The organism is Bacillus sp. L_1B0_5 (assembly GCF_000836715.1).
In the GTDB taxonomy this organism is placed as follows: Bacteria; Bacillota; Bacilli; order Bacillales; family Bacillaceae_G; genus Bacillus_A; species Bacillus_A thuringiensis_S.
Genome location: NZ_JXIS01000100.1, coordinates 1 through 57,321, shown reverse-complemented (window position 1 = coordinate 57,321; position 57,321 = coordinate 1). Strand labels below are relative to the sequence as shown.

Sequence of the window (57,321 nt, the reverse complement as noted above, 5' to 3'; positions counted from 1 at the left end):
ACAGGAGCAACGGGAGCAACAGGAGCAACAGGAGCAACGGGGACAACAGGAATAACAGGAGCAACAGGAACAACGGGAGTAACGGGAGCAACAGGAACAACGGGAGTAACGGGAGCAACAGGAGCAACGGGAGTAACAGGAGCGACAGGAACAACAGGAGCAACAGGAGCAACAGGAACAACGGGAGCAACGGGAGCGACAGGAATAACAGGAGCAACGGGAGCAACAGGAGCGACAGGAGCAACGGGGACAACAGGAATAACAGGAGCAACGGGAGCAACAGGTCCTACTGGGGGGATTGGCCCTATAACAACAACTAATTTGTTATATTACACTTTTTCAGATGGAGAGAAACTCATATACACAGATGCAGACGGCATAGCTCAATATGGTACAACGAATATACTATCACCTAGTGAGGTCTCATATATAAATTTGTTTATCAATGGAATTTTGCAACCACAACCATTCTATGAAGTTAGTACTGGTAAACTAACTTTATTGGATAACCAACCACCATCGCAAGGTTCTTCAATTATTTTACAATTTATTATTATTAATTAAAAAAGACAGATTCTTAATGAAAAGGAATCTGTCTTTTTTGTTCTGAATTACATTCGTTAACATTAAGTGACGATAAATTCAATTGTAATTGGAATTCCGCCGTCTAATGCATCCCCACCAGGAATTGTAATAGCACCAGTAGGACCAGTAGTAACACTGGAGTTCACGCTTGGTTGAAGAATACCGTTTACATATAAGTTGTAATACGTGAAAGTCGGAAAAGCAGTTGCAGTAGTACCCGCATCGTTTAAACAGGCTGTGGCAGCAATTGCAAAAGCTGCACCTGTACCTGTGCCGACTCCTAGTGTAGATGTAAATCTTCTCGATGCCATAAATGGTTGAATGATAGGCAATTAATTTTCACTCCTTACAATATTTTATTAGAACGAAGTATAAAATAACTTGTCCACTATATAGTATGAGAGTTTTTTATAATAGAAACGGCTTTACCTTTATAGGGTGAGCCCAATTTTAGTAAAGAAATGTTCTTTACTTATATGAAAAAAATGATGTTGTTACTTGCGGAATATTTGTTAATCGTAAATTCGGTTTTTGTATTCCAATTAAAATGTGTATTTGAACCTAAGAGATAAACGTGGAAAAATAAAATAAACTCTTAAGTTTAGGTATTTAATCTAAGCAGTCAATTATTAAAAACATATAATTAATATGTGAGTCATGAACATAATTAAATAGTGTTTTCAAGTTTAATTATATTTCATGTTTCCTATTTTAAGTCAATATATAACACATACTCTTTCACAACTTTTTGATCCTTATAATAGGAAAAACTCAAATATAAAACAAGTAAGGAGGACATAAATGACAAATAATAATTGTTTTGGTCATAACCACTGCAATAATCCGATTGTTTTCACTCCAGAATGTTGTAACAATCCACAAACAGTTCCAATTACTAGTGAGCAATTAGGTAGATTAATTACTTTACTAAACTCTTTAATAGCGGCTATTGCAGCGTTTTTTGCAAATCCAAGTGATGCAAACAGATTAGCTTTACTCAATTTGTTTACTCAACTATTGAACTTACTAAATGAATTAGCACCTTCTCCAGAAGGGAATTATTTAAAACAATTAATTCAAAGTATTATCAACGTACTACAGTCTCCTAACCCAGATTTAAGCAAATTACTTTCCTTATTGCAACAATTCTACAGTGCTCTTGCACCATTCTTCTTCTCTTTAATTATTGACCCTGCAAGTTTACAACTTTTATTAAACTTATTAACTCAATTAATTGGTGCTACTCCAGGAGGCGGCCCAACAGGCCCAACAGGTCCAACAGGAGCGACTGGTGGCGGAGCAACGGGAGCAACGGGAGCAACGGGGGCAACAGGAGCAACAGGAGCAACAGGAGCAACAGGTCCAACAGGAGCAGGAGCAACAGGAGCAACAGGAGCAACAGGAGCAACAGGAGCAACAGGAGCAACAGGAGCGACAGGAGCAACAGGAGCAACAGGTCCAACTGGTGCAGGAGTAACAGGCCCAACAGGCCCAACTGGTGCAACTGGAGGAACAGGTCCAACAGGAGTATCAGGAGCAACAGGAGCAACAGGTCCAACTGGTGCAACAGGCCCAACTGGTGCAACAGGCCCAACTGGTGCAACGGGCTTAACAGGAGCAACTGGTGCAACTGGTGGCGGAGCTATTATTCCGTTTGCTTCCGGTACAACACCATCTGCGTTAGTTAATGCGTTAATAGCTAATACAGGAACTCTTCTTGGATTTGGATTTAGTCAGCCTGGTGTAGCTTTAACTGGTGGAACAAGTATCACATTAGCATTAGGTATAGGTGATTATGCATTTGTAGCACCGCGCGCAGGAACTATTACGTCATTAGCAGGTTTCTTTAGTGCAACAGCTGCATTAGCTCCATTATCACCTGTTCAAGTGCAGATACAAATATTAACTGCACCTGCAGCAAGTAATACGTTTACAGTACAAGGCGCACCTCTATTATTAACACCAGCATTTGCCGTAATAGCGATTGGTGCTACATCATCAGGGATCATAGCTGAAGCTATTCCAGTAGCAGCTGGGGATAAAGTATTATTATACGTTTCATTAACAGCAGCAAGTCCGATAGCTGCAGTTGCTGGATTTGTAAGTGCAGGTATTAACATCGTTTAATTTGTTACAATGTTTAGTAGGAAATTAAACAGGGGTTTGTATATAGTCCTTCCTAATAAATTTAGGAAGGACTATATTTTTTAGGGAAATAAGTAATAAATCAATTGAATAATTACTCTTTATTAAGTTCGTATAAAAAAGTATAATTTACCCTTTCTCATTTAAGGCATAAGTTATGTAACTTTAAAAATTTCCGATCAGCAAAAAAAGATGAATTCTTTTAAAAAAGAATTCATCCATAAAATAAACTATTTATTTTTATTACAGTTACATCCTTTTTTCTTTACATAGCCTTGTTCGGCTAAGTCTCTTTGTGATTGGGAATTGGAAGATTGAGAATTGGAAGATTGAGAGGATGCTGAAGAGCTACTATTTTTATTATAAGAGTAGTTTTTTCGATAGTTATAATTACTCATAGTACTATCACCTCCAATTTAATATATAAATATTATATGTATGTACACTATCAATTGTTACTATTATTAATAGAAAGAGAAGATACAATAAAAAAATCTCCTCGGTATTTTCCCAGGAGATAAATGATGATTATTTTGAAAATTCGCAAATTAATAACCCCAGTAAAGAGGGAAGTAATAAGAATCTTGGCAATACGGATTATGTTGTTGAGCGAGGGGCTGGGTTGGATAATTTTTCATTTCACGGTTTTGATTGCAGTTTGCCGGAGGACCAATTACAGTAGTTGATTGAATAGGGGAAACCGCTTGTTTCCATTGTTGTTCATTGAGGCAGTAAGTATGTGCCATCATATGAGCCGGAGTTAATCTTAAAATGTCAGAACCGAAAATAACTTCTGGCGCTGGAGCGTTGAAAATAGCTAATAAATGAGTATTATCTGCTGTAGCAATTTCATAATGCCACCACGCTTGTGGAATATTGGCAACTTGCCCGGGTTTTATCGGTAAGTTTAATATTTGATTCGTAAATGGATTAAGTAAAGAAACAACAGCAGACCCTGAAATACAATAAACAAGTTCAGCTGCATTTTGATGAATATGTGGTTCTACAACATTTCCTGTACTTAAATAAATATCTAATAATGAAGTATTTTCTAAAGTATTTAATTGTTTAATACCAAGTACATTTATATAATTTTGGGCATCTTTCCGAAAAAAATTACTTTTATTTACATCATAAGTAAAATTGGTTGAGGGGGAGGTATAGTCTATGTTGGAAGTCAATTGTATTACCCGCCTTTCTATAGGTAAGTTAGGTTACAAAATTAGGATATGTGTCTAGTCTTTGTTTTGTGCTGTTGTCAGTAGATTAATAAATTCACTTATTCCATAAAGGATAAGGTGTTAATACCAAACTATATTCGTATTCCCATTCATACTTTGGATTGATGGAAAAAAGTAATGAAAATGTTAATTTAAAAGTACATCAATCATTTATAAGGAGTGAATGTTCATGTCATATAGTGAAATGATTAGAAATGAAGTGCTCAGCTGGGCGGGTGTTTCTGAAAAACCGCATCGATTTGGTGGTATTGAAATAAATTATGGCAAGAAAGAACTTGGCCATCTGCATGGTGATAAATTAGCTGATTTACCATTTCCGAAGTTAAAGCGAGATGAATTAGTGAACCGAGGATTGGTAAAACCACATCATATATTACCTGAATCAGGATGGATCAGTTATTATATAAAGAGTGAAGAGGATATTCCATTTGCAATTGAGTTATTTCGTATGCAATATGACCGAATTAAAAAGTAATGAAATATAGTAGGGTAATAAAAATTTATTTTTATGTCACATCCCTCCTTAATCGTTCGTCTTGTATGTAGAACGATGAGGAGGGATTTTATTATGAAGAAATTTGATGTAGCAATTGTTGGCGGTGGGCTTGCTGGATTAACAGCATCTATATATTTAGCGAAAGCTGGAAGGAAAGTGATTGTATTAGAAAAGTCCAGTCACTTCGGTGGCCGAGGGATGACTATAAATAAAAATGGAATCTGCATGAATCTTGGTGCACATGCTTTATATAGAGGCGGGGCAGCGTTTATAACTTTTAATGAGCTCGGTTTGAATCTTCCAGGTGGAATACCATCTACAAAAGCACATGGAATATGGAAAGGGGATATATTCACCATCCCAACAGATTTTCGCTCAATTTTATCAACACCACTACTTTCGTGGTCTGCAAAAGTACAATTCTCACGTCTTATGATTCGTTTAGGAAATTTAGATATAGGAGAAGTTCCGAAAATGAGTCTAGCTACATGGGCAGAAAATGAAATAAAAGATCCAATGGTTCGCAATATATTTTATGCGTTATGTCGGACAACAACATATACGTTTGCTCCTACAATACAATTAGCATCATCTGTACTAAAGCAAATACAGCTTTCTATAAAAGAAGGAGTGCTTTATGTAGATGGGGGTTGGGAGACGATAATAACAAAATTAAGAGCTATAGCGAATGATGTCGGGGTGCAATTTTTGGCTAAAAAGCATGTTTTGGAAATAGAGCATTACGAAGATAAACAAAGAATACATTGTGTTGATGATGAGGCTTTTGAAGTAGGTACAGTCATCGTGACGACTCCGCCGAAAGAAGCTTGTAAAATAATAAAAGGTGCAGAAGGAACAAGTTTGCATAGATGGAGTGAACAATCGGTACCGGTTACTGTTGCTGCATTAGATATTGGCTTGAGACAATTACCCAATCCTACACATCAATTTGTATTAGGATTAGATCAACCTATATTTTTCACAAATCAATCGAGAGCAGCTAAATTAAGTGAAGATGGATCAATTGCAGTGAGTCTAATTAAGTACCATAATCCTGTGCTAGAGATGAATCATATTCATGAAGATAAAGAACAGTTGGAAAGTACGATGGAGTTGTTACATCCAACTTGGAAAAGAGAAGTTGTTGCACAGCAATATTTACCGAAAATAACAGTAGTACATGATTTTCCTCATATTGACCGTGTTGAAAAACCGGGCCCTAATATACCTGAAATGCCAGGTGTTTATGTTGCAGGAGATTGGGCAGGGCATGATGAAATATTAGCTGATGCTGCGGTAGCAAGCGGGAAACGTGCAGCGTTACACATTTTAAAGCAATATGAAAGTGAGGGTGTTCATCATGGAAACGGAGCAGTTATATGAAGCGTATCAACCATTATTATTTTCGTTAGCATACAGAATTCTTGGGAGCGTTATGGATGCTGAGGATATCGTTCAGGATGTATTTATCTCGCTAAATAATATAGAAGATCCCCAATCTATAGAAAATATGAAAGCATATCTATGTAAGATGGCGACAAATCGTTCAATTGATAAATTACGATCGGCAGCGCATAAACGTAACGTGTATGTAGGGATGTGGTTACCAGAGCCACTTGTAGAAGAGAGTGATGAGCCATCAAATTCATTTGTAATGAAAGAATCCCTTTCCACCGCATATTTATTACTTTTACAACAACTATCTGAGGTAGAAAGGATTGTTTTCATATTAAGAGAGGTTTTCAGTTATGAATACGAAGAAATAGCTTCAATTGTTGATAAGAGTAGTGTGAACTGCAGGAAGATCTTTCAACGTGCACGAAAAAGCATTTTGGAGAAACCGAAGCAATCAAAATTAAGCACGGAGAAAATGGCTTCTTATGTTGAAAAGTTTGTATCATCATTACAGTGTGGGGATGCGGAAGGTATGTTAGAAGTATTAAAAACAGATGCTATACTCAAAGCTGATGGTGGTGGTAAAGTTACGACTGCGATTAATCCGATTTATTCTGCGGATCGAATTATACGTTTGTTCTTTGGGATTGCACAACGATTGACAGAAGAGTACACTGTTGATTTCAAAATGGTAAATGGTATACCAGGAGTTATAGTTACAATAAATAATAAAGTAACGTATGTTCTTTCGTTTGCATTTGAGGATGAGAAAATTTCAAATATTTATATGGTGGTTAATCCTGAAAAACTTATGCATTTAAATGTAAAAATATAAAAAAGCGCATTTCTTCAGAAATGCGTTTTTTATTATTTTTCTAACATTTCAAGAGGTACATCTTTTTCGCCCGCTACCTCAAATTTAATTTCCCCGTCTTCTTCATAAATACGTGTAATAATCGGTATAGTAATCATTAATTTTTTATGCTGCTTTCGTTTTCGAGCAGCATCTAAGCTAATCACGTTCATTTGTAAGCATCCTTTCTTCTGGAAATATATAAACAAAGAAAATGCGTCCGAAAAGGGCGCTTAATTGAATTTGAAATACCGATTCATTTAAATGGGGTTTATATAATTTAATAACTGCAATTTTAATATGAAATAATATGAATGGAATAATTGCACGTAGAAATTAACTTTACCAAAAAACGAAACAATATGCTATAAAAAATTATAAATCTTTGTCATATAACAGGAAAAAGGTTTTTGTTTCGCATATAATAAAAAGTAGACGGGCAGCAAGAGCTTTTTCATCATATTGCTTGGAAAGGCGATGAAAAGAATGGATACAGTAGATTCATTATTATTGCAACTTGAACAATATGGAGAAGAGCATGATCGAAATAAAAAAACAAGGGAAGAAAAATTACGGAATGTTTCTCGTGAGATGGGGCAATTTTTATCAATTTTAGTAAAAGGGTGTAATGCAAAAAATATCTTGGAAATTGGAACTTCTAATGGTTATTCTACATTGTGGTTAGCTAATGCGGTAGAAGAAACAAATGGAAATGTAACAACTGTAGAGCTTTCTTCAGAACGAGTTGGAGAGGCACTTGTCAATTTTGAAAAGGCAAACCTGTTACAAAGAATCGATATTCATAATCAAGAAGCCGGGGCATTTTTAGATTCGCAATTAGATCATTCATTTGATTTTATTTTCCTAGATTCAGAGCGCACGCAATACATGTGGTGGTTTGAGCATATAAAACGTATGTTACAACCAAAAGGTTTTCTTGTTGTTGATAATGCAACTTCTCATGCGAGTGAATTAGATGAGTTTATAAAAATGATTGAAGAAGATGATACGTTTGAAACGGTGTTATTAGCGTTTCAAAAGGGAGCATTTGTAGCTCGCAAAAATAAATAGAAGTGAGTGTAATAGAATTATCACATTGAAAACAGGTGAATGTCAAAAGATTGAGTGTAGCACGATTGAAAGAACGTAAATTATTTAGGAAATATATGAAGAATCCGCCTTCAGCATGTTGTTCTCTAGGTCTTAAGTCTGAGGAAAATTATGTTGATTACAGGTATACTTATAGTAAGAAACAGGGAATGACTGCATAAACAGGCATTTCTAAAAAAGTCGATTTCAAGCAGTCAGAATGTATATGAAATACGATATAATTGATGAAATATAGTGCATATAAATTCGCACATATAAATAAAGGAGCGATTTTGTTGACTGAACTCGAGAAAAAAGAACCTGTATCCATTGTGAAAGATAATAATGTAGAAGTAGTAGTTGATACAGTTATAAAAGATGCAGAATTAGAGGAACTAAATAAAGAAGCGGATCTTTATGTACAAAAGTTAAATAGCGAGCAAAATACAGATTTATCAAAAGTATTGTCTCAGCTAGGAGATTTAGGGGATAAAGAGCAACAAGCAGCAGGACAAACGTTATCAGCTTTAAAACGCCCTGTAACAGCGATGATGAATGGGAAAAATGAAGAAATTCCAAATACATTGTTAGAATTACGAAAAGTGGTATCAGAGCTTGATCCCAATTCACTTAAAGCAAGTGGTATGAAGAAAATAATGTTTAAAGTATTCAAGAAAAATCCACTTGAAACATACGTGCATAAATACCAATCTATAGATAAACAAATCGAGGAAATTATTAGATCCCTTCTAATTGGTCGTGATAACTTACAAGAGGATACGGTTGGTCTTGAAATGTTAAAAGAACAATCGCACGATAAAATTCATGCTCTTGATAAACAAGTATACTTAGGGAAAAAGCTTGCTGGCATGCTTGAAGCTGAGAAACAAAACCCAGAGCGTCAAAGGGATATTCCGTTAATTAACGATGCATTAGAAAAGATACTTGTACGTACACGTAATATGCAGCAAGCGAAAAGTGTATTATTACAATCTATAGCTTCTGTAGACATCATTAAGAAAAATAACGAAAAATTAACAGAGGCAATACGTAATGCGATTACGATGACGCAAAACGTTGTAACAGTTTCAGCTGCTATTCAGCTTGCATTAACGAATCAACGTAAAACAATTGATGCCGTAAATGCGACGAATGAAGCAATTGAATCGATGGTATTAAGTAATTCTCAAGCGTTAAAACAAAATACAGAAGAAACGACGAAATTGCTTGAAAACCCTGCTATTAGCATGGATAAATTACGTGAATCATTCCAAAATGTGTTCGCTGCAATTGAAGCATCTGAAAAATCGTCAGAACGTATTATTGAGTCAAGTAAGAAGTTCGTTATTGAACTAGACACATTTAATGATGAGATGAAGCAGAAACTCATTCAGCGTCCAAGGAAATAACTGATTATTAGAGGAGGTGAACAAATGAGTTTCATTCAAACAGTACTATTACTACTCGGTACATTGCTTTTAATAGCATTTACTGTCGTTGTTTTAGTCGTATACTTCGGGCGGAAACTGTATTTTTCATGGACGAAGCCATATAAAAGAGCGCAAGATTCTCTAGATAAGATATCAAACAAATCAATACCGTTTCTACAAGAATTTACACAACATCCACTATTTTATCGCTGGATTCGCACCGAAGGAAAGAAAGAACAAAATACATTAAATACTCTATTTTGTGCATCAGGTCAACGTACGAGAGAACAAGTCTTCTCGATGTTACCGAAAGAAAAGCAGAAAAAAGTGCATGTAATGGCAAAAACTACGAAAAAGCTTACGAATGAAGATATTGATGTGGCTGCGATGAAAGTGAAAGATTTCTTAAGACAAGAAACGCAGCAAACTGTAAAACCGACAGACTTATCATTTTACAAATTGTATTTTTATGACCGTTATCCAGACGCATTAAATACAATTCAAGCGTATAAACGCTCAATAAATCCTTCATTACAAAGAACGGTTGATGATATTACAATTTCAGTATTAAATGCACTTCCGTACTATCAAGAGCAACGCATGTTTGAACAACAACATAAACTTGAAACATTCTTAATGAAAGATTTAACGGCCATGTTATCGTTGGTAGTACAATTACCACCTTCACAAAGACCAGAGAAGGAAGAAGAACTGAAGATCTACTTGGAAAATTTCAAAAAAGAAATGGAAGTAGTAGAGCGAGATATTCGCGACTCGATTGATCACGATTTAAATGTGAAGATGAGAGCAGCGACTGAGAAGTTTAAGAATAAATAACAAAAAGCGCCTTAAAAGCTAAGTATCACAGCTTTAAGGCGCTTTTTTTATGAGGTTTTATTTTGCTCTAACGGTAGTATGACTAGAAGCCACACTTTCATTATGCAATCGATCAACTGCAGTTACGACATACGTATACGTTTCTCCAGAAATAGCGGTTTTATCTACATAAATTTCTCCAAGTTTTGTTTTTCTTACAGTAGTAAGTAAATTTTTGGGATTTTGTATATCCACTTCATTTTTCCCATTCACGCGGTAAATAGCGTAATAAGCAGAATCATTATCTCTATTGTCAATGATACCGATTGCAATACCTTCATTTCTTGGAATGGCACCTTTTAAAGTCGGTTGTTTTGGTGGATCATGATCAATCCAAGGCATAGGCGGGATTAATGCAGGATGTTTATATATGTCTTTTGAGAGTCTATCTTTAACTCCAAGTGGATTGTTATTAATATCTTTTAAGCTAAAATGCATACTACCTTTTATTTCAGGATATAGCCGGTTTAATGCAATTTGTCTTGGATATTCTTCTGGATCAGACCAAGCAGGGACAGAGTTATTATTAATTTTATAGGCCGCTTGACCAATGTATAGGTGAATCGGTTTGTTATTTGTTTCTTTAACCCACCAATCTACTAATATGTCATATGCAGCTGGGGTGAAACCTATATTCCAATATATTTGCGGTGTAATGTAGTCAATATATCCTTTTTGTATCCACTCACGTGTGTCAGCATAAAGGTCATCATAGTTTCTTTGGCCTGCGGTTGTGTTAGAGCCAGTGGGATCGTCAGCTATATTTCTCCATACGCCGAACGGACTAATGCCAAACTTTACATATGATTTTTCTTGTTTTATAGCAGTATTTAAATCTTTTACAAGTTCATTTACATTGTTACGTCGCCAATCTTCTATATTTGTAAATCTACCGTTATTATATGTTTCGTACGTTTTCTGATCTGGAAATTCTTCACCGGCTACTTTATATGGATAAAAATAATCATCCATATGTAGCGCATCAATATCGTAATTTTGTACGATTTCTAAAGCACCTTCTGTTATAAATTTTTTCACTTCTGGAATACCGGGATTGTAATATAACTTTCCGCCATAAGGGACAACCCAATTGGGATGTTGCCTTGCAGGGTGATAGTTTGATAATCGATTTATATCGGTGTGATTCATCGTTATTCGGTATGGATTAATCCAAGCGTGGAATTCTATATTTCTTTTATGAGCTTCTTCAATCATAAATGCGAGCGGGTCATAACCAGGATCTTTTCCTTGTGTACCCGTAATGTATTCAGACCAAGGACCGTAATTTGAAGGATAGAAAGCATCAGCGGTTGGTTTAATTTGTACAACAACTGTATTCATACCAGTGCTTTTTACATTGTCTAATAACCTTATAAATTCTTGCTTCTGCTTTTCAATAGGTAAGCCGGTTTTTGAGGGCCAATCAATATTCAGAACTGATGCGATCCATACAGCACGTAATTCATGTTTTTTGTACGTAGTATTTACTTCAGCATAAGTAGAGTGAGGGGGAATGAAAGAGAAAGGGATGAACAAGATAACGATACAACATATCATTAATAAACGTTTAACGATCATTTATACGCCTCCCTATCATATGATTATTTAAAATAATATATGAGGCGAGGTTGACCTTGCAATAGAGAAAATTGCATATTGAAACATTAATTTAATAGGAAAAATATTTTTAATGAAATTTACTTTCATTATAACTAAATTCATTTACTACTTCATATGCTTGTTAGTAAAGTGAAACTTCCTTTCATTTGAAGGGTAATAAATTATAAGTATAGGAGGATTAATAAATGAAAGTTTTGTTCGTCTGTTCTGGAGGAATGTCCAGTGCAATTGTTGTAAACGCTTTAAAAAAAGAAGCGGAGAAAAATGGTGTGAACATGGAAGTGCATGCAATTGGAACGAATGAGGTAGAGGAAGAAGTAAAGAATGGCTGGGATGTCGTAATGGTGGCACCTCAAATAAGACACCGATTTGATTCTGTAAAAAAATTTGCAGAGGAGGAATCTATTCCGTGTGGTATCATTCCACCGCAAGCATACACGCCACTTGGAGGCCCGACTTTATTAAAAACTGTAAATGAATTAATCAGTTAGGGGGAAGCGTTATGAATAAGTTTGTCACGTTTCTTGATAAAAATTTATCTGGCCCGATGGCAAGGCTCTCTGAGCAGAGGCATCTACAAGCAATCCGTGATGGAGTTATTTCGGCGTTACCATTTATTATAGTAGGAAGCTTCTTTTTGATAGTAGCATTTCCACCACTGCCGAAAGATAGTTTCATATCAGTTTGGGCATTAAAGAATCAAACAAGTATATTGATACCATATCGTTTAACCATGTTTATTATGTCTTTATATATCGCATTTGGAATAGGATATAATTTAGCGAAAAGTTATAAATTAGATGCTTTATCAGGAGCACAGCTCGCGGTATGTTCACTACTTTTAACATTAACGCCTGAGTTAATTGATAAAAAAGGATTCATGCTTCCGATGACAAATCTCGGAGGTCATGGATTATTTGTGACGATGATTGTTTCTATTTTATCCGTAGAGATTTTAAGATTTTGTAAGAAGAAAAATGTAATGATTAAAATGCCAGAACAAGTACCGCCATCTGTATCGCGTTCATTTGAAGCACTTATACCTGCAGCATTCGTTATTATTATAATGAGTCTAGTAACTGTCGTTTTTAGCATTGATTTACACCATGTTGTTGATAAATTAGCAGCACCATTAGTAAAAGCTGGGGATAGTTACTTCGGTGTAATGATTCCAGTGTTTTTAATTACGTTTTTTTGGTCATTCGGAATCCATGGTGTGTCGGTTGTTGGAACTGTTGCTAGGCCATTATGGGAAGTATACCTAGGGAAAAATGGTGAAGCAGTTGCTAGTGGAGCAGATCAGTTGCCATTTATTTCACCAGAGCCGTTATATCAATGGTTTATATGGATTGGCGGTTCTGGTGCGACGTTAGGGCTTGTATTAGCTATGATTATATTTGGTCGATCGAAATATTCGAAAGCATTATCAAGAACTTGTATTGTTCCAGGTATTTTTAATATTAATGAACCAGTCATATTCGGATTACCGATTGTACTAAATCCAATTTTAATTATCCCATTTATCATTACACCACTTGTAACAGCAACTGTTGCATATTCAGCAACTGCGATGGGATTTGTAACACCAACGCATATTATGCCGCCATGGACACTACCTGCTCCAATTGGTGCATATTTAGCAACAGGTGGAGATTGGCGTGCGATTGTATTAGTTTTTATAAATATAGCAATATCGTTCCTTATTTATTTACCATTCTTTAAAATGTACGACAAAAATATGCTTGAAATTGAAAAAAATGGTGACGGGGAATCTGTTAATCCTTAATCTGCACGCTGTTATTTTGAGTGATAGACTTTTTGTCTATCACTTCTTTCACATTAAAACTAGAAAGGGGGAAATAGAATGAATATAAAATTTAGTTATAAAGGCGTATTTTTATTATTATTTGGAGTAATTTGTGCAAATTTACTTTTTGTCCCTTTATTAGGCATGCTAAATCTATCACAAATGCATAGTATATGGCTCGTTACAAGTATTGCGGCAAGCGTTTTGCTTACGGTAGTTGTTTCTTTCATTGATGGATCGTTTGCATCAAAAGCTCAGTTGTTTTTTAGATTTATATTGTTTTCGATTTGTTGTACGTTCGTTACTTACATGATTGTTTTTTAGTAAATAGGAGGTCATGCACGTTATGTATATTGCAGGGGTAATGTCTGGTACTTCATTAGATGGAATAGATGTAGCGCTCGTTCATATAGAAGGAAGTGGTGTAGATTCTAAAATCCAACTCATCCATTTTACTACTGTTCCATTTTGTAATGATATGAAAAATGAGATCCAACAAGCGTTATCAATTGAAACTTCGAATGTCCAACTTATATGTAGTTTAAATTTTAAACTTGGTTTATGCTTCGCCAATGCTGTAAAGGAAGTTTGTAAAGAGGCCAATTTTCCTTTGAGACAATTAGATTTAATAGGCTCTCACGGACAAACGATTTATCATCAGCCAAAGCAAGAAGGTAATATTCTTTCTTCAACTTTGCAAATTGGGGAACCAGCAGTAATAGCATATGAAACGAACACGACGGTTATCTCGAATTTCCGAACGATGGACATGGCGGCAGGGGGACAAGGTGCACCACTTGTACCATATTCAGAGATTATTTTATATCGGCATCAAACTAAAAATAGACTACTGCAAAATATTGGCGGGATTGGTAATGTTACAGTGGTTCCAAGTAAACGAAGTAATGAGAGTGTTATTGCTTTTGATACTGGACCAGGCAACATGGTAATCGATGAAGTATGTCAAAGATTATTTCATGTACCATATGATCAAAATGGTTGGATTGCAAAGCAGGGGGTAGTTGTAGATGAAATTTTAACATACTGTATGAACCATCCATTTTTGAACATGAAACCACCAAAATCAACAGGTAGAGAACAGTTTGGAGAAGCGTTTGTGACTGAATTATTGAATCGATTTAAAAAGCATAGTAAAGAAAATATATTGGCAACTGTCACGATGTTTACAGCATGTTCAATTGTTCATCATTATAAGGCGTTTATTTTGCCGTATTATGAAATTGATGAGGTGATTTTAGGTGGTGGTGGAAGTTATAATAATACACTTGTTGAAATGTTACGGAATGGATTAAGAGAAGAGAAATGTAGCATATGTATACAAGAAGATATTGGTCATTCTTCAGCAGCGAAAGAAGCAATTGCATTTGCTATTTTAGCAAACGAAACGTATCATCGTAATCCGAGTAATGTGCCGAGCGCAACAGGTGCTAAGAATTCCATAATTTTAGGGAATATAACATTCCCTCCATACGCAGATGAAAATGAGGCGAACATATGAAGTATATGATTGGAGTAGATGGCGGGGGAACGAAGACCGAGGCAATTGCATTTGATAAAGACGGAAATGAACTTGTAAGAGCTACCAGTGGTTTTGGAAACATATTAATAGATTTTGAAGAAGCTCTTGTGCATATTATGGAAGCAATTAATCAATGCCAGAAGAGTTTAATAAATGGGCATTGTATTTGTGTTTGTTTAGGATTAGCTGGTATAAGCGGAGCGAATACAAATGAATTAACATTACGTTTAAAAAAGAAATACGGAACAAAAATTGAAATTTTTAATGATGCAATGATTGCGCATGCAGCTGCTTTAAAAGGTAAGGATGGAATATTAACTATAGGTGGTACAGGGGCAATTTGTATCGGAAAGAAAGGAGAAGTGTATGAGTATAGCGGTGGATGGGGACATATTTTAGGTGATGAAGGGAGCGGATATTGGATTGCATTACAAGCTTTAAAGAAAATGGCAATTCAATTCGATCAAGGAATCAGTCTTTGTCCATTGAGTTTGAATATTCAAAGTCAGTTTCAACTGTTGACACCGTCTCATATAAAAAGCTTAGTATATACTTCTTCTAAAGATAAAATTGCAGCAATCGCGCCATTAGTTATTCAGGCAGCGAGAAATGGCAATGATGATGCGCATGAAATTATAATGCGAGCTGGAAAGGAATTAGCAAGAATTGCGGTAGATGTTTATAACAAGATGCAATTTAAGCGCTCAACTCCAATTGCAGTAAGTGGCAGTATATTGCGTTTAGTTCCTGAAATATTTGCTGTATTTAAGAAATGCTGTGAAGAAAGTATTAAAGAAATTGTATTTGTATCACAAGCAGAAATGGCAGTGAAAGGAACATATTATTTAATGAGGGATATATATTTTTAAAAATAGCGTATGAGAATTTTTGTATGATTTGTAAAAATATGATGTTAAAATGTATAAAGGGATGTATGTTAAAACGTACAATATACGTAGTAATTGAATATTGTATATGTAATCCCATGTAGAAAGTGAATGATTACATGATTAATAGTATGCAGTTTTTATATTTGGTGGCTTCTTATTTAATTGGAAACATCTTGACCGCTTATATAGTAACAAAATTGAGACATAACGTTGATATTAGGGGTGAAGGAAGCGGAAATCCTGGTGCAAGAAATATGGGGCGCGTATATGGAAAAGGGTATTTCATCGCTACATTTTTAGGTGATGCGATTAAAGGGGCAATCGTTGTTACTGTTGCAAAATATCTTTTTGAAGATCCTACATTCGTAATGTTAACATTATTGGCCGTTATTATTGGACATATTTACCCAGTTTTATTTAAAGGTAAGGGCGGTAAAGGTATTTCAACATTTATTGGAGGATTAATCGCATTTGATTATTTGATAGCGCTTACCCTCATAGGCATTTTTATTGTATTTTATTTAATATTTAAAGGATTTACGAAGCCAGGACTAATTACGATTGCTTGTTTACCAATTTGTATGATTCTTTATTCTTATTCTATTGTTACGACTATTTTAAGTGGAATGATTATTGTACTTATTCTATATGTAAATCGAGAATAAAATGAATGTTTAATAAGTGGGGATAATCTCCACTTATCATTTTTTATTAAATAGATAAAGGAGATAAGGCATGGGGTTAATTTATAAAGTTGCTGATCAAGATTGGGAATTTGAAAGTATACATAAATTGAATTATAAAACTTTTGTAGAAGAGATTCCGCAACATGAAGAAACGAAAGACCGGTTTCGTATAGATCGGTTTCATGAAGAAAATACATATTTAATTTGTTTAGATGAGGATAGATTAGTAGGTATGGTCGCGGTGCGGGGAAAACGACCATTCTCGTTAGATTATAAAATTTCAAATTTAGATATTTATTTGCAAGAGCATGGAGAAAAAGTGTATGAAATTCGTTTACTTTCAGTAGAACGTGAATATAGGAATGGAAGAGCGTTATTAGGATTAATTCGTTTTCTACATCGTTATTTGCTTCTAAATGGATATGAATTGGCACTCATTTCTGCAACAACACGTGAACTAGCTTTATATGAGCAAATGGGATTCAAAGTTTTCCATACGTTAGTTGGTACAGAAGAAGCGGCCTTCCAGCCAATGTATGTTACCCCTGCTATGTTTGAAGAATCGAGCGTTGGGGGGATTATGACGAAAGAATATACGTTTTTACCTGGTCCAGTAGATATTGAAGAGAACGTTCGAAAGGCATTTTCTACGCGGCCTATTTCGCATCGCTCTAAGTCATTTCAAGTGATGATGGACAATGTGAAAAAACGGTTACTTTACATGACAAAAGCAAAACATGTACAGCTTATGTTAGGAACAGGGACGTTAGCAAATGATGCGATCGCTTTACAGTTACGTTCTTTAAAAGGGAAAGGACTAGTATTAACAAATGGGGAATTTGGTAATAGATTAGTTGGACATGCAAAACGAGCACAGTTACATTTTGATACTTATAAAAAGGAAATGGGAGATCCATTTATTTATACCGAATTAGAAGAAATCATGACAACTGGAAATTATGAATGGCTTTGGTTTGTTCATCATGAAACATCTACTGGAATGTTAAACGATTTAAACGAGCTAAACACTCTTTGTAACGAGAATCAAATGAAACTATGTGTAGATTGCATAAGCTCAATTGGAGCAATACCAATAGACTTGAAGGATGTGTATTTTGCAAGTGGTGTTAGCGGTAAAGCGATTAAATCATATACAGGAATTTCTTTCGTTTTTCATAACCACATTGTAAAAATAAACGAGGCTGTGCCGGCCTATATGGACATTGGTATGTATGAAGAAAATGAAAGCATTCCATACTCACAATCATGGAATTTAATTTATGCATTGCAAGAAGCGTTGAAGAGATTTGAAGATGAAAAGGCATTTGTAAAAATTAAAGAGACATACGATTATGTTGAAGAAGTTATTACTGATATGGGCTTAAAGCTTGTTTCACCTAAAGAACATGCCGCGCCAATTATACTTACTATTGTATTGAGCGAAGATCATTCTTCTAAAGTAGTAGGCGATGCATTAGCATTACAAGGATACATCGTTCATTATGAGTCATCTTATTTACAAAAGAATAATTGGATCCAAATTGCATGTTTAAATCATTATAAAGAACGTGATATGAAGAGGATGTTAAATTGTTTGCAAATGTGTTTATTTCAGAGTGGGGTACATATATAAAGACTTTTTCTTTTCGTATAAAGGAGCTACGACTTACGAAAACTTAGGAATAGAACAGTGGAAGAGGTGTAAGTATGATAACTAGAAAACTACCATTACATATAGACGATATTAAAAAAGCTCACAAGATTCTAGATAGAAATGCTCGTAAAACGCCATTAGTAAAATCGTTTTACTTGACTAGTAAAACGGGCGGAGAAATTCATTTGAAATTAGAAAATATGCAATTAACGGGTTCTTTTAAATTTCGTGGCGCATTTAATAAAATGTCGCGGCTCACGGATCAAGAAAAAGAAAGAGGTGTAATTGCATGTTCAGCAGGTAATCATGCACAAGGAGTTGCATTATCTGCTCATTTACTCGGTATTAAGAGTAAAATTGTTATGCCAATTTCTGCACCTCAGGCAAAAGTTGAAGCAACAAAAGGATATGGATCTGAAGTGATTTTACATGGTGAAACCTTTGATGATGCAAAGGCAAAATGTGAAGAAATTATAAGGGAAACAGGTGAGACATACTTACATCCATATGATGATGTAGAGGTAATGGCTGGTCAAGGTACAATTGGATTAGATATTCTTGATGATATGTGGGATGTAGATACTGTCATTGTACCAATAGGTGGAGGCGGAATTATTTCTGGTATTTCTGTAGCATTAAAATCTTTTAATCCATCGATTAATATAATTGGTGTCCAAGCAGATAATGTTCATGGAATGAAGGCATCTTACGATAAAGGAGCAATCGTAGAACATTATGAGGCGCCTACTATTGCAGATGGTTGCGCTGTTAAAATACCAGGGGAATTAACATTTGAAATTGTAAAAGAATTAGTAGATGATATTGTAACTGTATCAGAAAAAGAACTTGAAGTAGCGATGAAAGATTTATTACAACGTGGGAAAGCTGTTGTAGAAGGTGCAGGTGCATTAGCAACTGCTGCACTTCTTGCAAGAAAAGTTGATAGTTATATAAAAGGAAAAAAAGTAGTAGCTGTTATATCCGGTGGGAACGTAGACTTACAGCGTATATCAAGTGTATGTGAGCACTTTTTTGTCGCTAATGAAGTGAAATAGTTTTATGAAAGAAGAGCTAAGAGAAATAATCTTAGCTCTTACTTTTTGTCTACCGTTTACTGTAAGTAGCAATAAATTTGCTGTTTAATGAATGGTTTTATTTAAGCGCCAATTTTTACACATATCTTGAATGTTACAATAATTATTTCGATATTGTCGAAACATAAGCAGAAATTTAATATAATAGTTTTAATGTGCTAATGAGCGGTGAGGAGGGCAGGTCATGAATAAAGAAGAACAGGTCATGAACGGTTTCAGGGAATTATATAATAAGCTGGTTTGGCTTAATAAAGATAAGATGGAAGAAGGTCTTAAAGGTTTTAAGTCTTCTGAAGTTCACTGCATTGAATATATTGAAAACAATGCAGATTCTAACGTGACACAACTCGCAGAGGCTTTTTATGTGACTCGCGGTGCTATAAGTAGAATGACTAAGAAGCTCATACAAAAAGGTTTTATTGAAAGCTACCAAAAGTCAGAAAATAAGAAAGAAATTTATTTTAGGCTTACGGAAGAAGGGAAAGAAATTTATAAAATCCATGAAAATCTGCACAAAGAGTTTCATGAGCGGGATAAAGCTGTATTTGAGCAAGTAACTAAAGAAGAATTCGACAGTATAATTAGTTTCGTGGAAAAGTATAGTAGACATTTGGATGCAGAAATAAAGAAACAAGGTATACATATTAAATCGTAATACATTTTAATAATGAAATGGCAGCCCTACTCTAATGCGAATAGGCTGCTTTTTTGTTATGTCATTTTTGTTGACCAATCAACAAAACGGAGTTATTATTTTGTTGACGAAGCAACAAAGTATTTTAAGGAGAGAAGTTAAATGTCTATATTTAGATCACAAAATGAAAGGGAAACTGAAAAAAGCATAGATAAACATGCTTTACTATTCGGACTTATTTCTGTATTTCTTTGTGGTATAGGTTTCAGTATCATTATGCCTGTAGTCCCATTCTTAGTACAGCCATATATAAGTAATCCGGAAGAACAAGCATTAGTTGTAACACTACTAACTTCCGTATATGCGGCTTGCGTGTTTTTAGCTGCCCCAGTACTCGGGGCTTTAAGCGATAAGTATGGCCGTCGTCCATTACTTTTAATATGCTTATTTGGTTCTGCAATTGGGTACTTAGTTTTTGGAATAGGAGGAGCTTTATGGGTACTATTTGCTGGACGCATAATAGAAGGAATAACAGGCGGGAGCATAAGTACTATCTTCGCATATTTTGCAGACATCATTCCAAAAGAGCAGAGAACGAAATACTTTGGATGGGTGAGTGCAGTTGTAGGTGCGGGAACTATCATTGGCCCAACCATTGGGGGGATACTTGCCAAATTTGGTGATACTGTACCTATGTATTTTGGTGCAATCATAACGTTAATAAATGTTGTATATGGGATCAAATATATGCCTGAGAGCCTTGAAAAAAATAATAGGTTGAAAGAGATTACTTTTGTAAGGTTAAATCCTTTTGCACAGCTAGCAAACATACTTTCCATGAAAAGTTTAAAATGGTTACTTGTCTCAGCGTTTTTACTTTGGATACCTAACGGATCTTTACAAGCAATTTTCACGCAATTTACAATGGATACTTTCAGTTGGAAACCTGCATTAATCGGACTTATGTTTTCAATTTTGGGCTTTCAAGACATCTTTTCACAAAGTTTTATCATGCCAAAGCTTTTGATCCAGCTTAGTGATAAACAAATAGCAATTCTTGGGATGGTTTCGGAGATTATAGGATACAGTTTTATTGCGGCATCAGCTTTGTTTTCACTCTATCCACTACTTATCGTTGGAATGCTGATGTATGGTTTTGGGGATTCAATTTTCGGGCCTTCATTCAACGGGATGCTTTCAAAGTCTGTTAGTTCTAGTGAACAAGGAAGGATTCAAGGTGGAAGCCAATCTATTCAAGCTTTAGCAAGAATGATTGGTCCTATTATTGGAGGGCAAATCTATGTATCGCTTGGTCATGCTGCACCTGCTTTTATGGGTGTGATCCTTATAGTCGCGGCAATAGCAGTTTTGTATAAGGGGACACATGCAACTATATAACAGATAGAAATAAGAACAAATAAAAGGGTGCCAGAACTTAGGAACAAGTGCTGACACCCTATTTGTTTACGGTTTGAGGACTAAGAGAAATTCTTTTACTGTTTAGGAATTTATTCTGCAATGCTCTCATGGTAAATGACTAGATAGTTTAATTATGCTTGTGCTGAAGTAAATAATGATTCCATCTTTACTTTGCTCTTCTCTCGAATTTCAGCATCTGCGTGTCTCATAACGTATTTATGCGCTACAGCGATTGCTAAAACATCATCTAATAAGCCAATCCCAATAATAGCAGCTATATCTGGAATGAAATCAATTGCTAATACGTAATAAGATAAAGCGGCTAATATTATGAATTTCGCTTTAGTAGGTAATTCTTTCTTTTTCATTGTGTAGAATAAGATAATACTTTCATATACGCTGGATTTACCGAGGTTTACAGAGCTTTTTTTGAACTTTTTCCAAAGTGTCTGTTTCTCCATATAAACACTCCTTTTACAAAAACATAGATTTTTTAAAAGGATGGACAAAGAAGTGAGAGATTAATCAATTTTATTGTTTTTCTTAATTATATATTTCCATAAAAATAGGGGAATACCTGTTCAAAATATTATAATGTGGATTATGCAACGATTCACAGTGTTCCGTTACATAGTATATATATTGTAAAATGTATGTGGGCGATTTAGTTATTATTATGCATTTTATAAGCGGTATGGGGGAAGAAAAATGAAAATAATAGAACTACCAATTGAATTCGAATTTAACGGGCAAAAACAATGTATTTATCCAAGTTTAATTATATTACATAATGAATTAACGTTAGTCGATACAGGATATCCAAGTTTTTTACCTTTAATTGAAAATGCAATATTAAAACATGGATATGAGATGAAAAACTTAAAGAATATAATTATTACCCATTATGATGACGATCATATAGGATCTTTATATGATTTCAAAGTGAAATATCCAAATATTAATGTTATTGCTAGTGAAATTGAATCTAACTATATTAACGGTGATATAAAATCAGAGAGGTTAGTTCAAGCTGAAGAAATGTTAGAACGTATGCCAAATGAAGAAAAAGAATTTGGTAAATGGTTTATACAACAGTTAAAAAATATAAAACATATTTCCGTCGATGAAAAAGTACATGATGGTCAAATGATTTTGAATAATGAATGTCAAGTAGTGGAAACGCCAGGACATACCTCGGGGCATATTTCATTATATTTTCCCAATTTAGACTGTGTAATTACAGGAGATGCAGCGGTTCAAGAGAATCGAGAGTTAGTTATAGCTAATCCGAATTTTTGTTTAGATATAGAAAGGGCGGAACAGTCTTTAAATAGGATTAAAAGTCTTAAAGCAGCACAGTATTATTGCTATCATGGAGGAAAGCTTACTGTATAAAATAATAAAAAACCAATCTTTTCGATATAGAAAAGATTGGTTTTTTAATTCATAGATTCTGCAATTTGAATTAAATCCTTTACGTTATATTTTCCTTGTATATAGCGTTTGTTACCAATTGCAATTGTATATTGAAAACCATTCTGCTGAAAGATAAGCTTATATGCTGAATCGAAATGAGGATTATATAATGCTTTTATATTATTTTTTAAGCTGTAGAACTTAGCTCTCCTATGTACATAGAAGCCTAATTTATTTTGAACTGGTGAAACAGTGATTTTGAAAATCCCATTAATATCTTCATTGTAGTATTGGAGGTTTAAGTAATCGTTATAGATGTACCCTTGAAATTCGTGAATTTCGAACGGGAATTTTGTAGGAGTAAGTATATGTTCCTTACACTTCATTTCATATTCTTTTACGATAGTAGCTTCTTTCATAAGTGGATTGTCATCATAAATTTGATTGATTTGAGATATTTTATTATTTTTTGTTACTATTTTTAAAATGAAACCGACAGTAAATTCATTATTAGTGCCTTTGAAATAAGAAATAAGAATTGTAGTATCTTCTTTTGGAGATGGTACTATTTTAATTTCATGAATAGGTTTTTCCTTTTGGAAAGTAGGTAGTTCAACTCCTTCTGTTACATATGACTGCATTAATTTTTTATCATTTTTGAGTAAAGCTTGTTTAAATTCACTTATCACATTTGTTCGAGATTTTGCCATAATAATTGAGGTCGATTGAAAATATAGTAAGAAAAATATGCAAAATATCTTTATGAATGTAGTGTTCAATTCCATCACCCTATAACTATATTTCCGTAAATTTGAAATATATATGTATAGGGGGGAGAAGATGAGTTTATTGCTTGATGTAATAATGGGTATAATTTTATTTTATCCTCGAAATGACATGAAATTAAAACATCATATTTCCAAATTAAGTGAATTTGAGTGGTTTCGAAGGCTACACGAAGATACAAAGTATACAAGTTTAATTTGGAGTAATAGAAAAATTAAGAAGTTCATTTTGTCTTCTACTAATATGCAAGCATTAATAAAATCCGAGAAAAAGCAAAAAGAATTTGTTCATCTAGTACAGGATGAATATAAAAAAAGAAGATAAGAATTTTTTTATTTTTCATATTTGGCGAAACAAATGGTACAATGAAAGCTAATGTGAAAAATAAGGAAAAGAAGTGGTCTATTTGAAAAACTTTTTAGAATTAGGAATTAGTGAAACTTTTAATCATACATTACGTGAAAATGGAATTACAGAAGCAACACCAATTCAAGAGCAGGCAATCCCTGTTATTATGTCAGGTAAAGATATTATTGGGCAGGCGAAAACAGGAACGGGTAAAACGTTAGCATTCGTGTTACCGATTTTAGAAAAAATCGATCCAGAGTCTAGTGATGTTCAGGCTTTAATTGTTGCACCAACAAGGGAACTAGCCCTGCAAATTACAACTGAAATTAAAAAAATGCTTGTTCAAAGAGAAGATATTAATGTACTAGCGATTTATGGTGGGCAAGATGTAGCACAACAGTTGAGAAAATTAAAAGGTAATACACATATTGTTGTTGCAACACCAGGAAGATTATTAGATCATATACGACGTGAAACAATTGATTTAAGTAATCTTTCAACGATTGTACTAGATGAAGCGGATCAAATGCTTTATTTCGGTTTCTTATATGATATTGAAGATATTTTAGATGAGACACCTGGTAGTAAACAAACGATGTTATTCTCAGCAACGATGCCAAAAGATATTAAAAAATTGGCGAAGCGTTATATGGATGAGCCGCAAATGATTCAAGTACAAAGTGAAGAAGTAACGGTAGATACAATTGAGCAGCGTGTCATTGAGACGACAGATCGTGCAAAGCCAGATGCACTTCGTTTTGTTATGGATCGTGATCAGCCATTTTTAGCAGTTATTTTCTGTCGTACAAAGGTTAGAGCAAGTAAGCTTTATGATAATTTAAAAGGACTAGGTTATAATTGTGCTGAACTTCATGGTGATATACCTCAAGCGAAACGTGAAAGAGTTATGAAGAGTTTCCGCGAAGCTAAAATTCAGTACTTAATCGCAACGGATGTAGCAGCTCGTGGACTTGATGTAGATGGTGTAACGCACGTATTTAACTTTGATATCCCTGAAGATGTAGAAAGTTATATTCACCGCATTGGCCGAACAGGACGTGCAGGTGGATCAGGTCTTGCAATTACGTTCGTTGCAGCGAAAGATGAAAAACATTTAGAAGAAATTGAAAAAACGCTTGGTGCACCAATACAAAGAGAAATAATTGAACAACCGAAGATAAAACGTGTAGATGAAAATGGAAAACCGGTACCAAAGCCGGCTCCGAAGAAATCAGGTCAAAATCGTCAAAGAGATAGCCGCGAAGGTTCAAGAAGTGAATCAAGACGTGATTCTAGAAATAGCTCAAGAAATGATTCAAGAAATAGTTCGAGAAATGAAAACAACCGATCATTTAATAAGCCAAGTAATAAAAAAGGTAGTACAAAGCAAGGTCAGCAACGACGTGGCCGTTAAATAGGTATTATTGTCAAAGAGTCGCAAAGCGTTGCGGCTCTTTTTTTATACAAAGAAGTCGATACAAGTACAAGGGAGGTGTTAAAGAGTAATTCTTGAAATTTCATTCACCGTATTAAAATATTTAAAAAAATCCATAAAGGAAATAGAAAGTATGGTGTTGTATATGTACGATAATAGGAAACTTTTTGCAAACTAAACATATAATTTTAATAGACCGACAGTCGGTCTAGTGAGAAGGAGAACTTGAATGCGAATTGTAAAGGAGTATGAGGAGCGTAGAAAGGAAATTTTAGAAATAGCTGAGCGTTTGTTTCTTACGAAAGGCTATACGAAAACAACCGTGAATGACATTTTAAAAGAAATTGGTATAGCAAAGGGGACGTTTTATCATTATTTTAAGTCGAAGGAGGAAGTAATGGATGAAATCATTATGAGGATTATTAAAGAGGATGTCACTAAGGCGAAAAGGATTGTCTCCAATCCCGATATTCCAGTTTTAGATAAGTTATTTAAAATTTTAATGGAACAATCACCAAAATCGGGAGATGTAAAAGATAAAATGATTGAACAATTCCATCAACCAAATAATGCAGAAATGCATCAGAAAAGTTTAGTGCAGTCCATTATACATTTATCTCCTGTATTAACGGAAGTTTTAGAGCAAGGAATAGAAGAAGGCATATTTTGTACCTCATACCCACAAGAAACGATTGAACTGTTAATTTCCTCAGCGCAAGTCATATTTGATGATGGTTTATTCCAGTGGAAACCTGAAGAAATGATAAACAGAGCTAAAGCTTATATCAAAATGATGGAAGCATCTGTCGGAGCGAAAGAGGGATCTTTTGATTATATGATGGAAGTTTTAATTAAACAGAAATAGTGATTTTCTGTTTGAGTATTATCGACCGACAGTCGGTCTAGGTTAAATGAAGGATGTGACGAGGATGCCAGCAAGTATTCAATCTTCCTTGAAAGATTTTCACTTAATGGTAAGTGGTCAAATTATTACTATTTTAGGTTCAACACTATTACGTTTTGCTCTCTCACTATATGTGCTAGATATAACAGGGCGTGCAGATATATTCGCAGGGTTATATGCGGTAACGAGTATTCCGTTTCTGCTAGCACCTCTTGGCGGAGCAATAGCAGATCGTTTCAACCGCCGTAATGTAATGGTCATTTTTGATTTTATAAACGCTGCTATTGTATTAAGTTTTATAGTTTTGTTATTAACTGAATCGGTATCTATTTTAATGATTGGAACAATTATGTTTTTACTAGCAGTCGTTAGTGCAATGTACGCACCAGTTGTAATGGCGAGTATTCCTCAATTAGTTCCAGAGAAAAAGTTAGAACAAGCAAACGGTATCGTAAATGGTGTGCAAGCATTATCTAATATAGTTGCACCTGTACTAGGAGGAATATTATACGGCATAATTGGTTTGAAAATGCTCGTAATAATAAGTTGTCTCGCTTTCTTTTTATCTGCAATTTTAGAAATGTTTATTACAATACCATTTATAAAAAGAATACAGGAAGGCCATATCGTACCGATAATTGTAAAAGATATGAAAGAAGGTTTTCTTTATGTTTTAAAACAATCTTTTATTTTGAAGGCTATGTTACTTGCAGCTTTACTAAACTTAATTTTGACACCGTTATTTGTTGTTGGAGGACCTATTATATTACGAGTAACTATGCAGAGTAGCGATACGATGTATGGAATTGGAATGGGATTAATTGATTTTGCAACTATATTAGGTGCATTGTCAATCGGTTTCTTTGCTAAAAAGTTACAGATGAAAACATTATATAATTGGATGCTTATCATAGCTTTATTAGTAATACCAGTGGCACTATCAGTTACACCGTTTACTCTTAATTTAGGATACTATCCACCATTTATCCTCTTTATACTTTCTTCTCTTCTAATCGCAATGATTATGACAATTGTATCCATCTATGTGATTACTGTAGTCCAAAAGAAAACACCAAATGAAAATCTAGGAAAAGTGATGGCATTTATAACAGCGGTATCTCAATGTATGGCACCAATTGGGCAAGTCGTATATGGTTTTATGTTTGAACGATTCAGTACGAAAATTTATTTACCTATATTTGCTATTAGTTTCATAATGATATTAATAGCTATAGTGACGAAGAAAATATTAAGAAATGAAGGGAACTAGCCTCATATGCTTAGAGTATTAGTGAAACCCAACCCTAATCAATTCTTCATCATTTATTTCAATTACGAATCTATATTCTTTGTCTAATAGCCAGTAATAAAAACTGACTGCATCAACGTCAACTAGTGATTGGAATACTTTATCAAGATTTGTACTTACTACAGGGATTTCATAGTTATCCCATATTATAAAAATCTGTTCGTCAAAATCTAGTTGGTTTGCTCTAATAAGGGAAATTAGTTGTTCTTTGTTCGAAGCTATGAATTGATTATCTATCTGTTCCCAATCTATTCTTCCCGAGACAGTTATAGGAAATGAATTCATTAAAATAGTAGCAATCTGTTGGCTTTTTTCTTGGGAGAAAATGAGAGTTTCGTTTCCTAGGGATTCAAGGCATTCATTAAACAAAGGGTTTGTATCATTTCTGTTTTTTGTTTTCAGTGCTTTTAACTTTTGTCGCATTTTCCATTGTCTTGACGATCTATCATCCATTTTTAACATTCCTTATACAATTATTTAAGAATGAGTATAGCATATAAGGGAAGTTTTTATGAAAAGGAACTTCTTAAATATAAATTAAACAAAAGTGTTATTTGAAAAAAGGGCCTTTTACGGAAAGATAAGAGGCTATCAAAAAATATAACAACATAAAAATTTTATATTATGTATATACAATTTGAAAAGTTTACTGGAAATAATAAAATGTATAAAATTCTTATAAAAAAAGCCCTAGTATTAGGGGGGCTAGGGCTTAATCTGTTGGTATATCTCACACGACATTATAAAAGAAAAGAACTTAATGAAGATAACACATGAATGTTTCGTAAATGTATCAACAAAAGTGAACAAAAGCTTTATTTTAAGGACCATGATATATTATCAAGGGCTTTATAAATATAACTATACATTCGGTAAAAGAAATATTTTGGATTGTATTTTTGTTTCCAGTTCATAATAATCACCTCTCATACAAATAGCTTAATTATATTATAAGGTTATTAATGAGAATGTTAAGAAAACTTGATATGAATTAAGGTGAATTTAAACAAACTAGTAATTGTAATTAAAAAGCAGTTAGCTTTTGCTAGCTGTTTCACTCACTGGGAGTTTTTTTTATGTAATTTAGATAAAGAAACTAGCCATTAAAAATATTGCTCCTATCAAAATTAGAGAATCAACTAAAATCAAGAACTGTTTTTTCTGTGGCTTTTGAAATTCCTTTATTAATCTAAAAACTGCACTTATTCCGAAACAAATGTATAACAAAATCATTATTATTTTTAGTATTACTAACACTTCTAATATATTAATTATGTATTGGAGAATATATCCATATAAGTTTTTAATAAAATTCTTATTTAAATAGAAAATGCCAGCTGAAATGTCAAGGGCGTATCAGCTGGTACTGAAATAGATATTAACTTTTAATATTAGGTTTTTTAGTTCCTACTTTTGCTCTTATTTTTAGAAGAGATTGTACCAAATATTGCTCCGGACATTGCTCCAATCAAAGTCATAAAAATTGCACTCCATGCTGCAAATGACATAATTACACCTCCTAATAACAAAATGCTACAACTATATTAATTATTATATATGAATTTAAGGGTGTAAAGTGGGGAAAAGTTAGAAAATTAAACAAAAGTGTTAATTCAATTAAAAAAAGAGCCCCACTATAATGGCTGTAAGGCTTCATAAGGTCGAGTTGTGTCGTACTCACAAGGGATTTTAACATGAATGTTGTGGTAAACATACTGGTAAATGCATCTAATTTATTTAGAGCAGTTATTTTAAACAAAAACAATATTTGGTAAGTATATTGTTTTTAACAAAAATTTGATTTTATGGAAATTAAAACCCTAGTTTCCTAGGGTAATGGTATAACAGCCAAATATATTTTATTCTTATATATCTTAACTTAATATTACGCTAAAAACATCAGGTAAGTGTAACCAATTGCAGAAAATAAAAGAGCAGCTAGCAAACGCTAACTGCTCGGTTCTCCAAGGGGGAACAAGGAGAAAATCTAATGTCATATACAGTATTAACGGAATATTGAGTTTTATTCTATTTAAATCAAAAAAATGAATTTAATAATTATGATGCGATTAAAGATACTAAAAACACATTATTAATATTAAGTACAAAAGTAAGAACAATGTAAGTGTGATTGTAATTATACTTCTAAGCGTTGTTTTCGCAGTAGTTGGCGTATTCATTCCTATAAGGCCACCAATACAGGTCCAAGCTGTTAATATCAGTAAAAAAAATATTGGGTCGGTAGAACTCCAATTCATCGCTGTATTAATAGATTCATTTTCAAAGTATAGGATAAGTAAGCCAATACAAATAGTAGGAGTTTTTTCTTTGTTTGAAAGTTCAAAAAGATATATAATAATTTTCTGACTATTAAAATATGGAGGGTAAAAATGAAAACTGAAACGTTACACACACAAGAAGACATTTTAAAAATGCTTGATTCATTATTAAGACCTGCTGAACCCTTTTGGAATGAGTTTTATGAGAATAGAGAAAAGGATGTTCCGTTTTTTGAAAATGTTCCAGATGAGAATCTAGTTTCGTATATACAAAAAGAGAGAGTTTTAAAAGGGGAGGTATTAGAACTTGGATGTGGTCCAGGTAGAAATGCCATTTATTTAGCGACTCAAGGATTTGATGTAACAGCAGTGGATTTATCTGTAGAAGGCATTAATTGGGCTAAAGAAAGGGCATTGGCAAAAGAGGTAGAAATTCATTTTATTTGTGATTCGATTTTTAATTTAGAGGTTCAAAACGAATTTGATTTTGTATACGATTCGGGTTGTTTGCATCACATTCCACCGCATAGAAGAATAAATTATGTGGATTTAATTAAAAACTCATTAAAATCGGGTGGTTATTTCGGATTAACATGTTTTGCGGCAGGCGATTTAGATGAGCGAAATGGATCAGAAATAACAGATTGGGACGTATATAGAGAATGGAGTCTACAAGGTGGTCTTGCATACTCGGAAGAAAAGTTAAGAGAGATATTTAAAGAATTTGAGGTAATTGAGATTAGAAGGATGAAACAAATAAAACAACCGAAAGAAATGTTTGGAGAATCATTTCTTTGGACAGCATTATTTAAGAAGAAATAAGAAAGTAGATAATTGACAAACTCATCGTTTTTATAGACAATACACTTATAGGAATGTACGTTCGGTTTTTTGACCGACTTATGTTTTACATAAATATATAACAAGGGGCTGTCTCCATATGAGTAACACAAATCAAAAAATTACTACGTTTTTAATGTTTGAAGGCAAAGCTGAAGAAGCAATGAATTTTTATACGTCGCTATTTGATCAATCGGAAATTGTAAGTATTTCTCGCTACGATGAAAATGGACCTGGTAAAGAGGGAACTGTAATTCATGCAACTTTTACGCTAAATGGCCAAGAGTTTATGTGTATTGATAGTTATGTAAATCATAATTTTACATTCACTCCAGCTATGTCTCTTTATGTAACTTGTGAGACAGAAGAAGAAATTGAAACGGTCTTTCATAAACTAGCGCAGGGTGGAGCAATTCTTATGCCTTTAGGTTCTTATCCGTTTAGTAAAAAGTTTGGCTGGTTAAATGATAAGTATGGTGTATCTTGGCAGTTAACTCTTGCTGAATAAAAAAGAAAAAGCATAGCTTATTTGTTTAAAGGATTTAGTTAAAAGCTTGAAAAATGAAATAACATAAAAAAGCGTTCCAACTGTTAACAGATTTGGAATGCTTTTTTTATGTGGAAGTGAGTTGTTTAAAACTTACCAATTCTACGATTAGTTTAAATGAATGGAATAGATGTGTAATTCTTTGTCTTTTTAGAATTCTTTGGTAATTTTTTGCATTTATCTGTTAATATAAATATAGACAACTATGTATGAACTATCAGGCAGGTTAATAGAAAAAGGAAAGCATTAAGCTTACACATTGAATGCAACTAGATCGTTAGGAGGACTAATCGCGATGGATACTACACAACAAAACAGCAATGCATGGGATAAGAAGGTTGAAGAAGGTTCTAGATACACGCAGCCTGTAAGTAGCGAGGTTATTGAGAAAAGCAAATCAGGTGAATGGGAGATTACAGTCACTACGGAAAAATCAGTTCCTAGAGAGTGGTTTCCAAAGTCATTAGATGGATTAAAGATACTTTGCTTAGCATCAGGTGGTGGACAACAAGCACCTGTTCTAGCTACTGCTGGAGCAGATGTAACAGTAACTGATATATCTAAGAAGCAATTGGAACAAGATGAAAAGGTAGCAAAAAGGGATGGTTTGTCTTTAAAAACCGTACAAGGAGATATGTCAGACCTTGGTGATTTTGAGGATGAATATTTTGATATTGTAGTAAATCCTGTCTCTAATTTGTTTGTAAAAGATGTTCATCTTGTATGGAATGAAGTTTCTAGGGTTTTAAAGAATAAAGGTATTCTTATTGCTGGATTTACAAATCCGTTACTATGGATCTTTGATGATAACCAAGAACAAAAAGGTATTCTTGATGTTAAACATTCAATTCCTTCATCAACATTGGATTATTTACCAGAGGATGAAGTTCAAGATTACATCGATTCAAATCAAACAATAGAATATGCGCATACTTTAGAAGACCAAATCCAAGGCCAAATTGAAGCTGGTTTTGCTATAACAGGTTTTTATGAGGATGATTTTGGTGGGACAAGGATATTAGATAAGCATATTAAAACATTTATTGCGACAAAAGCTATAAAGTTAAAGATGGATTAAGAATTTTTGCTTGTCATACGGGGCGTTAGTCGAAGAATGCTCTTAAAATAGAAAAGGATGGTGCTTTCCATCCTTTTCCTTATGTATTTTGAGTGTCGAAACTATTCTCAAAACAAGTTTTACACTACTAATTGTATAATTAGGTTATGCTTCTATATTAAGAATTTTGCTGACCGAATCTTTTCCCGAGTTTAGCTAACAATTCAGGTTGATCGCTTTGGCTCATTATAACTTCAATAAAGATAAGTTGATTCTTATTAAAAGTTATATTTGTTAAGACTTCTGCTAATTCTGCTTCATTTTCTACTTTAAATGTTAGACTTTTTTCTTCTGATCCAAATACCATTGATAGTTTATTGTAATCCCACATCTGTATGTCATTATATGATTGGTTTTGTCCGTGAATGGCACGTTCAACAGTGTATCCGTTGTTATTGATTAAAAATATAATCGGTTTTAAATTTTGACGTAGTATAGTTGATAACTCTTGGGCAGTTACTTGGAAAGAACCATCACCAATAATTAAAATGTTGCGCCATGATAAATTGGCGAGCTGTGTACCAAGTAGAGCGGGCAGTGTATATCCGATAGATCCCCATAACGGTTGTCCTACATATGCAGTGTTATTAGGTAGAGGGATAGCAGCACTACCAAAGAAAGGTGTTCCTTGCTCTACAATTAAGACGTCGTTTTCTTGTAAGAAATGGTACATTTGCTGCCAAAAACGTTTTTGTGTGACCATTTGTGCTTTTGGAATGAACTCTTCAGTAAAAGGTGATGATTCTAAAATAAATGGCTTAACGTCAAGGGTATCTTTATTACGATGCTCAATTGAATCACTTAAATGTTGTAAAACATCCTGCATTACAACTGGACCGTATTTTTTATCTATAATTTTCACAGTGTAGGGATGAATTTCTATAACTTGTTCTTTTGTAAAACCTTGTGTGAAGCCGCCTGTAATAGTATCAGTTAACTTCACACCAATACTAATAATACAATCAGATTCATCAATTCTTTTTCTCAAGTACGGAGAACTTACATCACCAGTATAAATCCCTATAAATTGAGGGTGTTTTTCTGGGAATATTCCTTTTCCCATACTTAACGTCGCGATGGGAAACCCAGTTTTTTCTACGAATTGATGTAAATTTTCTTTAGCGTGAAATCGATCTACTTCAAAATCAGCTAAAATTACAGGTTTTTTGGCGTTATTTATTATTGAAGTGGCATGTAGAAGCATTTTATCCAACGCTTCTTTATTACTTAAAATCGGTTTATATAAAATTGGTTCTGTAGGTTTATTAATTGGTTTATTATACACATCAATCGGCAAATTAATATGAACCGGGCGTTTTTCATTCCAACATGCGCGTAAAACACGGTCAATTTCCTCAGCAGCATGCTCAGGTGTTACATTTGTTTGTGCCACAGTGATTTCTCGATACATATTGGAAAAGTGATCGAACTTTCCATCTCCTAACGTATGATGGACGATTGCTCCATTTTCCATTACTTTTGTTGGTGGCGTACCCGTGATTTTTATAACTGGCACGTTTTCCGCATATGAGCCAGCAATACCGTTAATAGCGCTTAATTCTCCAACACCGAAAGTAGTAATAAGAGCAGCGATTCCTTTTATGCGAGCGTACCCATCTGCTGCATATGCAGCATTTAATTCATTACAATTGCCAATCCACTTTAAATTTTCATGTGCTACCACATCATCTAAAAAGGCAAGATTATAATCACCAGGAACCCCAAATATATGTTCAATTCCTAATTCGTGTAGTCTATCCAATAAATATGTACTTACAGTGTATTGTTTTTTCAAATGAATCAGCTCCTAATTATGCAATGAATGTTTCAATAGACTGAACAAGTTCTAATGCGTTGATTAAAATATTCATTACTAGATTGTGGTATAATTTACATACAGGGGGAAAGTAGATGACACAACATAAAGAAGAACAGATGAATGAGGCATTAGCATTATTTTATTTTGCATATAAAACATTTACTGAAAAGCCAGATGAAATTATAAAAGAATATGGCATTCAACGAGTACATCATCGAATTTTATTTTTTATCGCACGTTTTCCAGGGATAAGTGTAAATGAGTTATTATCACTATTAGAAATAAGTAAACAAGCTCTTCACGGACCGTTACGTCAACTTGTGGAAAAGGGCTTAATTGAGAGTAATGAGGCTATGCATGATCGACGTGTAAAACAGTTGTCTTTAACAGAAAAAGGTGCAGATTTAGAGAAAAAACTGAGTGATGTACAAAGACAACAAATGGGTGCTATTTTTTCAAAATTTGGTGAATCATGTGAGGACAATTGGCACCAAGTTATGAATGAAATGGCAAATAGCCGATCAGGTTTTGATGCTTGGGTATCAAAACGGGAAATACCAGTCGATCAAAAATAATGAAAAAACTTCTGTTTTTATCGTTTGAAAAAGAACAAATTTTATCCATACATTTGGCAACTATCGTTTGGTCATAGAGTGAATGGATAAAAAGATACATTACTAGATACTTTATACGTGTACGCAATGGAACAATAAAATGCACATTTCCGAAAGGGGAATTATAATGATAAAACTTGTACTTATTCGTCACGGACAAAGTTTATGGAATCTTGAAAATCGCTTTACTGGATGGACAGATGTTGATTTATCAGAGAACGGATTAAGTGAAGCGAGAGAAGCAGGAGCAATATTAAAGAAAAACGGATATACTTTTGATGTGGCTTATACATCTGTATTAAAACGCGCAATTCGGACGTTATGGATTGTACTTCATGAGATGGATCTTACTTGGGTCCCAATACATAAATCTTGGAAGCTAAATGAAAGGCATTATGGTGCATTGCAGGGGTTGAATAAAGATGAAACTGCTCAAAAATATGGTGAGGAGCAAGTTCATATTTGGAGAAGAAGTGTTGATGTAAGACCACCGGCTCTTACTGAAGACGATTCTCGATATGAAGCGAATGATCCAAGATATAAAACACTCAAAAAAGGTGAATTCCCATTAACTGAATGTTTAGAGGATACGGAGAAGAGAGTACTTGCTTATTGGCATTCAGAAATTGCGCCGACATTAAAAAGTGGTAATAAAGTAATTATTTCATCACACGGTAACACAATTCGCTCGCTAGTAAAATACTTAGATAACCTTTCAAGTGATGGTGTAGTTTCATTAAATATTCCAACTAGCATTCCGCTTGTTTATGAATTAGATGAAGATTTACGTCCGATTCGTCATTATTATTTAAGTATGGATGGAGAAGTACCTGAAGGGGAAATTCCGAAACATATTTCTTTTTAATACGAAAATTTGAAATGGATGCTTGTCTACATATACAATGTAGACTCATGGTAAAGTAAAACTTTAATCAGTGGGGGTCTTATTGCCCACAAATAGCAGGATAAAAGACGTGGCACCTTCTAATATATATGCGATGTAGCTAAATTTAGAAGCTTGTCCACGTCTTTTGTCATAAAGAGAGCAGCTTGCGCATGTAATGATATCGTGAGTAGTTTTTGAATGGAGGGTGATGTGATTAATGATCTCTAACATTCGAATTGGCTTATTTGTTTTAGCGATTGTCTTTGTAGTCCTTGTTTTCTTTTATTGGAAAAATGAAGAGTTGTACGAGGAGAAGAAGCAACGTATTAGAAAGACTTGGTATGGTTTGTTTATCATATCTGTCACTGTGTATTTCATGATAAAAGGAATCGATTTAACCCTCTGGAAAAATCTTTTGATGTTTACTGCAATGGTTATTTTTGTTGATATTGCGTTCATTTTAACACCTAATATTTCAGAAATATGGGGTGCGAAATTTACCGATATTGGCAAGACAGTTCAATCAATAAAACGATCATTAATTGCATCTAAAGCGAGAGGGGAAATATACACGATAATTATTCAAAATGTTAACCCATCAGTATTCGGTACGATGGAATGGCATACAGAAGAGGAATATACAAAGAGCTTAAATGCATTTTTAGATTCATATGGGGAAAAGATTGGTGCGAAAATTGTTGTTTTTGAAGCCGCGAAAGAATTAAATACAAACTTTCGGGGTATTCGCTCGCAATTTAGTATTATCGTTCCGTTAGAACATATCGAGCAATTGAATGAGCAGAAAGCGGTGCAAGTAGAAAATGTCGGGATTATACCAGCAAAAATAGTAAGTGACGTTTTCATTATTATTGATGGAAAGAAAAATAACCTGCAAGATCGAGATTTTGAAAATGTATATAATTTAACAATACATCATAGTTATTTTAGTAAATAAGGACAGAATCTTCTTCTGTCCTTTTCTTCTATACATAAATTAAAAACAAAATCCGACAAAGTTGAATAAAATTGGACAATCATTCCTACACTAGCATGTAGAGGTGATTGTAGTGGTAAAAGATTATGACAATGATTTTTTTAAAGAAGATAACGAAGATACAACCGATTTCTCTTTAATAAAAGGTGATACGTTGCAGCAAGTAGAAGAATTAGAAGAAGAATTAAAAAGAAAATCATAAGTGTACATTCTTTCTATATTTGCTATATAATATAAATAAAAGGTTGTATCTTTTTGAAAAGGGGGAGAAGAGATGGCTGAAGTCAATGTACAAAAGTCTTCGTTTTTTAAAGAAAAAAAAGAAGAATCAAATACAGATTTCTCTCTTGTGAAAGGTGCATTAACGGAGAATATAAATCGGTTGGAGAAACTGATGAATAATAGCAGTTCAAAATATATACATGTGAAAAAAACAAAAGAAAATGCATAGAGCATTTTCTTTTGTTTTTTTATTTAATAGTAAACTTTTCTCTTATTTTTTCAGGCAAATCTGCTTTCTGAATCTCTTCATAGGACTTTACTTCAATTGATGATATTTCATTTTTATTATTATCATCATGATCTACATAAAGGCGTAAAAACGCGTCTTCATTTAATTTATGATTGTTTTCTTTTTTTGTACTTCTAAATGTAATTTGTTTTTTGACGCCATCTTTATCATATGCGGGCAGCGTATAGTTTCGTAAGTTTCTACCATCTACTTTTTCGATAGTTCCTTCGCCTTTTATCTGCATGTAATATACATCTTTACCAATTCTATTTAGTGACGCTCTCTCACAGCCAATAGTAAAACTAGAAAATAATAAACATAGTGTAATAATTGCTAAAAACTTTTTCATTTTCTTTATCTCCTTTAATGTGTTTCTTTAAAAAGTATACGGCTATTATTAAATGAGAAAAATCGATATAGATTACAATACCCTTACAATGTTGTAAGAGTGTTGTACATAAAATGAACAATAAAAGTTAAAAGAAAGGTAAAATAATGAATCATGGTATAATGATAAAAGACTTACATACTATTTTTCATTTTGAGAGGAGCTTGAAAAATGTATTCTACTTTAGAACAATTAACAAAGCACCCTGTATTTTATCATTTTGCAGAAATTTCAAAGATTCCTAGAGGATCAGGTAATGAAAAGGAAATTAGTGATTATTTAGTGGGCTTTGCAAAAGAGCGTAACTTAGAAGTCATTCAAGATGAAGCATTAAATGTCATTATTAAAAAAGAAGCAACAGCTGGTTATGAAAATGTACCAGCTATTATTATTCAAGGTCATATGGATATGGTTTGCGAAAAAAATCAAGCAACAGTACATGATTTTGAAAAAGATCCAATTGAATTACGAATCATTGGGGATATGTTATATGCAAATCAAACAACTTTAGGTGCTGATAATGGTATTGCAGTTGCGTATGCATTAGCTTTATTAGATTCAAAAGAAATTACGCATCCAGCACTTGAAGTCGTTATCACTACTGAAGAAGAAACGACAATGGGCGGGGCTTTTGCTATTGATCCAAATCATTTTGAAGGGAAGATATTTATAAATATTGATTCTGAAGAAGATCATAAATTACTTGTAAGTAGTGCAGGTGGTGCGAAAGCTGTTGAAACAATCCCCGTAATTTGGGATGAAACGCCAGCGAATATGGATGCATACCGTCTATATGTTGGCGGTCTAAAAGGCGGACATTCTGGTATGGAAATTGATAAACAACGCGGTAATGCGAACAAAGTATTAGGACGAGTATTACGTGACTTATCAGCACATACGGAGTTTAACATAAGTGAAGTTCACGGCGGATTAAAAACGAATGCAATTCCGCGTGAAAGTGTAGCTACAATTTTAATTCGTACAGAAGATGTAGGACAAGTAGAAGAAAAACTAGAATCATGGACACGTGTATTACAAGAAGAAATGCGTGCTGTTGATCCAGATGTTCATGTTACACTGACAAAATTGGATGGAACAGTTGAAAAAGTATTTGCTAAAGAGACACAAAAGCAGCTTATTTCATCATTATTCTTAATTCCGAATGGTATTCAAAGTATGAGCATGGATATTAAAGGTCTTGTAGAAAGTTCAACAAATTTAGGCGTTATTGAAACTTTGCAAGATGAAATTAAATTACGTAACGAAGTGCGAAGTTCTGTAAGTAGTTTAAAACAACATGTTGCAGAAGAAATCAAATATATTGCTGAATTAGTTGGTGCTACATTTGAAATAGAGTCAGAGTATCCAGAATGGCCATACAATCCAAACTCACAAATTCGTAATTTATTTGAAAAAGTACATCAAGAAAAATACAATAAAGAAATTGAAATCTTCGCTGTACATGCGGGGATTGAGTGTAGCGCATTCGTTCAAAAGATGCCTGAATTAGATGCAATTTCATTCGGACCAGACATTTTCAACGTCCACACTCCAGATGAACATATCAGTATCTCTTCTGTAGTGAATAACTGGGGATTCTTCATTGATGTAATGAATGGTACGAAAGAATTAGCTAAGTAATAACGACGAAATAAAAAGGAGCCTATAAAAATTTATAGGCTCCTTTTTTGTATTGGAATTTATCCCGCTATTTGCCGAGCAGCCCGATTGGTTTAACTAATAAACAGTGGGTGATGCATAAAACCCCTACTGATTAAAGTTTCATTTTATGAGAAGTCATTTTTCGTTAGTATGTAATATTAAGCTTGAACAATTAATAAGGATGAATTGTTGATGTTTTTTAGTACTGATGAAGGGGTGGAGAAATGAAGGGAAGAAATCATTTTATTGTTTGTATGTTTTTATTGTTCTTCACATTTAGTTTTATTGGTGTTCAGAAAATAATAGCAGAAGAAGTTGAATTTTCAGGGACAACAGCTCCATTGAATGTAAATGTTAGAGAGGCGAAAAGTTTGAATGCAAATATTGTAGATGTGATTCCCGGAAATACAAAAGTATCTTTTAAAGGATGGGAGTATGGTGAAGCGGTTAAAGATTACTGGACAGGAAATTTAGACAATCGTTGGTTTTACTATTTTAAAGATGGAAAAAAAGTATATGTAACATCAGCGTATATTAATGGAAATCCTCCAAGTACACCAATAGACCGTAAATTATCTGTACCTAACATATTACAAGAAAGATCAAATTGGTGTTGGGCAGGCACTTCGGTCTCAGTTTTAAATTATTTTGGGAAAACTCCTTCACAAGATCAGTACGTTAGGTATGTTAAGGGTGGATCATATAATAATCCTGCAACTTCACGTGAAATACAATATGGATTATCGGGATATGGTGTTAGCTCAGCTATAAGTTCTGGAGCAAAATCGTATGAGTGGTTCAAAAGTCAAATTAATAGTAATCAGCCGATGATTGCACTCATTATGTGGCAAAATGGAGCTAACATCGGACACTTTCTAGTACTTGATGGATTTTATAAAGGGACAAATGGAACCGATTATATAACGTACATGGACCCTTGGTATGGTGATCATTATAATCATAATTTCAGTACGTTCCATAACAATAATAATTTTTGGTGGAGTGAAACTGTTTATAATATCCATGCAAACTAATAATATTAAAAGCGGGGGTTCATAAATGGGAAAACTACTTAAGCTTGTGATACCGTGCATGTGTTTAATGACCGTTATTATTTTCGCTAGTAAAATTAGTTATGCATCAAAAAATAAAAGTGAATCGGTACAATCGATCGCATTAAAAGATTATCAATATAGTAAGGGAAGTTCTTCTGAAAATTTAAGCTTTGAAAAAATAACAACATCTCCATTTTCGTTACCAATCTATGAAACAATTCCAGCACAGCAAATTTTAAATAGCTCTGAATTTAAGTATTTACTATTACCAACAAATGAAAAGTTGTGGTTTATTATGAAGGGTGAGCAGCCAGAAGGAATGATTGTTGCGAATGATATTGAACCGATTCGAACGGGCGGAGAAAATAGAAGTAAAGATTTATATGGATTATATACAGCAATAAAGAATAATACAAATGAAACAAAAGATATTAGTTATTTCGAATTTGAAGGGCAAGGAATATTGGTAGTAAATCAAAATAATGATCAAGAAATATACCTTAGTAAAGGTGCCGCTGCCATATTAAAACTTCCTGCTGGTCAAAAAGTATTGAGCAGTGAAGTAATACAGAAAATGAAAGAGAGAATTGTAACTGCTTTTGAATAGTTAATTATAAACCGAATAAATATATATGTATTTAGTATGAAATTTCATGTACTGTATTGTTTTCAAAAATAATACAGTACATGGTATAAAAAGGATAACAAGAGAAAAGAGTGTAAGATATTATGAAAAATGATGATTATAGTAGGAAGAGTTGATTCTTACTTGTTTTGTATAGAGTTCGATTCAAATTGCACTTCACATTTAAAATATTTAAATAATTCAAACAGAAAAGCTTGACCTTCACACTATGTAAAGGTTTACAGTAAGACAGAAAAGGAGGTTAAGAAATGAAAAAAATAACGAATTTGTGTATGAGTGCTATACTAACCACATCTATTTTCGGTGGTTATGCTCTAGGGAAGGGGATTGAGAAAGTTCAGGCGAAGGAAATTGAAAAAACGCAAAGAAAAGATATGAAGAAAGTAGAGGTGCGAAAACAAGTAGGAAAGTATACAATGCCAGATGAAAAAAGCAAACATGAAGGAACATGGCTACAATGGCCTCATGAATTTACATATGGGCAAAAATATCAGCAAGAAGTAGAGCCAATTTGGATTCAAATGACAAATGCTTTAAGCAAAGGCGAAAAAGTTCATATTGTTGCATATGATCAAGAAGAAAAAGAAAGAATTACTGAGGTTTTAATAGATCACGGGGTGAATATGGGGAAAATTGATTTCTTTATCGCACCTACTGACGATGTATGGACAAGAGATACTGGACCAATTTTTGTTTATGATAATGACAAAAATCTAAAGATATTAGACCCGGGATTTAATGGATGGGGAAAGAAAACACCATATAAGAAAGATGCTCATCTTCGTGAGAATCTTAGCAAACAGTTAGGTATTGAAAGAATTGATTGGAATAAATTTGTTCTTGAAGGTGGCGCATTTGAATTAGATGGTAATGGAACTGCTTTACTAACTAGAAGTGCTGTGACGAATAAAAATAGAAACGCTAAATTGTCAGAAAAAGATATTGAAAAATATATTAGTGACCTTGGGGTAACAAATTTTATTTGGTTAGATGGAGTACCTAACTTAGATATTACTGATTTTCATATTGATGGATTTGCAAAATTCCACGATAAATCTACTATTATAACATTAAACAAAAAAGATTTAGCTGAATGGGGAACGTCTGATAAAGATATTAACAAGTTGTTGCAGGCAAAAGATGCTGAGGGTAATAAGTACAAGTATGTATATCTGCCGCTAAGCAAGAATAATGTTACATTAGAAAACGGAAAGAAACTTGATTATAAAGGTTCATATATTAATTATTATATAGCGAATCAAGTTATCTTAGTTCCTAACTATAATGATCCTAATGATAAAATAGCAAATGAGATGATTCAAAAACTTTATCCTGATCGTAAAGTTGTGGGGGTTGATGTAAGAGAGCTTTATAAAAATGGTGGTATGATCCATTGTATTACTCAACAACAACCAATTAATTTAAAATAATATATTTATAGTGTTCAGTGGAGTTTTCTATTTTTTATGAAAACCTGTTTATCTATAGGATAGGTAAAGATGCGATGGCATTTTTACCTATTTTATTGTAATTTTTATGAGTTAAGTATACCTTTCCTATAAACTGAAGAAACCCACCCTTTTTGAAAAGAGCTTAATCAAAATGGATGGACTTTCTACATTAAAAGCTATACTTGCTGTTGCAGAAGAAACATTGTCTAAAGGTATGTTTTTACCTTTTAAAAGTCGTTCGAAGCCCTTCAATAAAACATCCAAAGAGTCCTCTATTATTGGGATTTTAAAAGTTTCTGGTACAATCATTCTTACTAAAATATCTAAATACAATCTATATTTTTTCTTTTAGCAATCCGTACATGTCCATCACCTTCAAAATACAGAATTACCTTAAATAATAAAAGTTCAGCGGCTTTTCTGTTTTTATTTGTAACTGAAACACATTATACTTGGCCAATTATTGTGCAACCTTTTCGAATAAATGATTTTCTTTATTTGAAAATAAGGGTGCATCTATAAAACCATAATGGTAAACTAAAATACCTAATTCCACTCTAGAATTAATATGCCATTTTTCTTTAATATGATTAATTATCGTTGAAATCCTTCTAGGGGTAACATATATTTTTTTTGAAATTTCTACATCTGTAAATCCTTTTGCTACATAAATAGCCACGTCTAACTCTCTTTCGGTCAACATTCTTTTCATAAAATACGCTCCTTCGAAATTATTTATATAAAAATCAAAAGAAACTATTAAAAGAAATAAAGGTGAAAAATCATATTTATTTTAATTTGGCTATTTGCGGGTAGTAAGACTCCCACCTCAAAATTTAGATGTGGCAAAGAAGTCGGACTCCCTGAAAAAGCCTGCCTGGAGTGAACTAATAATCAGTGATGATGAATAAAACTCCCATTGATTATTAGTGAACCATATTTTAATAATTTCTTGTATTGTGATACAAGTTTGTAAAAAAAACTATAAATCCATATAATTAGTAATTGTAACTATATTAATTTTACATTACATTAAAAGTTGGAAAATATTCTTATACTCATAAAGTGTTACATTTGAGGGAGGAAAGATGGAATTCTACAATCTTGGTATTATTATTAAAGAACTTAGAAAGAAAAAAACATGTCACAATCTGAATTATGTCATGGAATATGTTCACAAAGTCAAATTAGTAAGATAGAAAAAGGTATTATTTATCCATCTAGCATATTGTTGTATCAATTATCTGAAAGACTTGGTATTGATCCAAATTATATATTTGCACTAACCAAAAACAAAAAAATAAAATATATTGAAAATGTAAAATATGTAATGAGAGATTGTGTGAAACAAAAACAATATAATGAGCTTTACGAAATAGTGAAAAAAGAGAAAAACGAAAATAATTTTCAATCAAAAGAAGATAAACAATTTCTATTATGGCATGAAGCGATTGCTATATATTATGTAAATGGAGCAACAATTAATGCTTTTGACATTTTAAATAGAGCACTAAAACAAACCTTAAGTAGTAGTAACTTTTTATCAGAAAAAGAAATAAGCATAATGAATTCAATTGCTATAATACATGCAGAAAATGAAGACTATGAGAAAAGCATAAATATATTAAAACAAAGTTTAATTAATTTTAATAAGATAGAATTCCCTAGAGAAAAAGAAATCAAATTAAGACTCATTCATACGTTAACAAAATGTTTACACCTTGCAAATCAATATGAAGAAGCAATAAAGTATAGTGAAATAGGTATAAATTTAGCCATAAATATGAATACTTTGTACTTATTAGGTGAATTATTCTTTGAAAAAGGTGCAATTTTATTAAAAGTTCAGCACTCTAATGAAGTTGGTTTAACATACATAAAAAAGGCATTATTTATATTTGAATTAACAGAAAGAAAACAATATATTAAAATGATCAAGGATAAATATATTAAAAATCAAGAATAAACAAGAAATAATTCTAACATAAGTTATTCCTAATTGGTATTTATTCCTAAAAAAAGTGCTGTAATACGAACTATTCCTAATTGTTGTTTATTGCTAAAATAAGTACCGTAATATTAGATAAAAATAAAGGGTGGCATTTTATGAAAACAAGAGGGATTACTCGTAAAGCAGATAGCATGGGGCGTATTGTTATTCCAATGGAAATAAGACGGAGTTTAGGAATTGTAGAAAAAGATTCTCTTGAAATGTTTATAGAAGAGGACCAGATTATTTTACGAAAATATCAATCACCAAGAGCTTGTGCACTTACAGGGGATATTTCAGACAGCAATATTTCGTTAGCGAATGGGAAGATTATTGTAAGTCCAAACGGGATGGAACTGTTAATAAAGAAGTTACAGCAATATCTTTTAAAATAAAAGGTAAGTAAGAAATTTAAAATAGAATATACTTGGAAAAAGGTCCTCTATCACCATTTAGGGGACCTTTTTATTGTTATCAATAAAATTGAGAGGCCGTAGTTGGTTCAATGAAATACGAATTACCTTATAAATAGTCTGACTATTTTTTATAAAAAAACTATTGATTTACATTTTTTGGTTTCGTGTTATATTTTTAGTGTTAACATATTTATATTGAAAATTCTGATTTTAAACCCAGGAAAACTTTAGAAAATGAAATACTCTTACTTGAATTGAAAATCATATAAACATAGTTTGAAAGTAAAGTATGAAAATGAATCAGATTTTCAAATTAAATTTGCCAATTTAACGGAGATTCGTGGGGGAAATGTGACTAAGAAGAAATCTCTTATACTCCACGTTTTTTATCTGTAAATTGGTAGTTCTAATAGCTTTGAAGAAAAGCAAAGGAGCAAAAAAGAAGTAGGTAGTTCATTTAATAGAAGATATGGTGTGAAAAAATAAAACAACGGAGGTTTTATAATGAATAAAGGAACACTGCAGATTACAGAAATCGAAGAAATTAGCATTCCTAATGTATTGAAGGATAAAATGAAGAATCTAATAGACCATGAATTAAAAACTCATAATCCTTATACTTGTGAACAAGAAATAGCTGCAAGCTTTTCAAGAGAGTGGCTTAATTGTTTGATTGATTATTCAAAGAAAACTTCGAATTCAGACATGAAAAAACTACTACATATGATAAAAGTAGCGAATTGTGGTGGGAACGTACCACCTACTCTTATTAAAAATATTCCATGTGATCCTATGGAAACCCTATTACCTGGGGAAAATCGCAAAGGTTTTAATTATGGTGAAGACGAACACGATAGAATGAAAAAATATTTTTATGCAGAATGGGTCACATGGCTTTTTGCCACACTTTTTAATTATGATGCTTTAATTCACCCATCCGAACATGCAGGGAAAAATAGATTTCATCTTATTTCACCTTTAAACAACGATGAAGTTTTGCGAAATGTTGGTGCAAGCACCGGTGGCGGGAACTTTTATCAACATAACGATGCCACAGTGTATACAGATATGAAAGACCAATCAGATATTGAAGCAAGATTGAAAACATTCAATACGAATTTAGAAATTGTATCAAATAGACTTAATAAATCCGTGGAACGAATAGTGTCTGAAATTACTTGTGGAAAATTTACTAGAGTTGATGCTCTTTTATTAAAAGGAGTGTTAAATTTAAAAACTCAAACTCATATTGGAACGCCAAAATTACTTCAAAAGCATCTTGAAGAAAATCACTTCAGTAAAGATGACATATTGGCGATAAGTAAAATGCCTATTGCTCATATCGCAGGAATGGCGGATGGTGAAATATCTGGATTTGTAGGGGAAATAAACCAAATCATATTTTTGGATGATAATGGCGATATTATTGCAACTTGTTTGAATGGAGCAGAAAATAGATTGATTTATGTGGGAGAAAGTGAAGAAGAAAAATTGAAATTTGACATGTTTTTAGAACTCTTACGAACAACGCCTACTTATAAGGTTCCACTTACATCTGAAGATTTATTAATTATCCCAAATTCATACTATGGTAAACAAACAAATGTAACTCATGGTAGGGAAAGGTTATCTGAAGAAGAATATAAAATCCCAATTGGAGATAATAAGTACGGAAGAAGAATTGTTTGCAGGCAGTACGTTTCCAGCCGATTACGTGATCAGAAAGAAAGTTACTTTACAGATATCATTAACTAGTTTAAAGAGAGGAGGGGCGATGGGGAGGTTTGAGTTATAATAGCTCAAGCCTGCCCCTATTCTTTGTATGGATTTTACTATTGAATTACTTATACTACTATTTTTAGTAGCTGTATTAGCAGGATGGATAGATACAATTGCTGGGGGCGGTGGTATGATAACTATCCCGATAATGTTATTAGTAGGTATGTCTCCTTCTGTAGCGATAGCAACTAATAAACTACAAGGGAGTAGCGGAACCCTCATGGCAACAATGATTTTTATTAAGAAGAAAGAAATTAATCTCAAAGATATGCGTTTGTCCATCTTAATGACCTTTTTGGGATCCGTTTTCGGTGGATGGCTTGTTTTACAGATACGGGCAGAATATCTAATCATGATATTACCTTTTTTACTTATTATTATTGGTCTTTATTTTCTATTATCTCCAAATATAGCAAATGAAGATCGACCGAGAAAAATAAGTATGTTGTTGTTTGCGTTAACAGTGGCTCCGTTACTTGGATTTTATGATGGTTTCTTCGGCCCTGGAACAGGTAGCTTGATTGCTTTAGCATTCATTCTCTTATGTGGATATAGTGCTACACGGGCAACTGCAAATGCTAAGATTTTGAATTTTACAAGTAATTTCGCTGCTTTGTTGTATTTTATTATTTTTGGCCAAATCGATTGGACAATTGGATTGATTATGATGCTTGGTCAAATTATAGGATCATACATTGGGGCGAAGATGGTGCTTACAAAAGGGACGGCATTAATACGACCAATAGTGGTTATTGTTTGCTTTGTCATGGCAATTAAAATTTTTTTACAAAATATAAACTAAATGTAATCAATATATTATTTGGATCAAAGTTAGAGTGTTTTCATGTTCTTATTGCAGTATTAAGCTGTTTAAGATGTGTTCAAAATTACACAATTTGACTAGTGTAATGTATTGCGTTATGCTTTTTTTAGTATAAAAGAAAGGCTTGAAGATAATGATTCGTCGTTTGAGAAAGCTAAAAAATGTAGCTGTCGTAGTAAGCTTCTAAGTAAATAGCAAAATATATAATACTTAGAAGCGAGGAATAAAGTTATGAAGTATCCATTATTTAATCATTGGTCAGAAACAAAGTATATAAAAGATATAGTAACAAATCCACTCATTGAAGTGGGAGAGTACTCCTATTATTCAGGCTATTATAGTCATCAAAATTTTGAAGATGGCTGTGTAAGGTATTTGTGGGGGGATGCTAAGTCTCAAGCACTTTTCAATCCAATTGAACAGATGGGATGGCATCTTGATAAACTTATTATTGGGAATTATGTTTGCATTGCAAGTGGAGTAGTCATTTTAATGGGTGGTAACCATAATCATCACTCAGAATGGATTACAGTATATCCATTCGCTGAGCAAATTGAACAATCATATGAACCTAAGGGTGATACAGTCATAAAAAGTGATGCTTGGATTGGAATGAATGCTATAATAATGCCTGGCGTTACTATTGGTGAAGGGGCAATTGTTGCTGCAGGATCTGTCGTAAGTAAAGATGTTCCGCCGTATACAATAGTTGGTGGAAATCCTGCTAAGGAAATAAAGAAACGATTCACTGATACAGAAATAAACATGTTAATGGAAATGCGTTGGTTTGATTGGGATAGGAAATTGATTGAGAAGGCAATTCCGCTGTTATCTAGTCCATCCATCGAACCATTATTTGCTTTTTATAAAAATGAAGTGAAAAATAAATAAATCAGTTAGAAAAACTACATCCAGTATAGGGTGTAGTTTTTTTTATTACAAAAAACTAATAGTTTAGACTAAAGAAAATTCATCTCTAATATAAGTCTAGCAAATAGCTGAATTGAGTAATTAAAATCCTTGATAGCTAATAAAGCATTAACGGGCAGTAAGACCCCAACTGATTAAAGTTTCACTTTATTTTTTGTAAATATGGAACAAATGTAGTATCTAGATTGTCTATTAATTGTAATCCTAAAAAATATGAAAGTGCGAATCATTTTGAAAAATATAAGGGGATTAAAAATAGGGATATGTGTGGGAATACAAAGTATCAGGGCATCTAAAAGTGTCGGATGAGATGGTCTATATGAAAGCGATTCTAATGTATTATATGTATATACAATTTGAGAACACTGTCTGTTTTTTTGAGATTATGTTAGAATAACGCTTTTTTGAGTACAAAGATATTGGAGGTAACAGAAGTGAAAGGTATGCTTTGCAAGAGATTTATTGCAATAGTAACAGTGCTTACACTATTTTGTAGCATGTTCGTTACATTTGGAAGAGCAGCGGCGGAAACAGTTTCTGCTATAGAGGTTGAAGCAGGATCAGCAATTTTAATAGAAGCAAATTCCGGGAAAATTTTATATGAAAAAAATGCAGATGAATCATTGGCAATTGCTAGTATGACAAAAATGATGAGCGAATACTTAGTTCATGAAGCGGTGGATAAAGGAAAACTTAAATGGGATCAAAAAGTTAAAATCTCTGAATATGCACATAAGATTTCCCAAGATCGTTCATTATCAAACGTTCCATTAGAAAATGGTGGCTCTTATACAGTAAAAGAGTTATATGAGGCAATGGCAATTTACTCTGCAAACGGTGCAACAATTGCTTTAGTTGAAGAGATTGCTGGTAAAGAAGTCAACTTTGTAAAAATGATGAACGATAAGTCGAAAGAGTTTGGAATGAAAGATTATAAATTTGTAAACTCTACAGGCTTAACAAATCACGATTTAAAAGGATATCATCCAGAAGGGACAACTCTAGACGAGAAAAATAAAATGTCTGCAAGGGATTGTGCAATTTTAGCGCAACGTCTTATTCAAGATTTCCCCCAAATATTAAATACAGCAAAAATTCCTAAAAAAACATTCCAAGAGGGTGGTAAATATCCAATTGATATGGCGAACTTTAACTGGATGTTAAAAGGTTTAATTAAGCAATATGAAGGTGTAGATGGTTTGAAAACAGGAACGACTCCAGAAGCGGGAGATTGTTTCACTGGTACAGTAGAAAGAAATGGTATGCGCCTAATTTCTGTAGTGATAAAAGCAAAATCTCATACGGCACGTTTTGATGAAACAAAGAAATTATACGATTATGGATTTGCGAATTTTGAAGTGAAGAATGTCTACAGAAAAGATTCAGTAGTAAAAGGGCATGAAACAGTGCGAGTAGCAAATGCAAAAGACAAAGATGTAGTAGTTCAAACGAAGCAAGCTGTTTCACTTCCAATGCCGAAGGGCAATAAAGACATTTATAAAAAAGAATTTAAAGTATTGAATAAAAAACAAGAAGCGCCTATGAAAAAAGGTGTAACAATTAGTGAAATGATTATCTCGCCTAAAGATAATACAGATCCTGGGTTCTTATCAGGTAAATCGTTACAAATAGATCTTGTAACAAAATCTGATGTGGAACAAGCAAATTGGTTTACACGTTTTATACGTAAAACAGGATCTTTTTTTAGTGGTATGTGGGATAGTGCGATTGATATAGTAAAAAGCTAATTTTATAGGATACAACTAAATATTAGTCTGAAACAAAAGGTTTCAAAGTCTTATAGGTTCTTATGTGCATAGTTTGGAATGAAAGAGTGTATTACTTTTGAAATTTGGTTCTTCGGAACATTTTGTATTTCTATCAAGCTAAAATAAATTTATATCCAAATATCCCTAAAACGCTATTCTTTTTGTAGAAATATACAGAAAGGATGGCGTTTATTATGAATTTTTCGATTTAAAGGATTCGGGTGCAAGGTTAGTTTAATAAAGTTGCATGATGAAAAAACACCCACTATTCCATCAATTGACAATAAAAAATTAATATCTGGTACGTATTTCTGTAATTAGATTGTATCCCGCTATTTGCCGGGCAGTAAGACCCCCATCTCAAAATTCAGCGGAAGCAAGGAAGTTAGGTGGGGGCCCTGCTGCCCGTAAACGCCCGATTGGCGAGGGCTGATTAAAGTTTCACTTTATAAAAATTTAATAAAATCTTTTCTTTGTATTAAATATTTTGTTTTAAATTATGTATATAAAGAAATGGAGGTCAAATTAACTTTGTACTGCTTATATTAGGAATTTAAAGAAACAATATGTACAATCCACCCACTACATTTTTATAGTGGCCTTTATGAACAGCAAAATTTACAATTTACAAGGAGAACATTTTATGAGTAAGAGAATAAAAGAATTAGATTCCATACGAGGGTTAGCGGCACTTACTGTGGTATTTGGACATTTTTGTTTAATGCTACCATCGTTGCCTAATTCTATTAAATTTTCCCCGCTTAGGTTTTTATGGGCGGGTGGGGAAGCTGTTATCGTTTTTTATGTACTAAGTGGTTTTGTGTTATCTATGGCACTTTATCATTCAAAAACAAATTATTGGGGATATTTAATTAAGAGATTTGTAAGAATCTATATTCCTTATTATTTTTGGATAATCGTTACCTTTGTTTTATTTATTTTATTTTCGTCGTATGAAGTGGTAGGATTACGGGATTGGTTCTATGATAGGTGGCAAGGGTCTATAACAAAATTAGATATTCTAAACCACTTTGTGCTTCTTAATAACTTTTTTACGGAAAATTATAATCCAGTTATTTGGTCATTGGCTCAAGAAATGCGTATATCTATTGTGTTTCCTTTGTTATTCCTTCTTTTTTATAAACTGAATTGGAAGAAAACGATACTATTTGCATTGAGCTTTTCTTTAATTAGTGTTGTTCTTAATATGTTGCATATTGGGAAAGCTGAAGGATTTTATAATGGTTATGCTGATACACTGCATTTTACATCTATGTTTATGGTTGGAATGTTACTTTTTAAGTATCAGGAAAAACTTATCTACTCATATAGGAACATGAAAAAATTTAAAAAAGGATTTCTTATTGCATTAGGGATTATTCTATATTTATATTCCATTTTAATTTATGGTTTTTCCCGTAATGATACAACTTTCTTATTAAAAGATTGGGGTGTCGTAATGGGGGTTAGTATATTTATTATAATGGCTATGAGTAACCTAAAAGTAAAAGCATTTTTAAATAAGAGTGTATTTGTATATTTAGGAGAAATTTCATACAGTATCTATTTGTGTCATTTTCCAATCATGATGTTATTATTTAAACTTTTGTATACAAAGATACCTATCTTTTTCCTTCTTACTTTGTGCATTGCAATGACACTACTTTTTTCTATAGTTTCATATCATTTAATCGAAAAGAAATGTATCAACTGGGCAAAACAAAGAACAACAAATTTTTTGAAAAAAGTATAATTACTAGATAGATTTTATTTCTTTAGTAAATATATGAATATGACCGATTCCTAAGTATACTTAGGAATCGGTCAATTTTGGATTCTAAATGTAAATATAGTAAAGTGGAATATAATTGAAATCGAAAACCACTTAGAAATAACAATTACGGTGTGAGCTATTGTATAGTATAGATATGGTTAATAATAAAGGGGGAATACATATGTGGAAGCGATTTGTAGCAATTGGTGATAGTTTTACAGAGGGGATAGGGGATAAAGTTGAGGGAATTGCATTAAAAAGTTGGGTAGATCATTTTGTTCAACTGTGTGAAAACGATATAGAATATGCCAATTTTGCAAAGCGTGGGTTAGTAACTAAAGAAATTCGCTCGCAGCAATTGGAAAAGGCGTTAACTTTTAATCCAGATTTGGTTAGTCTCATTGCAGGGGCAAACGATGTTTTAAAAGGACGTTGGAATCATGATGCATATAAGAACGATATGGAATTTATGATAAATACATTAAGTAAAGCAGGGGCTGATATTATTATAGCAAACCTTCCAGATTTTACAGTTAGGCTTCCTTTTGCTTCTGAAAAAAAACAAGTAATAAAAGAACAATTATTAGAGGTAAATGAAGTTATATATTCACTGAGCAGAGAGTATAAGCTTCATCATGTTGATTTTTGGAATCATCATTTAGTTAATGACAATACGCTTTGGTCTAAGGATTTAATTCATCCAAACTCAAAAGGATATGTAAAAGTTGCTGAATTAATTTTTAGTAGTTTGCCTGTACAGAAGATAAAATAATAGTTTGCAATTTAACGAATATGATATTAAGTGTATGAAGCTATGTTTTTTAGTAAATGGAAAGAATAATTCATGAATGATGGGTATGTGTATACACTTTTATTAGTTTGATATAGAAAAAGAGTCTTATATGAATAGGACTCTTTTTCTCATTTTTCCCTCTACAGCTAATGAGTTATTGAATATTTTTTGTCATTTGCTGGTTACTATAACAAACATGAAAAGGGCTTTAAATTTAATTCTTAGGATATCGCTCTTTTACAAATTCTTCGATGTTAATAGCTTTTTTAATTTCTTCTGATGATAACCAGGGTGTATATTTTGTTCCATTCTTAGTTTGTAAATATATCTGAAATTTTTTATTATATAGTTCTTCTTTAAGGATTGTGGTTACCTTGATTAAATCTTTAATTACAAGGGGATTATTTTCAAATTCATTACTACCGGTATTAATAATCAAATTCACCTTATATCCTCGAACATCCCCATCTTTCAAATTTGAATAAGTAATACCTTGTAATTCAAAACGATTGTTTTGAATTGCAATTAATCTCTCTTCTATTTTTGTATGATTTTTAATCCAATTTTCTAAATAAATGTCTATGGCATTGCCCATCGTTTTTTTCATTGTTAGTAACAGCTCTTCTTTTGTTATCATTTTTTGCACATTTTTAAAAGGTCCACCTAAAGATTTGCCATTATAATCCTTAATTTCAAGTTCTGTTATCTTTTTATTATTTTTCTGGATGAGTTGAAATAGAGTATATAAACGATCTAATTCTACTGATTCAAATTGGCTAAAGTCAATCTCGTTACTCATTTGCAAAGTTAATAATAATTCATTAGTTGGTTTCCCTTCATCTGATCTTCTATCCTCTGACAAATATTGAAGAGTGTTATCAGTTTTAGTTTCCACGTATCCTAACTTTTTCATTTCTTCTAGAGTTGGTTGGAATTTCTGATATGCCTCAAATGTTTTTTTTCCATATTTGTATTCATCACTTTTTATGGATGAATAGAAGAGACCATCTACCTCTACTCGAAATTGAATATTTTTATTATTCTTTGCTTGCACAGTATGGTATGCATGCCCCATATTATTTTCATTTAAAGGGCTCATATGTGTTACAACAACATCGATTCCGTGTTTTTCTTTTATATATTTTTTTACCTCATCTTCATTAACTTGATTACAACCACTCAAAAATAAGAAATATACTATTAGTAATATTACATTCTTTCTGTTTTTCATATAAATGCTCCTTGCGAAAAAATCATTCTTAATAGTGTAGCACTCTGCCAATACTTCTATTTCTTCTTCATATACTCTAATTTTCATATAGTATAAACCAGTAATTACTTGAGAAATTGTATACCTACTGAAAGATTATAAAGGGTACATCTAGCATTTTGGAAATCACCCACGCTATGCAAAAATAGTAATGAGCTGCTCAAATGAACGGCTCATTACTATAAAAATCGTTATTGGAAGTTATTTTGCATAGTAGTTTTCGCATTCGATGTTTTTAAGATCTTTGGAAATAATTTATACATTTGGTTCCAGAATAAACATCCTACTAATGTTCCAACGGTGTTCAATATCACATCGTCTATATCTGATGAACGACCTGCTGGAAAGACATATTGGATAAATTCAATTAGCAGTGAAAATACAAATCCTATTATAGTCACTTGATAAATAGAAAGCTTTGCGTGATATTTCCAAAATAAGCCGAAGTCAAATGGCATAAATAGGATAATATTAAACAATATATTTTTGATAGGAACCATAATATCGACATAATTGGTCATAAGCTTATACATACCAATAAACGGAATCAAGTTTACAACTCGTATTTGTTCCATCCCAGTAAATCTTGGTGTAACGGTAATGAGTAAAATTGCAATAATCGAAAGAGGAAACACTATGTTCATAAAGATTGTGTTTTTCTGTATAACTTTATCTTTCGCACTTTTTTTTGCCAATACAAATGCAATTATACATACAATAACGGTTGCGATTAAAAATAGTGGAACGACATGTCCAAAAGATCGCCATAACTGTGTCATATTTTTCCATCCTTTTTTAGGTTTATTTTAACATGCTCAAATCGATAAGAACATATTGAATTTCCCATCTATATAACGCGAATTTCATGAATTATTATTTGTAGTCGAACTGGTCTTTAGAGCAATTTAGAGTAGACTTGAAACAGCATAGATTCTCTTAAGCTGAATATCTTATTGTAGAGGCAATCTTTATTACATGGGGGAGTCTGCATGGGATACTTAATACCTGTTGAATCTGATGTAAGAATTTTTGTAGAAGATATAAATTCGAAAGGTAAGAAAACAATACTTTTTATACATGGGTGGCCATTAAACCATAAGCAATTCGAATATCAGTACAATGTACTTCCAGCAATGGGATATCGATGTATAGGCATTGATTGGAGGGGGTACGGCAATTCAGACAAACCATATAGTGGATACAATTTTGATAGATTGGCAGATGATATAGCAGTAGTAATTAAAGCGTTACAGCTTAAAGATGTCACACTAGCAGGACACTCCACAGGTGGTGCAATTTCAATTCGTTATATGGCTCGTTATCAAGGATTTGGAGTATCCAAATTAGTCCTAATTGGTGCTGCATCTCCGACTAGTGTGGAAAAAGAGATTGCGAATAAGTTCATTACAGACACACTGAATGATCGCCCTAATATGTTGCAGGGTGTAACAAATCAATTTTTCTTTCAGAAAATCACTGGACCATTTTCCGAATGGTTTCTACAGTTAGGATTGGAAGCGGCTAGTTGGTCGACAGCTGCGATTATGAGAACATTGAGAGATGAAAATGTGTATAGCGATCTTGGTAAAATAAATGTACAGACGCTAATTATTCACGGTATTCACGATAAAATTGTTCCATTTACTAAAGGAGAAGAGACGCAAAAATTATTGGGAAATGCACAACTTGTACCTTTTCAATTCAGTGGTCACGGTACATTCTGGGAAGAGCGGGAAAAGTTTAACCAGGTTTTAATCCAATTTATTGGATGATAAAATACACTATGTAATATGTACGTAGGCTAAATAGTAAGTAATAAAAGGTACGCACTTGATTAAAAACTCTATTCTGAGAGTTCCTTTTATTTTCAGCTATTCACTTCATCCAAATTTGTATGAGAAGGAGATAAGCCTTACCGATACACAATTACTAAAGGTATAAAGGAACAATAAAGGATAAGTATGGTATAAGAAGGGGAAAGTTGTTCTGCTTTATCCGCGAATGGCTCTAGTTTTGAATCAAATAGTGAGGCGTTAAGATGATGGGATTGATTATAGTATCTCGATATATTGAAGAACAGACACGTAAAGAATTAGCAGGTACAATGGCATACGATGAAATTGAGTATGAACTATCCAAACAGTATCAACGGTTTACTAAGGATTACGAACAGTATAGATTACAAAACCCCTGTATTAAGGGGATTTTGTTTTTTTACATGACGAAATGCTTAAAAACATAATATAAAGATTAAACATGTTTGATTTTCATCCATGTTTAATTTTTATAGACATCCATTACTTTAAACGTTTGACAAACGAGCATTAAGTCTGGAGTAAAAGTAAGTCCATACCGACTTAATTCCCAAGTGAAAAATTTAACGTGCTCACTATACCAATAATCATAGCTTAAATCTCCTTCACCCTCAGATATTGCAAAATTACTTGTTACTTCATTCATTTTTAGTAAATCGATCTTTGTATATTTTATAATTGCTAATGGATTATTGTCTCCATCCAATACAATATCGTACTGACCAACTTTTTGAATTTCTTCCCCTTCAAGCTCATAAACACAATGTGCAGCGCATGTTCCTGTTTTGATTCCTTTAACTACTAAACTTCCTAATTTATCTCCCATTTCTTTGGAACCATCTCCAAACATCCATGCATCTGGAACGCTCATGTTTAACTCATTTTCTTTAGCGTACATATACCAATATTCTTCTATCTTATTAAATGACATCAGTCACTCATCTCCTTAATATTTAAATATTTCGAATTTAACACGTGGCATATTATCTGTCAATATTTTAGAAGAACTTGTAATACAATTACATCGATAAATTTTTTGTAAAATAAAACTCTTCATAATCATATTTCACATTATGTAAACTCATGCAAATAAAGAAAAATTGTACTGTTATTATGCTGAAATTGTAATCGGAAAGTAAAATGGTTGAAAAGTACACGTTATAAATGGATTTATTTACTAATAATATTTTCTTTGTTTCGTAGCATATTAAACGTACAGGAGGTGATATGTGATGGCAAACAATCGTAACAACTCTTTAGTGGTTGCAGGTGCAGAAAGCGCACTGGATCAAATGAAATATGAAATTGCACAAGAATTCGGCGTACAATTAGGCGCGGATTCAACTGCAAGAGCGAACGGCTCTGTAGGTGGAGAAATCACAAAACGTCTCGTTGCTATGGCAGAACAGCAACTTGGTGGATATAACAAATAATGCTAGGTATAAAGTAGAAAAAGGAGAGATTATATCTCTCCTTTTTTTCAGGCTGTGGAGAAAGTCTTC

General features: G+C 33.1%; 58 protein-coding genes and 1 pseudogene. 46 read left to right on the top strand and 13 right to left on the bottom strand.

Features of this window, described 5'->3' with window-relative positions; genetic code table 11:
- Positions 1-564: DUF4183 domain-containing protein (locus RT27_RS26305; protein WP_043938155.1), on the top strand; the 564-nt coding region annotated here is incomplete at its 5' end.
- 62 nt (positions 565-626) lie between these two features.
- Here the strand turns inward: RT27_RS26305 and RT27_RS26300 are convergent.
- Positions 627-917 (bottom strand): DUF4183 domain-containing protein, encoded by a 291-nt coding sequence (locus RT27_RS26300; protein ID WP_016081652.1) that lies wholly within the window; start codon positions 915-917, stop codon positions 627-629.
- A gap of 469 nt (positions 918-1,386) precedes the next feature.
- Between RT27_RS26300 and RT27_RS26295 the strand changes: the two genes are divergently transcribed.
- Positions 1,387-2,712: an exosporium glycoprotein BclB-related protein gene (locus RT27_RS26295; protein ID WP_043938153.1), complete on the top strand. Its 1,326-nt coding sequence runs from the start codon at positions 1,387-1,389 to the stop codon at positions 2,710-2,712.
- 566 nt (positions 2,713-3,278) lie between these two features.
- On the opposite strand, the gene RT27_RS26290 is transcribed toward RT27_RS26295, so the two are convergent.
- Complete coding sequence (locus tag RT27_RS26290; RefSeq protein ID WP_029442293.1) at positions 3,279-3,911, bottom strand: cupin domain-containing protein; 633 nt, start codon at positions 3,909-3,911, stop codon at positions 3,279-3,281.
- Positions 3,912-4,140: 229 nt separating this feature from the next.
- On the opposite strand from RT27_RS26290, the gene RT27_RS26285 reads away from it, so the two are divergent.
- From RT27_RS26285 to RT27_RS26275, 3 genes are all read left to right on the top strand, one after another.
- Positions 4,141-4,446 carry a luciferase family protein gene (locus RT27_RS26285; protein WP_016081649.1) on the top strand — a complete coding sequence of 102 codons (306 nt, stop codon included), beginning with the start codon at positions 4,141-4,143 and terminating at the stop codon, positions 4,444-4,446.
- 93 nt (positions 4,447-4,539) lie between these two features.
- A complete protein-coding gene (locus RT27_RS26280) occupies positions 4,540-5,850 on the top strand; it encodes an FAD-dependent oxidoreductase (protein WP_043938151.1) in 1,311 nt (436 codons plus the stop codon).
- Complete coding sequence (locus tag RT27_RS26275; protein ID WP_043938150.1) at positions 5,828-6,697, top strand: sigma-70 family RNA polymerase sigma factor; 870 nt, start codon at positions 5,828-5,830, stop codon at positions 6,695-6,697. The genes RT27_RS26280 and RT27_RS26275 overlap by 23 nt, the downstream gene beginning before the upstream one ends.
- 32 nt (positions 6,698-6,729) lie before the next feature.
- Here RT27_RS26275 and RT27_RS35395 read toward each other — a convergent pair whose 3' ends face one another.
- Positions 6,730-6,888, bottom strand: a complete 159-nt coding sequence (locus RT27_RS35395; RefSeq protein ID WP_001100984.1) for a hypothetical protein — start codon at positions 6,886-6,888, stop codon at positions 6,730-6,732.
- Between the two features lie 304 nt (positions 6,889-7,192).
- On the opposite strand from RT27_RS35395, the gene RT27_RS26265 reads away from it, so the two are divergent.
- The 3 genes from RT27_RS26265 (at position 7,193) to RT27_RS26255 (ending at position 10,071) form a co-directional block, all read left to right on the top strand.
- Positions 7,193-7,786, top strand: a complete 594-nt coding sequence (locus tag RT27_RS26265) for a class I SAM-dependent methyltransferase (protein ID WP_002094007.1) — start codon at positions 7,193-7,195, stop codon at positions 7,784-7,786.
- 314 nt (positions 7,787-8,100) lie between these two features.
- Positions 8,101-9,213: a toxic anion resistance protein gene (locus tag RT27_RS26260; protein ID WP_000137396.1), complete on the top strand. Its 1,113-nt coding sequence runs from the start codon at positions 8,101-8,103 to the stop codon at positions 9,211-9,213.
- A 24-nt stretch (positions 9,214-9,237) separates the two neighbouring features.
- Entirely contained in the window at positions 9,238-10,071 is an 834-nt protein-coding gene (locus RT27_RS26255; protein ID WP_000008372.1) for a DUF3974 domain-containing protein, read from the top strand.
- Positions 10,072-10,128: 57 nt separating this feature from the next.
- Here RT27_RS26255 and RT27_RS26250 read toward each other — a convergent pair whose 3' ends face one another.
- The gene (locus RT27_RS26250) at positions 10,129-11,688 is read right to left on the bottom strand and encodes a family 10 glycosylhydrolase (RefSeq protein WP_043938148.1); all 1,560 of its coding nucleotides are present in this window, start codon (positions 11,686-11,688) and stop codon (positions 10,129-10,131) included.
- A 227-nt stretch (positions 11,689-11,915) separates the two neighbouring features.
- Between RT27_RS26250 and RT27_RS26245 the strand changes: the two genes are divergently transcribed.
- The 10 genes from RT27_RS26245 (at position 11,916) to RT27_RS26200 (ending at position 21,433) form a co-directional block, all read left to right on the top strand.
- On the top strand, positions 11,916-12,221 hold the full coding sequence (locus tag RT27_RS26245) for a PTS sugar transporter subunit IIB (RefSeq protein WP_000865907.1): 306 nt from the start codon (positions 11,916-11,918) through the stop codon (positions 12,219-12,221).
- Positions 12,222-12,232: 11 nt separating this feature from the next.
- Complete coding sequence (locus RT27_RS26240; RefSeq protein WP_001032277.1) at positions 12,233-13,516, top strand: PTS sugar transporter subunit IIC; 1,284 nt, start codon at positions 12,233-12,235, stop codon at positions 13,514-13,516.
- Between the two features lie 78 nt (positions 13,517-13,594).
- Positions 13,595-13,861, top strand: a complete 267-nt coding sequence (locus RT27_RS26235) for a hypothetical protein (protein ID WP_001021962.1) — start codon at positions 13,595-13,597, stop codon at positions 13,859-13,861.
- A gap of 22 nt (positions 13,862-13,883) precedes the next feature.
- The gene (anmK, locus tag RT27_RS26230) at positions 13,884-15,056 is read left to right on the top strand and encodes an anhydro-N-acetylmuramic acid kinase AnmK (protein WP_043938146.1); all 1,173 of its coding nucleotides are present in this window, start codon (positions 13,884-13,886) and stop codon (positions 15,054-15,056) included.
- On the top strand, positions 15,053-15,946 hold the full coding sequence (locus RT27_RS26225) for a BadF/BadG/BcrA/BcrD ATPase family protein (RefSeq protein ID WP_029442299.1): 894 nt from the start codon (positions 15,053-15,055) through the stop codon (positions 15,944-15,946). Before anmK ends, RT27_RS26225 begins: the two co-directional genes overlap by 4 nt.
- Before the next feature lie 137 nt (positions 15,947-16,083).
- A complete protein-coding gene (plsY, locus tag RT27_RS26220; protein ID WP_000610879.1) occupies positions 16,084-16,632 on the top strand; it encodes a glycerol-3-phosphate 1-O-acyltransferase PlsY in 549 nt (182 codons plus the stop codon).
- 70 nt (positions 16,633-16,702) lie between these two features.
- A complete protein-coding gene (locus tag RT27_RS26215; RefSeq protein WP_043938145.1) occupies positions 16,703-18,286 on the top strand; it encodes an aminotransferase class V-fold PLP-dependent enzyme in 1,584 nt (527 codons plus the stop codon).
- 74 nt (positions 18,287-18,360) lie between these two features.
- Positions 18,361-19,362, top strand: coding sequence for a bifunctional threonine ammonia-lyase/L-serine ammonia-lyase TdcB (tdcB, locus tag RT27_RS26210; RefSeq protein ID WP_029442301.1), 1,002 nt, complete (start codon positions 18,361-18,363; stop codon positions 19,360-19,362).
- A gap of 223 nt (positions 19,363-19,585) precedes the next feature.
- Positions 19,586-20,056 (top strand): MarR family transcriptional regulator, encoded by a 471-nt coding sequence (locus tag RT27_RS26205; RefSeq protein ID WP_016077732.1) that lies wholly within the window; start codon positions 19,586-19,588, stop codon positions 20,054-20,056.
- 141 nt (positions 20,057-20,197) lie between these two features.
- Positions 20,198-21,433, top strand: coding sequence for a tetracycline resistance MFS efflux pump (locus tag RT27_RS26200; protein ID WP_029442303.1), 1,236 nt, complete (start codon positions 20,198-20,200; stop codon positions 21,431-21,433).
- A 152-nt stretch (positions 21,434-21,585) separates the two neighbouring features.
- On the opposite strand, the gene RT27_RS26195 is transcribed toward RT27_RS26200, so the two are convergent.
- Positions 21,586-21,915 (bottom strand): DUF1232 domain-containing protein, encoded by a 330-nt coding sequence (locus RT27_RS26195; protein ID WP_016081636.1) that lies wholly within the window; start codon positions 21,913-21,915, stop codon positions 21,586-21,588.
- A 247-nt stretch (positions 21,916-22,162) separates the two neighbouring features.
- Here RT27_RS26195 and RT27_RS26190 point away from each other — a divergent pair, with 247 nt between their 5' ends.
- The gene (locus RT27_RS26190) at positions 22,163-22,849 is read left to right on the top strand and encodes an MBL fold metallo-hydrolase (RefSeq protein ID WP_043938142.1); all 687 of its coding nucleotides are present in this window, start codon (positions 22,163-22,165) and stop codon (positions 22,847-22,849) included.
- A 44-nt stretch (positions 22,850-22,893) separates the two neighbouring features.
- Here RT27_RS26190 and RT27_RS26185 read toward each other — a convergent pair whose 3' ends face one another.
- Entirely contained in the window at positions 22,894-23,655 is a 762-nt protein-coding gene (locus tag RT27_RS26185) for a hypothetical protein (RefSeq protein ID WP_082044938.1), read from the bottom strand.
- A 55-nt stretch (positions 23,656-23,710) separates the two neighbouring features.
- Between RT27_RS26185 and RT27_RS26180 the strand changes: the two genes are divergently transcribed.
- The 4 genes from RT27_RS26180 (at position 23,711) to RT27_RS26165 (ending at position 27,613) form a co-directional block, all read left to right on the top strand.
- Entirely contained in the window at positions 23,711-23,980 is a 270-nt protein-coding gene (locus RT27_RS26180) for a hypothetical protein (RefSeq protein WP_043938138.1), read from the top strand.
- A gap of 73 nt (positions 23,981-24,053) precedes the next feature.
- Positions 24,054-25,418: a DEAD/DEAH box helicase gene (locus tag RT27_RS26175; protein ID WP_016081633.1), complete on the top strand. Its 1,365-nt coding sequence runs from the start codon at positions 24,054-24,056 to the stop codon at positions 25,416-25,418.
- Positions 25,419-25,668: 250 nt separating this feature from the next.
- Positions 25,669-26,304, top strand: a complete 636-nt coding sequence (locus RT27_RS26170; RefSeq protein WP_043938135.1) for a TetR/AcrR family transcriptional regulator — start codon at positions 25,669-25,671, stop codon at positions 26,302-26,304.
- A gap of 64 nt (positions 26,305-26,368) precedes the next feature.
- Complete coding sequence (locus RT27_RS26165; protein WP_043938133.1) at positions 26,369-27,613, top strand: MFS transporter; 1,245 nt, start codon at positions 26,369-26,371, stop codon at positions 27,611-27,613.
- An 18-nt stretch (positions 27,614-27,631) separates the two neighbouring features.
- Here RT27_RS26165 and RT27_RS26160 read toward each other — a convergent pair whose 3' ends face one another.
- The gene (locus tag RT27_RS26160; protein WP_043938131.1) at positions 27,632-28,105 is read right to left on the bottom strand and encodes a hypothetical protein; all 474 of its coding nucleotides are present in this window, start codon (positions 28,103-28,105) and stop codon (positions 27,632-27,634) included.
- A 1,937-nt stretch (positions 28,106-30,042) separates the two neighbouring features.
- Here RT27_RS26160 and RT27_RS26155 point away from each other — a divergent pair.
- The 3 genes from RT27_RS26155 to RT27_RS26145 all read left to right on the top strand — a co-directional run bounded on the left by RT27_RS26155 (position 30,043) and on the right by RT27_RS26145 (position 32,396).
- The gene (locus RT27_RS26155) at positions 30,043-30,753 is read left to right on the top strand and encodes a class I SAM-dependent methyltransferase (RefSeq protein WP_029442311.1); all 711 of its coding nucleotides are present in this window, start codon (positions 30,043-30,045) and stop codon (positions 30,751-30,753) included.
- Between the two features lie 118 nt (positions 30,754-30,871).
- Complete coding sequence (locus RT27_RS26150; protein WP_043938129.1) at positions 30,872-31,279, top strand: VOC family protein; 408 nt, start codon at positions 30,872-30,874, stop codon at positions 31,277-31,279.
- A gap of 334 nt (positions 31,280-31,613) precedes the next feature.
- Complete coding sequence (locus RT27_RS26145; protein WP_043938126.1) at positions 31,614-32,396, top strand: class I SAM-dependent methyltransferase; 783 nt, start codon at positions 31,614-31,616, stop codon at positions 32,394-32,396.
- A 157-nt stretch (positions 32,397-32,553) separates the two neighbouring features.
- Here the strand turns inward: RT27_RS26145 and RT27_RS26140 are convergent, their stop codons facing one another.
- Positions 32,554-34,239 carry an alpha-keto acid decarboxylase family protein gene (locus RT27_RS26140; RefSeq protein ID WP_082044935.1) on the bottom strand — a complete coding sequence of 562 codons (1,686 nt, stop codon included), beginning with the start codon at positions 34,237-34,239 and terminating at the stop codon, positions 32,554-32,556.
- A gap of 107 nt (positions 34,240-34,346) precedes the next feature.
- Here RT27_RS26140 and RT27_RS26135 point away from each other — a divergent pair, with 107 nt between their 5' ends.
- The 5 genes from RT27_RS26135 to spoIISB all read left to right on the top strand — a co-directional run bounded on the left by RT27_RS26135 (position 34,347) and on the right by spoIISB (position 37,199).
- Complete coding sequence (locus tag RT27_RS26135) at positions 34,347-34,829, top strand: MarR family winged helix-turn-helix transcriptional regulator (RefSeq protein WP_016081625.1); 483 nt, start codon at positions 34,347-34,349, stop codon at positions 34,827-34,829.
- A 166-nt stretch (positions 34,830-34,995) separates the two neighbouring features.
- Positions 34,996-35,733, top strand: coding sequence for a 2,3-diphosphoglycerate-dependent phosphoglycerate mutase (gene gpmA / locus RT27_RS26130; RefSeq protein ID WP_016081624.1), 738 nt, complete (start codon positions 34,996-34,998; stop codon positions 35,731-35,733).
- A 238-nt stretch (positions 35,734-35,971) separates the two neighbouring features.
- Positions 35,972-36,709 carry a type II toxin-antitoxin system SpoIISA family toxin gene (locus tag RT27_RS26125; RefSeq protein ID WP_043938122.1) on the top strand — a complete coding sequence of 246 codons (738 nt, stop codon included), beginning with the start codon at positions 35,972-35,974 and terminating at the stop codon, positions 36,707-36,709.
- A gap of 112 nt (positions 36,710-36,821) precedes the next feature.
- On the top strand, positions 36,822-36,950 hold the full coding sequence (locus tag RT27_RS26120; RefSeq protein WP_000237818.1) for a hypothetical protein: 129 nt from the start codon (positions 36,822-36,824) through the stop codon (positions 36,948-36,950).
- A 72-nt stretch (positions 36,951-37,022) separates the two neighbouring features.
- Positions 37,023-37,199 (top strand): stage II sporulation protein SB, encoded by a 177-nt coding sequence (spoIISB, locus tag RT27_RS26115; RefSeq protein ID WP_016081622.1) that lies wholly within the window; start codon positions 37,023-37,025, stop codon positions 37,197-37,199.
- A gap of 19 nt (positions 37,200-37,218) precedes the next feature.
- Here spoIISB and RT27_RS26110 read toward each other — a convergent pair whose 3' ends face one another.
- Positions 37,219-37,608 carry a YxeA family protein gene (locus RT27_RS26110; protein ID WP_043938120.1) on the bottom strand — a complete coding sequence of 130 codons (390 nt, stop codon included), beginning with the start codon at positions 37,606-37,608 and terminating at the stop codon, positions 37,219-37,221.
- 210 nt (positions 37,609-37,818) lie between these two features.
- Here RT27_RS26110 and pepD point away from each other — a divergent pair, with 210 nt between their 5' ends.
- From pepD to RT27_RS26090, 4 genes are all read left to right on the top strand, one after another.
- On the top strand, positions 37,819-39,288 hold the full coding sequence (gene pepD, locus RT27_RS26105; RefSeq protein WP_043938118.1) for a beta-Ala-His dipeptidase: 1,470 nt from the start codon (positions 37,819-37,821) through the stop codon (positions 39,286-39,288).
- Between the two features lie 245 nt (positions 39,289-39,533).
- Entirely contained in the window at positions 39,534-40,343 is an 810-nt protein-coding gene (locus tag RT27_RS26100; RefSeq protein ID WP_043938116.1) for a papain-like cysteine protease family protein, read from the top strand.
- A 25-nt stretch (positions 40,344-40,368) separates the two neighbouring features.
- Positions 40,369-40,971, top strand: coding sequence for a hypothetical protein (locus tag RT27_RS26095; protein ID WP_043938114.1), 603 nt, complete (start codon positions 40,369-40,371; stop codon positions 40,969-40,971).
- A 287-nt stretch (positions 40,972-41,258) separates the two neighbouring features.
- Positions 41,259-42,440 carry an agmatine deiminase family protein gene (locus RT27_RS26090; RefSeq protein WP_043938112.1) on the top strand — a complete coding sequence of 394 codons (1,182 nt, stop codon included), beginning with the start codon at positions 41,259-41,261 and terminating at the stop codon, positions 42,438-42,440.
- Positions 42,441-42,921: 481 nt separating this feature from the next.
- On the opposite strand, the gene RT27_RS26080 is transcribed toward RT27_RS26090, so the two are convergent.
- Positions 42,922-43,173: a LuxR C-terminal-related transcriptional regulator gene (locus RT27_RS26080; RefSeq protein ID WP_043938110.1), complete on the bottom strand. Its 252-nt coding sequence runs from the start codon at positions 43,171-43,173 to the stop codon at positions 42,922-42,924.
- A gap of 376 nt (positions 43,174-43,549) precedes the next feature.
- On the opposite strand from RT27_RS26080, the pseudogene RT27_RS26075 reads away from it, so the two are divergent.
- From RT27_RS26075 to RT27_RS26040, 8 genes and pseudogenes are all read left to right on the top strand, one after another.
- Positions 43,550-44,427: pseudogene (locus RT27_RS26075) on the top strand (helix-turn-helix domain-containing protein).
- A gap of 140 nt (positions 44,428-44,567) precedes the next feature.
- Positions 44,568-44,846, top strand: a complete 279-nt coding sequence (locus RT27_RS26070; protein ID WP_016512834.1) for an AbrB/MazE/SpoVT family DNA-binding domain-containing protein — start codon at positions 44,568-44,570, stop codon at positions 44,844-44,846.
- Positions 44,847-45,371: 525 nt separating this feature from the next.
- Positions 45,372-46,622 carry a hypothetical protein gene (locus RT27_RS26065; protein ID WP_043938107.1) on the top strand — a complete coding sequence of 417 codons (1,251 nt, stop codon included), beginning with the start codon at positions 45,372-45,374 and terminating at the stop codon, positions 46,620-46,622.
- A gap of 67 nt (positions 46,623-46,689) precedes the next feature.
- Positions 46,690-47,448, top strand: coding sequence for a TSUP family transporter (locus tag RT27_RS26060; RefSeq protein ID WP_029442323.1), 759 nt, complete (start codon positions 46,690-46,692; stop codon positions 47,446-47,448).
- Positions 47,449-47,700: 252 nt separating this feature from the next.
- Complete coding sequence (locus RT27_RS26055) at positions 47,701-48,360, top strand: CatB-related O-acetyltransferase (protein WP_000876934.1); 660 nt, start codon at positions 47,701-47,703, stop codon at positions 48,358-48,360.
- A 473-nt stretch (positions 48,361-48,833) separates the two neighbouring features.
- The gene (locus RT27_RS26050; protein ID WP_043938104.1) at positions 48,834-50,147 is read left to right on the top strand and encodes a D-alanyl-D-alanine carboxypeptidase family protein; all 1,314 of its coding nucleotides are present in this window, start codon (positions 48,834-48,836) and stop codon (positions 50,145-50,147) included.
- 625 nt (positions 50,148-50,772) lie between these two features.
- On the top strand, positions 50,773-51,921 hold the full coding sequence (locus RT27_RS26045) for an acyltransferase (RefSeq protein ID WP_043938102.1): 1,149 nt from the start codon (positions 50,773-50,775) through the stop codon (positions 51,919-51,921).
- Positions 51,922-52,123: 202 nt separating this feature from the next.
- Complete coding sequence (locus tag RT27_RS26040) at positions 52,124-52,714, top strand: SGNH/GDSL hydrolase family protein (protein WP_043938099.1); 591 nt, start codon at positions 52,124-52,126, stop codon at positions 52,712-52,714.
- Positions 52,715-52,949: 235 nt separating this feature from the next.
- Here the strand turns inward: RT27_RS26040 and RT27_RS26035 are convergent, their stop codons facing one another.
- Both RT27_RS26035 and RT27_RS26030 read right to left on the bottom strand, forming a co-directional pair.
- A complete protein-coding gene (locus RT27_RS26035) occupies positions 52,950-53,966 on the bottom strand; it encodes a hypothetical protein (protein ID WP_043938097.1) in 1,017 nt (338 codons plus the stop codon).
- Positions 53,967-54,196: 230 nt separating this feature from the next.
- Complete coding sequence (locus RT27_RS26030) at positions 54,197-54,784, bottom strand: VanZ family protein (RefSeq protein ID WP_231577695.1); 588 nt, start codon at positions 54,782-54,784, stop codon at positions 54,197-54,199.
- A gap of 210 nt (positions 54,785-54,994) precedes the next feature.
- On the opposite strand from RT27_RS26030, the gene RT27_RS26025 reads away from it, so the two are divergent.
- Complete coding sequence (locus tag RT27_RS26025; RefSeq protein ID WP_043938095.1) at positions 54,995-55,777, top strand: alpha/beta hydrolase; 783 nt, start codon at positions 54,995-54,997, stop codon at positions 55,775-55,777.
- A gap of 269 nt (positions 55,778-56,046) precedes the next feature.
- Positions 56,047-56,247 (top strand): hypothetical protein, encoded by a 201-nt coding sequence (locus tag RT27_RS26020; RefSeq protein ID WP_229196666.1) that lies wholly within the window; start codon positions 56,047-56,049, stop codon positions 56,245-56,247.
- Positions 56,248-56,282: 35 nt separating this feature from the next.
- Here RT27_RS26020 and RT27_RS26015 read toward each other — a convergent pair whose 3' ends face one another.
- Positions 56,283-56,750, bottom strand: coding sequence for an ASCH domain-containing protein (locus tag RT27_RS26015; RefSeq protein ID WP_043938093.1), 468 nt, complete (start codon positions 56,748-56,750; stop codon positions 56,283-56,285).
- A 301-nt stretch (positions 56,751-57,051) separates the two neighbouring features.
- Between RT27_RS26015 and RT27_RS26010 the strand changes: the two genes are divergently transcribed.
- Complete coding sequence (locus RT27_RS26010; RefSeq protein ID WP_000002881.1) at positions 57,052-57,252, top strand: alpha/beta-type small acid-soluble spore protein; 201 nt, start codon at positions 57,052-57,054, stop codon at positions 57,250-57,252.
- Positions 57,253-57,321 lie beyond the last annotated feature (69 nt).

Excerpts from the sequence above, each read along its gene's own strand:
- RT27_RS26295 (WP_043938153.1), top strand. The coding sequence starts at position 1,387 with ATGACAAATAATAATTGTTTTGGTCATAACCACTGCAATAATCCGATT.
- RT27_RS26285 (WP_016081649.1), top strand. The coding sequence starts at position 4,141 with ATGTCATATAGTGAAATGATTAGAAATGAAGTGCTCAGCTGGGCGGGT.
- RT27_RS26280 (WP_043938151.1), top strand. The coding sequence starts at position 4,540 with ATGAAGAAATTTGATGTAGCAATTGTTGGCGGTGGGCTTGCTGGATTA.
- RT27_RS26275 (WP_043938150.1), top strand. The coding sequence starts at position 5,828 with ATGGAAACGGAGCAGTTATATGAAGCGTATCAACCATTATTATTTTCG.
- RT27_RS35395 (WP_001100984.1), bottom strand. The coding sequence starts at position 6,888 with ATGAACGTGATTAGCTTAGATGCTGCTCGAAAACGAAAGCAGCATAAA.
- RT27_RS26265 (WP_002094007.1), top strand. The coding sequence starts at position 7,193 with ATGAAAAGAATGGATACAGTAGATTCATTATTATTGCAACTTGAACAA.
- RT27_RS26255 (WP_000008372.1), top strand. The coding sequence starts at position 9,238 with ATGAGTTTCATTCAAACAGTACTATTACTACTCGGTACATTGCTTTTA.
- RT27_RS26250 (WP_043938148.1), bottom strand. The coding sequence starts at position 11,688 with ATGATCGTTAAACGTTTATTAATGATATGTTGTATCGTTATCTTGTTC.
- RT27_RS26245 (WP_000865907.1), top strand. The coding sequence starts at position 11,916 with ATGAAAGTTTTGTTCGTCTGTTCTGGAGGAATGTCCAGTGCAATTGTT.
- RT27_RS26240 (WP_001032277.1), top strand. The coding sequence starts at position 12,233 with ATGAATAAGTTTGTCACGTTTCTTGATAAAAATTTATCTGGCCCGATG.
- RT27_RS26235 (WP_001021962.1), top strand. The coding sequence starts at position 13,595 with ATGAATATAAAATTTAGTTATAAAGGCGTATTTTTATTATTATTTGGA.
- anmK (WP_043938146.1), top strand. The coding sequence starts at position 13,884 with ATGTATATTGCAGGGGTAATGTCTGGTACTTCATTAGATGGAATAGAT.
- RT27_RS26225 (WP_029442299.1), top strand. The coding sequence starts at position 15,053 with ATGAAGTATATGATTGGAGTAGATGGCGGGGGAACGAAGACCGAGGCA.
- plsY (WP_000610879.1), top strand. The coding sequence starts at position 16,084 with ATGATTAATAGTATGCAGTTTTTATATTTGGTGGCTTCTTATTTAATT.
- RT27_RS26215 (WP_043938145.1), top strand. The coding sequence starts at position 16,703 with ATGGGGTTAATTTATAAAGTTGCTGATCAAGATTGGGAATTTGAAAGT.
- tdcB (WP_029442301.1), top strand. The coding sequence starts at position 18,361 with ATGATAACTAGAAAACTACCATTACATATAGACGATATTAAAAAAGCT.
- RT27_RS26205 (WP_016077732.1), top strand. The coding sequence starts at position 19,586 with ATGAATAAAGAAGAACAGGTCATGAACGGTTTCAGGGAATTATATAAT.
- RT27_RS26200 (WP_029442303.1), top strand. The coding sequence starts at position 20,198 with ATGTCTATATTTAGATCACAAAATGAAAGGGAAACTGAAAAAAGCATA.
- RT27_RS26195 (WP_016081636.1), bottom strand. The coding sequence starts at position 21,915 with ATGGAGAAACAGACACTTTGGAAAAAGTTCAAAAAAAGCTCTGTAAAC.
- RT27_RS26190 (WP_043938142.1), top strand. The coding sequence starts at position 22,163 with ATGAAAATAATAGAACTACCAATTGAATTCGAATTTAACGGGCAAAAA.
- RT27_RS26185 (WP_082044938.1), bottom strand. The coding sequence starts at position 23,655 with ATGGAATTGAACACTACATTCATAAAGATATTTTGCATATTTTTCTTA.
- RT27_RS26180 (WP_043938138.1), top strand. The coding sequence starts at position 23,711 with ATGAGTTTATTGCTTGATGTAATAATGGGTATAATTTTATTTTATCCT.
- RT27_RS26170 (WP_043938135.1), top strand. The coding sequence starts at position 25,669 with ATGCGAATTGTAAAGGAGTATGAGGAGCGTAGAAAGGAAATTTTAGAA.
- RT27_RS26165 (WP_043938133.1), top strand. The coding sequence starts at position 26,369 with ATGCCAGCAAGTATTCAATCTTCCTTGAAAGATTTTCACTTAATGGTA.
- RT27_RS26160 (WP_043938131.1), bottom strand. The coding sequence starts at position 28,105 with ATGGATGATAGATCGTCAAGACAATGGAAAATGCGACAAAAGTTAAAA.
- RT27_RS26155 (WP_029442311.1), top strand. The coding sequence starts at position 30,043 with ATGAAAACTGAAACGTTACACACACAAGAAGACATTTTAAAAATGCTT.
- RT27_RS26150 (WP_043938129.1), top strand. The coding sequence starts at position 30,872 with ATGAGTAACACAAATCAAAAAATTACTACGTTTTTAATGTTTGAAGGC.
- RT27_RS26145 (WP_043938126.1), top strand. The coding sequence starts at position 31,614 with ATGGATACTACACAACAAAACAGCAATGCATGGGATAAGAAGGTTGAA.
- RT27_RS26135 (WP_016081625.1), top strand. The coding sequence starts at position 34,347 with ATGACACAACATAAAGAAGAACAGATGAATGAGGCATTAGCATTATTT.
- gpmA (WP_016081624.1), top strand. The coding sequence starts at position 34,996 with ATGATAAAACTTGTACTTATTCGTCACGGACAAAGTTTATGGAATCTT.
- RT27_RS26125 (WP_043938122.1), top strand. The coding sequence starts at position 35,972 with ATGATCTCTAACATTCGAATTGGCTTATTTGTTTTAGCGATTGTCTTT.
- spoIISB (WP_016081622.1), top strand. The coding sequence starts at position 37,023 with ATGGCTGAAGTCAATGTACAAAAGTCTTCGTTTTTTAAAGAAAAAAAA.
- RT27_RS26110 (WP_043938120.1), bottom strand. The coding sequence starts at position 37,608 with ATGAAAAAGTTTTTAGCAATTATTACACTATGTTTATTATTTTCTAGT.
- pepD (WP_043938118.1), top strand. The coding sequence starts at position 37,819 with ATGTATTCTACTTTAGAACAATTAACAAAGCACCCTGTATTTTATCAT.
- RT27_RS26100 (WP_043938116.1), top strand. The coding sequence starts at position 39,534 with ATGAAGGGAAGAAATCATTTTATTGTTTGTATGTTTTTATTGTTCTTC.
- RT27_RS26095 (WP_043938114.1), top strand. The coding sequence starts at position 40,369 with ATGGGAAAACTACTTAAGCTTGTGATACCGTGCATGTGTTTAATGACC.
- RT27_RS26090 (WP_043938112.1), top strand. The coding sequence starts at position 41,259 with ATGAAAAAAATAACGAATTTGTGTATGAGTGCTATACTAACCACATCT.
- RT27_RS26080 (WP_043938110.1), bottom strand. The coding sequence starts at position 43,173 with ATGAAAAGAATGTTGACCGAAAGAGAGTTAGACGTGGCTATTTATGTA.
- RT27_RS26070 (WP_016512834.1), top strand. The coding sequence starts at position 44,568 with ATGAAAACAAGAGGGATTACTCGTAAAGCAGATAGCATGGGGCGTATT.
- RT27_RS26065 (WP_043938107.1), top strand. The coding sequence starts at position 45,372 with ATGAATAAAGGAACACTGCAGATTACAGAAATCGAAGAAATTAGCATT.
- RT27_RS26060 (WP_029442323.1), top strand. The coding sequence starts at position 46,690 with ATGGATTTTACTATTGAATTACTTATACTACTATTTTTAGTAGCTGTA.
- RT27_RS26055 (WP_000876934.1), top strand. The coding sequence starts at position 47,701 with ATGAAGTATCCATTATTTAATCATTGGTCAGAAACAAAGTATATAAAA.
- RT27_RS26045 (WP_043938102.1), top strand. The coding sequence starts at position 50,773 with ATGAACAGCAAAATTTACAATTTACAAGGAGAACATTTTATGAGTAAG.
- RT27_RS26040 (WP_043938099.1), top strand. The coding sequence starts at position 52,124 with ATGTGGAAGCGATTTGTAGCAATTGGTGATAGTTTTACAGAGGGGATA.
- RT27_RS26035 (WP_043938097.1), bottom strand. The coding sequence starts at position 53,966 with ATGAAAAACAGAAAGAATGTAATATTACTAATAGTATATTTCTTATTT.
- RT27_RS26030 (WP_231577695.1), bottom strand. The coding sequence starts at position 54,784 with ATGACACAGTTATGGCGATCTTTTGGACATGTCGTTCCACTATTTTTA.
- RT27_RS26025 (WP_043938095.1), top strand. The coding sequence starts at position 54,995 with ATGGGATACTTAATACCTGTTGAATCTGATGTAAGAATTTTTGTAGAA.
- RT27_RS26020 (WP_229196666.1), top strand. The coding sequence starts at position 56,047 with ATGGGATTGATTATAGTATCTCGATATATTGAAGAACAGACACGTAAA.
- RT27_RS26015 (WP_043938093.1), bottom strand. The coding sequence starts at position 56,750 with ATGTCATTTAATAAGATAGAAGAATATTGGTATATGTACGCTAAAGAA.
- RT27_RS26010 (WP_000002881.1), top strand. The coding sequence starts at position 57,052 with ATGGCAAACAATCGTAACAACTCTTTAGTGGTTGCAGGTGCAGAAAGC.